Annotated in this window: 43 protein-coding genes (1 of these 43 cut by a window edge); 20 read left to right on the top strand and 23 right to left on the bottom strand. The window is 42.1% G+C overall.

From position 1 onward, the window contains the following. The 3 genes from ctaD to AACU32_RS01875 all read right to left on the bottom strand — a co-directional run. Positions 1-865, bottom strand: the 5' portion of a protein-coding gene (ctaD, locus tag AACU32_RS01885; protein ID WP_096597317.1) for a cytochrome c oxidase subunit I. 794 nt of this gene lie to the left of the window's left edge; 865 of the gene's 1,659 nt are visible here — the first part of the coding sequence; its start codon is at positions 863-865; its stop codon lies beyond the left edge, outside the window. Between the two features lie 83 nt (positions 866-948). Beyond that, positions 949-1,794 (bottom strand): cytochrome c oxidase subunit II, encoded by an 846-nt coding sequence (coxB, locus tag AACU32_RS01880; protein ID WP_096597315.1) that lies wholly within the window; start codon positions 1,792-1,794, stop codon positions 949-951. Further along, positions 1,791-2,138, bottom strand: coding sequence for a hypothetical protein (locus AACU32_RS01875; RefSeq protein ID WP_096597313.1), 348 nt, complete (start codon positions 2,136-2,138; stop codon positions 1,791-1,793). The genes coxB and AACU32_RS01875 overlap by 4 nt, the downstream gene beginning before the upstream one ends. Before the next feature lie 1,642 nt (positions 2,139-3,780). Between AACU32_RS01875 and AACU32_RS01870 the strand changes: the two genes are divergently transcribed. Continuing rightward, positions 3,781-5,391: a helix-turn-helix domain-containing protein gene (locus AACU32_RS01870; RefSeq protein WP_096597311.1), complete on the top strand. Its 1,611-nt coding sequence runs from the start codon at positions 3,781-3,783 to the stop codon at positions 5,389-5,391. Positions 5,392-5,640: 249 nt separating this feature from the next. Here AACU32_RS01870 and psbA read toward each other — a convergent pair whose 3' ends face one another. The 3 genes from psbA to AACU32_RS01855 all read right to left on the bottom strand — a co-directional run bounded on the left by psbA (position 5,641) and on the right by AACU32_RS01855 (position 10,848). Further along, positions 5,641-6,723: a photosystem II q(b) protein gene (gene psbA, locus AACU32_RS01865; protein ID WP_096597309.1), complete on the bottom strand. Its 1,083-nt coding sequence runs from the start codon at positions 6,721-6,723 to the stop codon at positions 5,641-5,643. Positions 6,724-7,133: 410 nt separating this feature from the next. Further along, complete coding sequence (locus tag AACU32_RS01860; protein ID WP_096597307.1) at positions 7,134-9,053, bottom strand: calcium-binding protein; 1,920 nt, start codon at positions 9,051-9,053, stop codon at positions 7,134-7,136. Between the two features lie 592 nt (positions 9,054-9,645). After that, on the bottom strand, positions 9,646-10,848 hold the full coding sequence (locus tag AACU32_RS01855; protein ID WP_096597305.1) for a phosphoglycerate kinase: 1,203 nt from the start codon (positions 10,846-10,848) through the stop codon (positions 9,646-9,648). 90 nt (positions 10,849-10,938) lie between these two features. Between AACU32_RS01855 and AACU32_RS01850 the strand changes: the two genes are divergently transcribed. The 3 genes from AACU32_RS01850 (at position 10,939) to AACU32_RS01840 (ending at position 15,795) form a co-directional block, all read left to right on the top strand. Continuing rightward, positions 10,939-11,346: a universal stress protein gene (locus AACU32_RS01850; RefSeq protein ID WP_096597303.1), complete on the top strand. Its 408-nt coding sequence runs from the start codon at positions 10,939-10,941 to the stop codon at positions 11,344-11,346. A gap of 371 nt (positions 11,347-11,717) precedes the next feature. Next, a complete protein-coding gene (locus AACU32_RS01845; RefSeq protein ID WP_096597301.1) occupies positions 11,718-15,461 on the top strand; it encodes a PAS domain S-box protein in 3,744 nt (1,247 codons plus the stop codon). A 133-nt stretch (positions 15,462-15,594) separates the two neighbouring features. Further along, on the top strand, positions 15,595-15,795 hold the full coding sequence (locus AACU32_RS01840) for a hypothetical protein (protein ID WP_086691285.1): 201 nt from the start codon (positions 15,595-15,597) through the stop codon (positions 15,793-15,795). 35 nt (positions 15,796-15,830) lie between these two features. On the opposite strand, the gene AACU32_RS01835 is transcribed toward AACU32_RS01840, so the two are convergent. Continuing rightward, positions 15,831-15,953 carry a hypothetical protein gene (locus AACU32_RS01835; protein WP_339377421.1) on the bottom strand — a complete coding sequence of 41 codons (123 nt, stop codon included), beginning with the start codon at positions 15,951-15,953 and terminating at the stop codon, positions 15,831-15,833. A gap of 447 nt (positions 15,954-16,400) precedes the next feature. Here AACU32_RS01835 and AACU32_RS01830 point away from each other — a divergent pair, with 447 nt between their 5' ends. From AACU32_RS01830 to AACU32_RS01790, 9 genes are all read left to right on the top strand, one after another. Next, positions 16,401-17,657 (top strand): GNAT family N-acetyltransferase, encoded by a 1,257-nt coding sequence (locus AACU32_RS01830; protein ID WP_096597299.1) that lies wholly within the window; start codon positions 16,401-16,403, stop codon positions 17,655-17,657. Position 17,658: 1 nt separating this feature from the next. Next, positions 17,659-18,135, top strand: a complete 477-nt coding sequence (ruvX, locus tag AACU32_RS01825; RefSeq protein WP_096597297.1) for a Holliday junction resolvase RuvX — start codon at positions 17,659-17,661, stop codon at positions 18,133-18,135. 141 nt (positions 18,136-18,276) lie between these two features. After that, positions 18,277-18,852 carry a DUF3727 domain-containing protein gene (locus AACU32_RS01820; protein WP_096597295.1) on the top strand — a complete coding sequence of 192 codons (576 nt, stop codon included), beginning with the start codon at positions 18,277-18,279 and terminating at the stop codon, positions 18,850-18,852. A gap of 458 nt (positions 18,853-19,310) precedes the next feature. Then, positions 19,311-19,853 (top strand): YqeG family HAD IIIA-type phosphatase, encoded by a 543-nt coding sequence (locus AACU32_RS01815; protein ID WP_096597293.1) that lies wholly within the window; start codon positions 19,311-19,313, stop codon positions 19,851-19,853. 289 nt (positions 19,854-20,142) lie between these two features. Further along, on the top strand, positions 20,143-21,252 hold the full coding sequence (gene proB / locus AACU32_RS01810; protein ID WP_096597291.1) for a glutamate 5-kinase: 1,110 nt from the start codon (positions 20,143-20,145) through the stop codon (positions 21,250-21,252). A gap of 1,343 nt (positions 21,253-22,595) precedes the next feature. Further along, positions 22,596-23,126: a Csu type fimbrial protein gene (locus AACU32_RS01805; RefSeq protein WP_096597289.1), complete on the top strand. Its 531-nt coding sequence runs from the start codon at positions 22,596-22,598 to the stop codon at positions 23,124-23,126. Positions 23,127-23,289: 163 nt separating this feature from the next. Beyond that, positions 23,290-24,066: a fimbrial biogenesis chaperone gene (locus tag AACU32_RS01800; protein ID WP_096597287.1), complete on the top strand. Its 777-nt coding sequence runs from the start codon at positions 23,290-23,292 to the stop codon at positions 24,064-24,066. A gap of 98 nt (positions 24,067-24,164) precedes the next feature. Next, positions 24,165-26,432, top strand: a complete 2,268-nt coding sequence (locus tag AACU32_RS01795; RefSeq protein ID WP_339377419.1) for a fimbria/pilus outer membrane usher protein — start codon at positions 24,165-24,167, stop codon at positions 26,430-26,432. Positions 26,433-26,442: 10 nt separating this feature from the next. After that, positions 26,443-26,895 (top strand): spore coat protein U domain-containing protein, encoded by a 453-nt coding sequence (locus AACU32_RS01790; protein WP_096597283.1) that lies wholly within the window; start codon positions 26,443-26,445, stop codon positions 26,893-26,895. A gap of 173 nt (positions 26,896-27,068) precedes the next feature. Here the strand turns inward: AACU32_RS01790 and AACU32_RS01785 are convergent, their stop codons facing one another. The 9 genes from AACU32_RS01785 to AACU32_RS01745 all read right to left on the bottom strand — a co-directional run bounded on the left by AACU32_RS01785 (position 27,069) and on the right by AACU32_RS01745 (position 41,353). Further along, a complete protein-coding gene (locus tag AACU32_RS01785; protein WP_096597281.1) occupies positions 27,069-28,766 on the bottom strand; it encodes an ATP-binding response regulator in 1,698 nt (565 codons plus the stop codon). A gap of 144 nt (positions 28,767-28,910) precedes the next feature. After that, positions 28,911-31,370, bottom strand: a complete 2,460-nt coding sequence (locus AACU32_RS01780) for a methyl-accepting chemotaxis protein (RefSeq protein WP_096597279.1) — start codon at positions 31,368-31,370, stop codon at positions 28,911-28,913. A gap of 469 nt (positions 31,371-31,839) precedes the next feature. Then, on the bottom strand, positions 31,840-32,415 hold the full coding sequence (locus AACU32_RS01775; RefSeq protein ID WP_096597277.1) for a hypothetical protein: 576 nt from the start codon (positions 32,413-32,415) through the stop codon (positions 31,840-31,842). A 176-nt stretch (positions 32,416-32,591) separates the two neighbouring features. Continuing rightward, positions 32,592-34,088 (bottom strand): ABC transporter substrate-binding protein, encoded by a 1,497-nt coding sequence (locus AACU32_RS01770; protein WP_096597275.1) that lies wholly within the window; start codon positions 34,086-34,088, stop codon positions 32,592-32,594. A gap of 74 nt (positions 34,089-34,162) precedes the next feature. Further along, complete coding sequence (locus AACU32_RS01765) at positions 34,163-35,542, bottom strand: serine/threonine-protein kinase (RefSeq protein ID WP_096597273.1); 1,380 nt, start codon at positions 35,540-35,542, stop codon at positions 34,163-34,165. 910 nt (positions 35,543-36,452) lie between these two features. Beyond that, positions 36,453-37,400 (bottom strand): ROK family protein, encoded by a 948-nt coding sequence (locus AACU32_RS01760; RefSeq protein ID WP_096597271.1) that lies wholly within the window; start codon positions 37,398-37,400, stop codon positions 36,453-36,455. Between the two features lie 65 nt (positions 37,401-37,465). Next, positions 37,466-38,212, bottom strand: coding sequence for a Mut7-C RNAse domain-containing protein (locus AACU32_RS01755; protein WP_096597269.1), 747 nt, complete (start codon positions 38,210-38,212; stop codon positions 37,466-37,468). Positions 38,213-38,301: 89 nt separating this feature from the next. Then, a complete protein-coding gene (gene argJ, locus AACU32_RS01750) occupies positions 38,302-39,543 on the bottom strand; it encodes a bifunctional ornithine acetyltransferase/N-acetylglutamate synthase (RefSeq protein ID WP_096597267.1) in 1,242 nt (413 codons plus the stop codon). A gap of 106 nt (positions 39,544-39,649) precedes the next feature. Continuing rightward, positions 39,650-41,353 (bottom strand): potassium channel family protein, encoded by a 1,704-nt coding sequence (locus AACU32_RS01745; protein WP_096597265.1) that lies wholly within the window; start codon positions 41,351-41,353, stop codon positions 39,650-39,652. A 986-nt stretch (positions 41,354-42,339) separates the two neighbouring features. Here AACU32_RS01745 and AACU32_RS01740 point away from each other — a divergent pair. Next, positions 42,340-42,834 (top strand): hypothetical protein, encoded by a 495-nt coding sequence (locus AACU32_RS01740; protein ID WP_096597263.1) that lies wholly within the window; start codon positions 42,340-42,342, stop codon positions 42,832-42,834. Between the two features lie 359 nt (positions 42,835-43,193). Here AACU32_RS01740 and AACU32_RS01735 read toward each other — a convergent pair whose 3' ends face one another. Further along, positions 43,194-43,637, bottom strand: coding sequence for a YidH family protein (locus AACU32_RS01735; RefSeq protein ID WP_096597261.1), 444 nt, complete (start codon positions 43,635-43,637; stop codon positions 43,194-43,196). Between the two features lie 177 nt (positions 43,638-43,814). Here AACU32_RS01735 and AACU32_RS01730 point away from each other — a divergent pair, with 177 nt between their 5' ends. Beyond that, positions 43,815-44,120 carry a threonine dehydratase gene (locus tag AACU32_RS01730; RefSeq protein WP_096597259.1) on the top strand — a complete coding sequence of 102 codons (306 nt, stop codon included), beginning with the start codon at positions 43,815-43,817 and terminating at the stop codon, positions 44,118-44,120. Positions 44,121-44,213: 93 nt separating this feature from the next. Here AACU32_RS01730 and rsgA read toward each other — a convergent pair whose 3' ends face one another. After that, a complete protein-coding gene (gene rsgA, locus AACU32_RS01725) occupies positions 44,214-45,275 on the bottom strand; it encodes a ribosome small subunit-dependent GTPase A (RefSeq protein ID WP_096597257.1) in 1,062 nt (353 codons plus the stop codon). 728 nt (positions 45,276-46,003) lie between these two features. Here rsgA and AACU32_RS01720 point away from each other — a divergent pair. The 3 genes from AACU32_RS01720 (at position 46,004) to AACU32_RS01710 (ending at position 49,727) form a co-directional block, all read left to right on the top strand. After that, positions 46,004-46,459, top strand: coding sequence for a hypothetical protein (locus AACU32_RS01720; RefSeq protein ID WP_096597255.1), 456 nt, complete (start codon positions 46,004-46,006; stop codon positions 46,457-46,459). Continuing rightward, entirely contained in the window at positions 46,440-47,120 is a 681-nt protein-coding gene (locus tag AACU32_RS01715) for a PAS domain-containing protein (protein WP_096597253.1), read from the top strand. The genes AACU32_RS01720 and AACU32_RS01715 overlap by 20 nt, the downstream gene beginning before the upstream one ends. A 675-nt stretch (positions 47,121-47,795) precedes the next feature. After that, the gene (locus tag AACU32_RS01710; protein ID WP_096597251.1) at positions 47,796-49,727 is read left to right on the top strand and encodes a S9 family peptidase; all 1,932 of its coding nucleotides are present in this window, start codon (positions 47,796-47,798) and stop codon (positions 49,725-49,727) included. Here the strand turns inward: AACU32_RS01710 and AACU32_RS01705 are convergent. The 3 genes from AACU32_RS01705 to AACU32_RS01695 all read right to left on the bottom strand — a co-directional run bounded on the left by AACU32_RS01705 (position 49,724) and on the right by AACU32_RS01695 (position 51,946). Continuing rightward, positions 49,724-50,572, bottom strand: a complete 849-nt coding sequence (locus tag AACU32_RS01705) for a class I SAM-dependent methyltransferase (protein ID WP_339377418.1) — start codon at positions 50,570-50,572, stop codon at positions 49,724-49,726. The genes AACU32_RS01710 and AACU32_RS01705 overlap by 4 nt on opposite strands. 30 nt (positions 50,573-50,602) lie before the next feature. Continuing rightward, complete coding sequence (locus AACU32_RS01700; RefSeq protein WP_339377417.1) at positions 50,603-51,037, bottom strand: hypothetical protein; 435 nt, start codon at positions 51,035-51,037, stop codon at positions 50,603-50,605. Between the two features lie 258 nt (positions 51,038-51,295). Further along, entirely contained in the window at positions 51,296-51,946 is a 651-nt protein-coding gene (locus AACU32_RS01695; RefSeq protein WP_096597245.1) for a hypothetical protein, read from the bottom strand. Between the two features lie 337 nt (positions 51,947-52,283). Between AACU32_RS01695 and AACU32_RS01690 the strand changes: the two genes are divergently transcribed. Further along, complete coding sequence (locus AACU32_RS01690; protein WP_096597241.1) at positions 52,284-52,868, top strand: hypothetical protein; 585 nt, start codon at positions 52,284-52,286, stop codon at positions 52,866-52,868. A gap of 369 nt (positions 52,869-53,237) precedes the next feature. On the opposite strand, the gene AACU32_RS01685 is transcribed toward AACU32_RS01690, so the two are convergent. Continuing rightward, positions 53,238-54,317, bottom strand: coding sequence for a peptidoglycan-binding domain-containing protein (locus tag AACU32_RS01685; RefSeq protein WP_096597239.1), 1,080 nt, complete (start codon positions 54,315-54,317; stop codon positions 53,238-53,240). 224 nt (positions 54,318-54,541) lie between these two features. Next, positions 54,542-55,483 (bottom strand): N-acetylmuramoyl-L-alanine amidase, encoded by a 942-nt coding sequence (locus tag AACU32_RS01680; protein WP_096597237.1) that lies wholly within the window; start codon positions 55,481-55,483, stop codon positions 54,542-54,544. A gap of 440 nt (positions 55,484-55,923) precedes the next feature. On the opposite strand from AACU32_RS01680, the gene AACU32_RS01675 reads away from it, so the two are divergent. Continuing rightward, the gene (locus AACU32_RS01675) at positions 55,924-57,534 is read left to right on the top strand and encodes a hypothetical protein (protein ID WP_096597235.1); all 1,611 of its coding nucleotides are present in this window, start codon (positions 55,924-55,926) and stop codon (positions 57,532-57,534) included. The last annotated feature ends 137 nt before the right edge of the window (positions 57,535-57,671 follow it).

The following is a 57,671-nucleotide window of genomic DNA, read 5'->3' as shown; positions in this document are numbered from 1 at the left end:
TATAGCCAAAAATCGGCTTACGGGCGTGAACGGGAATCACCTCGGACATAATGCCAAAGATGGGTAAAATCATTAAATATACTGCGGGATGGGAATAAAACCAAAATAAATGCTGATAAAGCACCACATTTCCCCCAGCATCAGGTTTAAAGAAAGAAGTGCCAAAGTTGATATCAAATAATAACAGCACCAATCCCGCCGCTAGCACTGGGGTAGAAAATAAGGCGAGGAATGAAGTTGCTAAAATTGCCCAGCAGAATAATGGCAGTTGAGTCCACTGCATACTGGGTACTTTCATCTTCAAGATGGTAACAACAAAGTTTAACGATCCCAAAATTGAGGAAGTCCCAATAAGGACGATCGCTAAAATCCACATTGTCTGGGCAGTATTAGCGGTAATTAAACTCAATGGTGGGTAAGCAGTCCAGCCGCTTTGGGAACCGCCAAAAAAGAAACTACCTAACAGTAATGCCCCAGCCGGTGGATTCAGCCAAAAAGCGATCGCATTTAATTTCGGAAATGCCATATCTCGTGCGCCCACCATCAACGGTATGAGGAAGTTACCAAATCCACCAATGGCAGCTGGTACAATCCACATAAAAATCATCAAAGTCCCGTGATTGGTCATGAAGGCGTTATAAAGATTGGGGTCGAGAAAATCTGCATCGGGTGTATTTAATTCGATGCGGATGGCCATCGCCATCAATCCCCCAATCAGGTAAAACACAAAGGCTGTCACCAGATATTGAATGCCAATGACTTTGTGATCGATATTAAAGGTGAAGTAGTCGTACCATTTCCAACTTTGGGGTAGTTGGTGATGGGTAACGACTGCTGTGGTTTGCGAAGTTTCTAATTGTGTCATAAGAAAAAGGGGCTAGGGGCTAGGGGCTAGGGGCTAGAGAAACACAAAGGTAGTAAGAGTATTTCTCACTTCTTGTCGTCTAGCTAAGGATTTACGGCCACGGTTTGATCAATTTCTGGTTGTTGGGCTACACGGTTTTCTTCTAGCCAGCGATCGTAATCTTCTTGTGTATGGACGACTACGGAAGAACGCATACTGCCGTGATAGCCACCACACAGTTCGGCGCAAACTATGGGGTAGGTTCCAATTTTGGTGGCGGTGAATCGTAACTGTGTGGCTTGTCCAGGGATTGCATCTTGCTTCAACCGGAACTGAGGAACCCAAAATGAGTGGATCACATCATTTGCAGAGATGTTCAGTAGTACATCTTGACCGATGGGAACGTGCAGTTCACCAGTATCGATACTGTTATTGGGATAGTTGAATAGCCACGCATACTGCATTCCGGTAACGTTGACTACTAGAGATGGTGCTTTACCTTCGGTTGCAGGTGTAGAACCAATCCCAATGGGGCTAGATTTTGCTTCTGCCATCATGGACTCATGGGTCATCCCGTGATGGGCAATCTCATCCATACCCCCCATTTCAGTGTAAACATCGACACTGTATATCCCCAGTCCGATGACTATAATTCCGGGGATGATAGTCCACAAAATCTCTAGGGGAAAGCTGCCTTCAATTGGTTCTCCATCACTGTTATCTCCGCGACGACGGCGAAACTTAATTACAGAAAAGAGGATCGCCCCTTGTACTACTAAAAATAAAGCAGTACCAATGCCTACCATCACATTAAAGAAATTATCTACTAAAGGCGCTTGTGCCGAAGCTTGCTCTGGCAGAAGATGATTATTTTGTCCCACCCACAAGCTAATCAGAGTAATTAAGATACCTGCTATTAAAGTTACGATCCCAAGGGGAATTTGTTTCATAAAATAATTTCCTCTGAATAAGTTTTTTGCTGCCACATTCTTTCCAATATTCTGACTTTTCTTTGCCGGATAGCAGCACGATAAGCAACATAGCTATTATGCAAAGTAATTGCTAAACAAAGACCAATGGGAGCAAAAATTATCAACCATAATAATAGATAAATAGGGGAATTATCTCCATTATTCATGTATTTTTGACCATCTTTAAGAGCATACAATAAATGTTGTCTTGCCAGAAAATTTAGATGTTCCTGCCAAACCACAATTATTGCCGTTAAAGCTGGATAAATCACTACTAAGGTTAATAAAAATACTGTGGTAATTCTCAAGACTTTAGGTTTCATAAACATTAATGCGAAACCGCATATCCTTATAGATGCGGCGGTATAGGTACTGCATTTTCAATCCGGTCAATTCCAGTTTTAAATGTCAATAATCTTTACAAATCACAGATAACCTCTCTGATATATGACGTTATTCTTTAACCTTCTTCTTGGTGCTTTATATATTTAGACTTAAGCAATTGGCAAACTCAATACAGGTTAGGGTTTTGTGATATATATCACGAAAAAAGTCATTTGGGTGAAACTTGGTTAGACAAGACTTCATTTTTTAGAATTTCTTAATACTTAAGACTTTCTTAAGTATTGATGATTGAAACTTTCAACTATAGCAATCCATGTAGGAATTACAAATATCTCTTTGCCTTCTCCTCCTTGTACCTTTTGTCCCCTTTGTTTGTTCATATATCAAATAGAACTGCTAGAGAAATTTATGACACTTGCCTCAGTCCTGTATATCAACAGTGTTATATCAGCTACCTCATCTCCCAATAGCATATAATTAGGAATGTACTCAACTGTTGAAATCCTTACAGGATAAGCACTTAAAAATTTTTTCATAGTCGGGTACTAGTATTTTTATGAGAGTAAGAGTATTTACTTACAGGCAGAGGTACTAGTGTTTCTGTACTCAATCCCAAGCTCTACTGAGGCAAAATAGGGAGCTATTAGTTACGTTATTCTTGGCTATAAATAAATGCTACTCAGTTAATACCAATTTTTTATGAAGCTGCATAGAATTCGATCCCCCCTAACCCCCCTTAAAAAAGGGGGGAAAAGAATCAAAGTCCCCCTTTTTTAGGGGGATTTAGGGGGATCGAGATATGTGCAACTTCACATTAAATTGGTATAAGTAATTCCAGAAATTAAATTATCCAATGAGTGAGAGTGAAGACAATCGTCAGATTCTTTCTCATCTGCTCCTCTGCTTAGACAGCGGATAATTTATTTCTTGGTAGCCGCTTATTTTTGACCAGCAACTATAAACTAAATTTAATAATGTCAAATTATCTTGATTTTAATGTCTGCAAATCACTGCTGTGCAAATCTCTCGCCATTGCTGGCAGATTCTTAAAAAAACTGATGTTTTTATGGTTAAAAATTTGATTTTATGCTCCTCCTAACATCGGCTAGAAATTAGGGAGAAGTTTGTTGCACTCATGTTAAAATTAGTAACTAAATTTTAGACGAAACTAGTCTATATAATAGTATTTTGGAAATATGAAGATTCATTTAATGGTTCAAAATGAACAAAAATTTCCTAATTTTTTAGTTAAAAAAGTTACTAATGTTACGGGAGAGGAATGCGAAGAACAGAACAATTATTAACAATTCGTAATTCGTAGTTACTAATTCGTAATTACGTTACGGATGGGGATTTAGACGCCACCCGTAACGGCACGACTTATAGAAGTCGGGGACTCTAACCCTCAGTTTAATTACGAATTACGAATTACGAATTAGTAATTATGTTGAATGATGAGCAATCAGTTTTAATTAATAAAAATTTTGTGGCGATCACGTATTAGCAAAATCCAGGAAATTTAGCATCTTTGCCACCGAGAGGAATCGATAGAAGCTGTAGCTCGTAGATATCTACGGCTTTAGTTAGCATTTCAACCGGAAAATCACTTTTAATAAGACTATGCCCTACGCCATTACTAAGCGCTGTATTCAGTGTGATAATTGCCTTCCTCAGTGTCCTCAAGACGCGATCAAAGTTATCGAAGGTGACTACTGGATAGACCCTAGTTTGTGTAATAACTGTGAAGGTTATCTTACACCGCAGTGTGTACTTTCATGTCCTGTCGATTCACCCATACCTTATCAAGCGAAAAAAGGTAGATGCAAGGTTGATGTCAAAACAGTTACTAGTCCGAAGCTGTTTACAGACGGGAAAAGCCATCCTTTTTCCTCCGCGATTGTCATTTGGGAATTATGCAACGTTTTAGCACAGCGACAATCTCTGCTTTGGGAAATGGATGCAGCCGGAGAGCTATATTATCAACGACAAATTAATGGCGGTAAAGGTGCGATCGCTTTCCGGATTACAGACACGTTTGATTCTACCCCACCAGTAGCCCTTAAAGGTGCAAAGGCTGTCTCTGCGATCGAGACATTTGATCTGAGATCTGCCTGTATGCACTTGATTTATGCTGCTTATGCTACTACCCTAGATCAGCCTTGGGCAGAGGAGTTCATCATCAATGATCGGCAAATTGAAGACTATCTAGGGCTGGACAAGCGCAAAGATTTAAGCAAAACTACCAAACTGGCTCTGATTAAAGAACTTGTTGAACAACCATGCAAACTGATAGCCTCTATTAATTTACCCCCAAAAGGAAAGATTCAGGGGGTTTGCCTGGAAAACAGCCGTTTGTGGCATTTATTAGAGATGCAGCACCACTTTCAAGAAGACGAGCTAGGATGTAAACATCTGGTTGGGTTGACTTTCAAAATTAAAGCAGGTGAGTGGGCGCAGTATTTTCTCAATCGCCAAGCTTGCAAAGAACGTACTGCTTTCTATCAATATGGTACTTTACCCAAAGCCTTACTGAATACAGTCATGAGCATTTGGCAGCAGCATGAAGGTGCAGCGCGGATGATGCTGTGGTTATTATTTAAAACCAAAATGGGTAAAGAACAGCGCGTGACAATCCCCACCTTGATGAAAGTTGCTTACGGCGAGCAAAAACTTAGTCAAGTATCTTTGCAACCGGAGAATCGCCAACGTCTGTTAAAAATCTTTGAAAGTGATTTAGAGGTACTCAATCATTATGGACTCAAACCTATATTTGATCCAGTTACCTATCCCTTAGAAATTCAACCTTTATGGGCTAAATTGGTTGATATTCCCGAAGATGCAGAAGCAGCGTTAGAATTTTGGATCGATGATGGTAGTAGCAGTACCCGATTAACCGATGCAGCTCCTCGTGGGAAGTGGAATCGATTAATGAATGCGCGCATCTTATATTTTGAAATGCCACCAGAATGGAAAAAACAACTGACGAAGTCTAAGAAGAATAAACCCCGAACTACTAAGAGTAAAACTAAGTTAAAACAGCAAATAACTCTTTCTACTGAATATATTCTTGAGGCCAGAAAAAGACTAGGGTTGAGCCAAAGAGACTTGGCACAGCTAACGGGTAAAAGTCAGAGTTGGATTCGTGATATTGAAAATGGGCGTTTTCAAGCTAAGTTAGAAGACCAGATACTATTGCGAAAAGCATTAGGTTTGACATCTTTCCAACGCTAACTGCTTTTTAGACAGGACTTACGCACGGACTACGACTTTACGTCATTACGAGCGCAGCGAAGTAATCGCAAAGGCTTACTTTTTCGTCATGAGTGCTTAAGTCCTATTAGATTTTGATTGAGGAAATTTTCATCTAAAATTGTTTGAGTTTTTAAAGCTCTTTTAATCAGATAAAAACTAAAAAGCGCCCTCCCAATTGGGAGAGCGCTGATTATTCACAGAGAAGCTATTATTCTTATCTGTTACAGATTAACCGTTGATAGCAGGAGCGGTTAAAGCAACAGGAGCAACTTCACCAGCAGCCAAGTCTAGAGGGAAGTTGTGAGCGTTACGCTCGTGCATTACTTCCATACCCAAGTTAGCGCGGTTGATGATGTCAGCCCATGTGTTAACTACACGACCGGTGGAATCAATCACAGATTGATTGAAGTTGAAACCGTTCAAGTTGAACGCCATTGTGCTGACACCCAGTGCGGTAAACCAGATACCGACTACAGGCCATGCAGCCAAGAAGAAGTGCAGTGAACGGCTGTTGTTAAAAGAAGCGTATTGGAAAATCAAGCGACCGAAGTAACCGTGTGCCGCAACGATGTTGTAGGTTTCTTCTTCTTGACCGAACTTGTAACCGTAGTTTTGTGATTCGTTCTCGGTGGTTTCACGAACTAAGGAAGAAGTTACCAAAGAACCGTGCATTGCGGAGAACAAGGAACCGCCGAATACACCAGCCACACCTAACATGTGGAAGGGGTGCATGAGGATGTTATGTTCAGCTTGGAACACAATCATGAAGTTGAAGGTTCCAGAGATACCCAAAGGCATACCATCAGAGAATGAACCTTGACCGATGGGGTATACCAAGAATACTGCGGTAGCTGCTGCTACTGGTGCAGAGAATGCTAAGCAGATCCAAGGGCGCATACCTAGGCGGTAAGACAATTCCCACTCACGACCGAGGTAGCAGAATACGCCGGTTAAGAAGTGGAAAATTACCAATTGGTAAGGACCACCGTTGTACAACCACTCATCTAAGGAAGCAGCTTCCCAAATGGGGTAGAAGTGTAAACCGATAGCGTTAGAAGAAGGAACAACTGCACCAGAGATGATGTTGTTGCCGTAAAGTAAAGAACCTGCAACTGGTTCGCGGATACCATCGATGTCTACTGGCGGTGCAGCGATGAAGGCGATCACGAAGCAAGCGGTGGCGGCGAGGAGGGTAGGAATCATCAGGACTCCGAACCAACCGATGTATAGACGGTTGTTGGTGCTGGTGATCCATTCGCAGAAGCGATCCCATACGTTAGCGCTAGAGCGCTGTTGTAGAGTTGCTGTCATTGTTTTATGAATGCGTTTGGTTATGTATGTATTAGGCGTGTTTGTCTTTGCCTGTAACAGTACTTTACACTGCTTTACAAAAGTTAATCAAGTGTTTTAACTTTTGTAAAAGTTATACATTTAATTAGTTTTACTTATTTAAGAGACAAAATTTTGACGCCGCAAGAGGAGATGAGGGCGTGTTTTTCAACCTCAAAAGCCTTTAGGCAGACAGCTCAACGAACACAGCCTGCGAACCGCCAAGGCGTTAGCGAAGGGTAGGCAGGCTCAAAATCTTCATGTTTGGTATTAACCGCAGAGGAAACAGCGAAAAGTCTGAGCGCCGGAAGTCAGCGCTCAGACTTTTCAATGACTGCGATTAGGGAGAAAATCTTACAATCCAGGCATGATAATCAATGCCTAATGCCCACTTATACAAGCACAATGTCGGTGCTAGTTGAAAAACCAGCAGGTTTGTTCTCGATAGTAGCGAACTGAGTGCCGAGGAAGGACAACGCACCAGAATAACTGTCATACTTGAACTGGTCAATTGAACTAGCACCAAATCCAACTTTACTAATCTCGATTTTGTCGCCTAAGCTCGGTTGAGACCAGTTTGTCTGGAAGTCTTTGATGATATCAATGCCTTCGGATACATAGTTGAAGGCAAATTTATCTGCGCCACCATCGCCATACAGTACGTCAGCGCCATAACCACCGACTATATAATCATTGCCAGCGCCACCGTAGAGGGTGTCTTTGCCGGCACCACCATAGAGGGTGTCATGCCTACTGCCACCAATCAGCAGGTCATCACCTGCATCACCGTTGCCATATAACCTGGTAGTGCTATCCCTGCCATCGAGAGTGTCATTGCCCGCACCACCAGAGAAACTTACCAAGTTCACACCTGTGTAGCTTAAGTTGTTGACATCAAACGAGTCATTACCGCCTTCGCCGGAGACAGAAAATTGCTCGGCAGTATCTACAGTGAGTTTAAACTGTCCTAAGTTCACCCGATCAAAGATTGCCAGGTTTCCTTGTTGACCGAGAACAAACTTGTCTCCTTGAGCAACTGAGCCATCGACATCAATTGTATCAATGCCAGCATTGCCGCTAATGCGATCGCTACCATCGCCATCATCCCAAGCCAGGGTGTCATTGCCCGCACCACCAATCATGGTGTCGTTGCCTTTTTCACCTTGAACTAAGTCATTACCATCGCCACCATTGAGGGTGTCACTAGCACTGCTACCAGTCAGCACATCATCGCCTGCATCACCATTACCATAGAGCTGGGTACTGCTATCGCTGCCGTCGAGTGTGTCATTACCCGCACCACCAGAGAAACTTACCAACTTCACACCTGTGTAGCTGAGGTTGTTGACATCAAACGAGTCATTACCACCTTCGCCAGAGACAGAAAATTGCTCGGCTGTATCTACGGTAAGTTTAAACTGTCCTAAGTTCACCCGATCAAAGATTGCCAGGTTTCCTTGTTGACCGAGAACAAACTTGTCTCCTTGAGCCACTGAGCCATCGACATCAATTGTATCAATGCCAGCATTGCCGCTAATGCGATCGCTTCCATCGCCATCATCCCAAGCCAGGGTGTCATTGCCCGCACCACCAATCATGGTGTCGTTGCCTTTTTCACCTTGAACTAAGTCATTACCATCGCCACCATTGAGGGTGTCACTAGCACTGCTACCAGTCAGCACATCATCGCCTGCATCACCATTACCATAGAGCTGAGTACTGCTATCGCTGCCATCGAGTGTGTCATTACCTGCACCGCCTGTGAACTGTACTAAAGTTACACCAGTCCCTACAAGGTTATTAACATCCAAGATGTCATCGCCGCCTTGACCATTGATCTCGAACTTCTCAGCAGTGTCTACAGTTAAAGTGAAGGGCACTAGGTTCAGTCGGTCGAAGATGGCTTTGCCTTGGGCATCCCGTTGCAAACGGAAGTTATCTCCTACGGGCGCACCATTGACCTGTACAGTGTCATAGCCAGTCTCGCCGCTGATTCTGTCACTACCGTCACCATTGTTCCAAATCAGCAAGTCGTTACCTGCTCCACCCAGGAACCTGTCTGCACCGCGATCGCCTATTAAGGTATCGTTGCCGTAACCACCAGATAGGTAGTCGTTACCGTCGCCACCGCGTAACAGGTCATTACCAGCATCGCCAGAGAGGTTATCGTTGCCAGCCCCACCATTTATAATGTCATTGCCTGCTAATCCATAGATATTATCATCACCATCAGTGCCGGTGAGGATGGGGTAGTAGACATTGTTTTGAGTTGTGCCGTTATCGTTGTAATTAGTACCGTTTTTAGTAGCCATGTGAGTTGCTCAATAGATTGTAATGTTGTAATTTTTACAGGAGTCAATCTTCGCTTTGACCCTGTGTTTGTTTGATAGAGGTAATTTGAGAAATTTATGCAAAGAAGTGAAAAGATGATCTTTCTCTGGTGTGATACCTGATATTGATGCCTGGGAAACATCATGTCTAGTCATCAATTCTCTTGCTGGCGTTGCATCTCCTTTGTGCATTAGTTATTATTAGGTTCCCCTGTAAATACAAAAAGGTAAATGTGGATAATTTAAGGACTTTTATTCCCTAAAATTTAGCTAGCAAAAGCCGAGTTAAGGTTAAGTAAGGAAATTTAAGGTGAATAATAAGCTGCGACGCATCTAATTTGTATATAAGACGCGGGCTTTCCGGCACGCACTACAATTATTTTGCGTTTTTGACTTATATAATTTAGCTGCACATCAGCTTATTTGCTAAACCATGCTGATCTTTTACCCTGAAAAAAATAACAACCTGAAAGCCAAGAAGGTTTCAGGTTGTTAATGGGAAACTGACTGCGCTAATAGTTGTAAGTTAGCGTTCCCCCTTCTTCAGAAAGGGAAAAGCTAAAAAGCTGATGATTTAAGCATCATCTAAAGCCGCAATTCCCGGTAATACTTTACCTTCGAGTAACTCCAAGCTAGCGCCACCGCCAGTGGAGATATGGCTCATTTGATCGGCTAAACCAACCTTTTCTACAGCTGCTACAGAGTCGCCACCGCCGATAATAGTGGTAGCACCAGTTTTACCAATTTCCGCTAAAGTACGAGCGATCGCTTCTGTACCTACGGCAAATTTATCAAACTCAAACACACCCATTGGGCCATTCCAAATTACAGACTTGCAATCTGCAAGAGCTGCTTGGAATACTTTGACTGAGTCTGGGCCAATATCTAAACCCATCCAACCATCAGGGATGTTCTCAATGCTCACGGTTTGAGAATTGGCATCAGGAGCAAAATTATCTGCCAATACCACATCTGTGGGTAAAAGTAAAGCTACGCCGCGTTCTTTAGCTTTGGCTTCTAAAGATTTTGCTAGTTCTAGCTTGTCTTCTTCAACTAAAGATTTACCAACACTCAAACCACGGGCTTTGTAGAAGGTGAAAATCATCCCACCGCCGATGATTAGCTTGTCGCACTTCTCCAGCAGTGTTTCAATTACGCCAATCTTACTAGAAACCTTGGAACCGCCAATAATCGCTGCTAAAGGACGTTGGGGATTTTCAATCGCATTTTGCAGATATTGCAATTCCTTTTCCACCAAATATCCAGCCACAGAGGGGCTGAGGTATTTAGTTACACCTTCAGTAGAAGCATGGGCGCGGTGTGCAGTCCCAAAAGCATCATTGACATAAAAATCAGCATTGGCTGCCAATTTTTGCGCAAATTCTGGGTCATTGTTTTCCTCTTCTTTATAGAAGCGGACATTTTCTAACAGCAGCACTTGGCCGTTTTGTAAAGCCCCAACTTTGGCAGCAACTTCATCACCGATAGAGTCATCAGTCTTAATAACTTCTTGACCCAGTAATTCAGACAGACGCTTAGCAACAGGAGTCAAACGCAATTTGTCATCCACACCCTTAGGACGACCAAAATGGCTTGCTAGAATTACCTTAGCTCCCTTCTGCGTTAAATCTTGGATAGTTGGCAAAGCGGCACGAATCCGAGTATCGTCTGTGATGTTGCCTTGGTCATCCACAGGCACATTAAAATCCACCCGTACTAAGGCACGTTTACCAGATACATCTGTCGCAGATAAATTTGCTAAAGTTTTTTTGGACACAGCCAGACCCTCCCGATCGCCTTTTTGTTATTGTTTTGAAAGTAGAACCATCCAGATTTTACAGGAGTCAGGGGTACGGAGGTGAGAGAGATGTTCAAGACAGTTTTATTTCCCATCGATCAAAGTCGCGAAGCCAGAGAAGCGGCTGACGTGGTTACCAACGTCGTGCAAAAGTATGGTACTCGTTTGGTATTGCTATCCGTCGTGGAAGAACCGCCCGCAGACTCGCCCAGCGCCGATCCAATGGTGTCACCTGAAGTAGTTGCCAAATTACTCGAAAGTGCCCAAACTTTATTTTCTCAACAAGGAATTAAAGCCGAAATATTGGAACGCCAGGGTAAACCAGCTTTTACCATTTGTGATGTGGCTGACGAGATTGGCGCAGATTTAATTATTATGGGTTGTCGTGGTTTAGGCTTAACTGAAGAAGGTGCAACTGATAGCGTCACCACCCGCGTGATTAATCTTTCACCTTGTCCAGTTTTGATTGTGCCTTAATGGGCCTGGGGCACTTGTACTGAGCAAAGCCGAAGTATGGGGTATTGGGCATTAGGAAGAGATGGAGGAGATGGGGGGATAGGGGAGATGAGGAAGAAAACTTCCCATACTCCCCATACTCCCCACACTCCCCCATGTCCTATGCCCTGCATCTAGTATGTGTTGCAGCGGATTAAACAGGATGGTAAGCTGAAAAATATACCAGTTGTGGTTTTTATTACTGGCAACAGCCCGATAGATATCGAAAACTGCTACAAATAAAGAGTTAATAGATTATTAAGCCAAGCAATTTTTCTTCAATCAGATCTGCAAACGCTGCTAGACTACTGGTCTGAAGTATCCAAGCTTCCTGCTTATCTGGATGATTAATCATGTGTCAAACCGGGCGCACCCTGTTAATTGTTGATGACTCCCCAGAAGACCGGGAACTTTATCAGCGCTATTTAAAGCGCGATCGCGAATATGCCTACAATATTTTAGAGGCAACGCTGGGGCAACAAGGGTTAGAGCTATGGGCAAAACACCAACCGGATGTTGTGTTACTTGACTATCGTTTACCTGACCTAAATGGGCTAGAATTTCTCAACCGCTTACAATCTTCTACACAAAAGTCTTGTTTACCAGTAATTATGGTAACGGGAGAGGGCAATGAAGCGATCGCCGTCCAGGCGATGAAAGCGGGGGCACAAGATTATCTAGTTAAGGAGCAGATTACCCCAGAACGGTTGCAACTGGCAATAAATGGGGCAATTGAAACAGTGGAGTTACGCACCCAACTGCAACAGCGGATTGACCGAGAGCGCCTGGTTTCAAAGATTACCCAGCAAATTTACAAATCGCTGAATCTGGATGAAATTCTTCAGACAACTGTAGCCGAGGTGCGGCAATTTCTTCAGACCGATCGCGTTCTGGTTTTGCGGAAAAAACTTGATGGTAATGCCAAGGTAGTAGCAGAATCAGTAGGGGCAACATGGCGATCGCTTCTCTCGTCCACTATCCACGATCCCTGCCTTGCCAAAAACTACCCCGCGTGCATTCAATCGGAATCTGTAACCTCCGATAGCGCCTTTGTCGAGAATGATCTCAAACGCTATTGGGTAAGCTCAATATCTGATATTCATGATGGCAGCATTGACCCATGCTACGCTGAATTGTTGGCTCAGTTTCAAGTGAAAGCGAATCTGGTCGTGCCAATTATACACGACGACAAGTTTTGGGGATTGCTAATTGTTCATCACTGTGCTTCCCCTAGATTGTGGCAGCCCTTGGAGATTGACTTGCTCAAAGAAATGGTAATCCACTTGAGTATCTCGTTGCGGCAGGCAGAACTTTATCAACAGGCACAGGATGAACTCAAAGAACGCCGACAGGTAGAAATAGAGCTAAGAGATAGTGAAGAACGTTTCCGCCAACTGGCAGAAAATACTAATGCGGTGTTCTGGATCAGAGAGGTTCCCGAAAACCGAGTCAGCTACGTCAGTCCTGCCTACAAACGACTGTGGGGACTCGACCCCCAGAAATTGTATGCAGACCAACAAAACTGGGTCAATTATATTCATCCAGAGGATCGGGAATCAACCCACCAAGCATTTCAGGAAAAAGCTGCCGCAGGTGAATTTGATCAAGAGTATCGGATTGTTTTACCCGATAATAGCCTGCGCTGGGTGCGCGATCGCTGCTTTCCGCTCCGAAATGAAGCAGGCGAGATTTATCGGTTTACAGGTATTGCCGAAGACATTAGCAGGAGCAAACAAATCGAAATCGAACTCCAAGAAAATCGGGCAATACTGCAACAGCAATTAGCAGAAATTGAAGCCATTTATCAGACAGCCCCCATAGGTTTAAATGTCTTAGATACTGATCTGCGGTTTGTACGAGTTAACCAGCGACTAGCAGAAATGAATGGGTTGGCGATTGAAGCCCATATTGGTCGCACGCTACGTGAGTTGCTACCGGGACTGGCTGATGATGCTGAGGAGATTCTGCTGCCGATTCTCAAAACGGGACAACCCAAGCTGAATGTGGAAATCCGGGGAGAAACCCCAGCCCAGCCAGGTAAGCCACGCATCTGGTTAGAACACTTTTTACCTCTCAAGGATGGCGATGATCGCATTATCGGCATCAGCACTGTCTGCGAAGAGATTACCGATCGCAAACAAGCTGAACTTGCCTTACAGGAGCGTGAACGTCAATTTACCACCCTAGCAGAAGCCTCTCCCACTGCCATATTTAGATACGATACAGCCAGCAACTGCACCTATGTCAATCGTCGTTGGTGCGAAATGACAGACCAACCCCCAGAGGCAGCATTAGGCATGGGATGGGTGCAAACCCTGCATCCCGATGACCGCGATCGTCTGTCCCAAGCATGGTTGGAATGGTGTGCGAACGCCAAGGAACAAGGGCCTTATCAGCAAGAAGGTCGGTGGACGCGCCCAGATGGTCAGGTGATCTGGTTCATCTGTCAGGCACTTCCAGAAATCGACTCTAATGGCAATGTGGTTGGCTACATTGGCACCCTCACCGATGTCACCGATCGCAAACAATCAGAGCAAGCATTACGCCAAAGCGAAGAACGCTATCGCTGTTTAGCAGAATTAATTCCCCAATTGGTTTGGACAGCCAACGCCCAAGGAGCGTTACTGGATGTCAATCAACGCTGGTCGGAGTTTACAGGCTTAACCCTAGAACAAGCCCGTACTAGCGGATGGGAACAAGTTATTCATCCAGAAGATGTAGCTGTCATGGCGCAAAAATGGGCTGAGTCTGTAAACAATAGTACCTCCTATCAAGCGGAAGGTCGGATGCGGCGGGCAGATGGGGTATATCGCTGGCATCTACATCAAGCAATTGGGCCAAAGAATGAGCAAGGCGAAATTATCAAATGGTTTGGCACAGCAACAGATATTGAAGCCCAAAAACAACTAGAAATAGAACGCGATCGCTTATTACAACTAGAGCAAACCGCTAGGGCCCAAGCCGAACGCGCCAACAGAATTAAAGATGAGTTTTTAGCAATTTTATCTCACGAATTGCGATCGCCCCTGAACCCAATTTTGGGTTGGGCAACGCTCCTGCAAACTCGCAAATTAGATGAAACCAAAACCCAAGAAGCCCTAGCCAGCATTGAACGCAACGCCAAGCTGCAAACCCAACTCATTGATGATTTGTTGGATGTTGCCAAAATTCTCCGTGGTAAACTCACCATGAATGCAGATCCCGTAAATCTAGCATTCGCGATCGAAGCCGCGATTGACATTATGCGCACCGCAGCTGTTGCCAAATCAATTCGGTTGCATCCAGTGTTATCCCCAGTTGGGCAGGTATCGGGTGATGCAGCGAGACTCCAGCAAATTGTTTGGAACCTGCTATCTAACGCCATCAAATTTACCCCCAACAATGGACGGGTAGACATTCGTCTGGAACAAGTCGGTAACTCTGCAAAAATTACAGTCAGCGATACAGGTAAAGGCATCAATCCCGAATTTCTGCCCCATATCTTTGAGTCATTTCGCCAAGAAGATGCTTCCACCACACGTAAGTATGGTGGGCTGGGGTTGGGATTAGCGATCGTCCGGTCTCTAGTTGAAGCCCACGGGGGAACCATCTTGGCTCATAGTCCCGGTGAGGGACAGGGCGCGACATTTACAGTGCAATTACCCTTACTGGATACCGCACCAAAGAAGAGTCAGCCTCATGAATTACCAGAGCAAAAAGCAGATTTGACGGGGATTCGAGTCCTGAGTGTTGATGATGAACCTGATACCCGGGAATTATTCACAACCTTACTAACTCAATCCGGCGCAGAAGTTCTAACTGTAGCCGCCGCTGCCGAAGTTTTAGCCGCCCTAGAAACCTTTCAACCCGATATCATAGTCAGCGATATTGGAATGCCCAATGTTGATGGCTATGCCCTGATCCAACAGATTCGTTCTCTTCCTCCGGAACAAGGAGGAAAAATTCCCGCGATCGCCCTCACAGCCTACGCCAGAATTGAAGATCAGCAACGAGCTCTAGCAGCCGGCTTCCAACACCATATCTCTAAACCCATTGAATTAGAGAAATTAGTGCAAGCGATCGCGGATTTGGCTAGTCAGTTGACTGTTGACTGTTGAGTGTTTGCCCAATGCCCAAAACTAAGAACCATTACACTTCATTGCAAAATAAAAAGTTGGGCAAAACAACATGATAGTTTGGGTCATGTGAAAAAAACTGCACAAGACTAATCAAAGGAGAATACCAGTGGCAATGGAATCAAATCTCTTAACGGGCACAAGTGTAGTCAATGAAGATTTTAGCGAGTATGTTGCCCACCTCCAGCTACACATGACTTTACAAGCTCGCAATCTGGTTCCACCCCTGAAGCAAAACCTAGAAGATAGTCGGGAACAATTACTGCATCAAACCCAAGCCCACTTTGAAAAGTTAGCATCTCGGCAAGGGCTGTAAACTGTAACATAATTTCTACACATTTGTGTTCATAGCTAGTCAATTTTGAGGATGTATTCCGGAAAATCTGCTAGAATATGAGCATTAGTAACGGTTAACAACCGTGCCGTCAGAGGATAAACCTTCCAGCTTAGACTGGCGTTTGATAAACGTGCCATAGGCGAAGTGCAGGCTCCATAGACAGAGGATCGTTAGTAGCCCCTCAAATAAGAAGTTTCTCGCATAACTTCATCACATATAGCGGTCAGTTAGACCGTGTTAGCCTCTGGACTGGATAGAGCCGACTCTTCCAGGTTGAAAGAGGAAATAAGCATCAAAGCTAACCTTTGAGCCAGTTATCTATGATAGAAAAGCGCATGGTTGAATAGCTTTGAGTAGATCTTATGTAACGGCTGTAAATTATCTAAATTTTCAACTAAATTAACCTAAAATAAAGGCAGATCTGGTTGATTAATGCTAACGGTGTTATCATCAAATCTGCTTTTTTTATTTAAATGCAGTATTTAGTTATCAAGATCACTCTTTTGGATCAATAGCAAGTGGCGATAAGCCGCTAATATTATTATTGCAGCACTTACTCAGCAAGAGCAGTTAATTAAGGCTTAATGGCGGCTCGAATTAAAATGACTTCATTACTCCCTCGAAATCTCAGCGTTGTTATCCGACCAGTCCAATACCGGGATCTGGACGGTATGGAACGCCTAACTCAAGAGTCATTCGCGGCCCAAACCCCAAAAGGAGCAGGTTTTGCCACACGCCAGATGCAATGGCTGCGACGCTGGTATGGCTTTTTGAAATTCTTAAGTTGGTTTCCTAACCCGTTACAATACCTATTCTGTTCCTATGTAGCAGAACAGGGGCGGATGCTTCTAGGAACGATTCAAGTATCGCCGTTTAACCGCACTCGCAGTACTTGGCGGGTTGACAAAGTCATGCTTGACCGGGCAACTGACAAGCAAGTAACTGGTTCCCAACTGTTACGCCATTGCTTTGAGTCGGTTGTAGAAGCGCGTACTTGGATACTGGAAGTAAATGTCAACGATTTAGAAGCTTTAGCACTATATCGGCAAAATGGATTTCAGCGTCTGGCGGAAATGACCTACTGGGAAATAGAACCCGAATTGTTGACTGAGTTGGCGCAAGCAGAGCCAGACTTGCCAAACCTCTTACCCATAAGTAATGCTGATGCCCAGTTGCTATATCAACTAGATACAGCATCAATGCCACCTTTGGTACGTCAGGTGTTTGATCGCAACACCCGTGACTTCAAAACCAGTTTGTTTGGCGCTCTCAGCGATGCTGTCAAACAGTGGGTGACGAAAACAGAAGTAGTCAGTGGCTACGTATTTGAACCCCAACGCAAAGCAGCTATTGGGCATTTCCAGGTGCAATTAGACCGCAAGGGTCTTACCCCTCACATAGCAACGCTGACAGTTCACCCCGCTTATACTTGGCTGTATCCAGAGTTGCTGTCCCAACTAGCGCGCATTGTCCAAGATTTTCCCCACCAAGGTTTGCAACTAGCTTCCTCTGATTATCAGCCAGAGCGAGAAGAGTATTTAGAACGCATTGGTGCTAAACGGACAGAACATACCTTAATCATGTCGCGCTCAGTTTGGCACAAGTTACGGGAGTCTAAATTTGTCTCCTTAGAAGGAATTCAGTGGCCTGAAGTTTTACAAGGGCTACAACCTGCTCGGAAACCGATACCAGGGGGTATGTCATGGACACAACAAGTTCAACAGCGATCGCCAGATAGACCTGCACCCACTTCATCAGAACCTACGGCTTTCGGTACTAAACAATCTAGTCTAGAACCATCTTGCCCACCTGAAGGGGCAGATACACAGCAAAAGCAGTAGTGTGACACCCGAGGAGAAACCAAAGCCATTGATTTCCGCATTAGGATTAGATTTAGGGCGCAAGCGCATTGGAGTAGCAGGTTGTGATGGTACTGGCTTAATAGCTACGGGGATCACTACCATCGAGCGGACATCTTTTATCAACGATGTCGAGCAACTCAGACAAATAGTTCAGGATCGCCAAGTGCAGGTGCTAGTAATTGGCTTACCTTATTCAATGGATGGTTCCTTAGGATTTCAAGCACATCAAGTGCAAAAATTGGCTAAGCGGCTGTCTAAAGCTCTAAATCTCCCGATGGAATACATGGATGAGCGATTAACTTCATTTCAAGCAGAGCAACTGCTAAAAGCGGAAAATCGCTCGCCATCACGCCACAAAGGTTTGATTGACCGGAAAGCAGCAGCTTTAATTTTGCAACAATGGCTCGATCAAAGGCGCGCTCAATCTCACAGTTCGGCAGCAGCTATTGAGTATTGATACCTTTTAACATGATATTCTGAAAACTGTTACCCAGCAGTTGTATATATATCTCAACCTATTTATTTAGGCGCGATCGTCTCATTAAATAGTTGAGTAACTTCCAATTTGTTGGTCTTTATAAAGTCCCATACCTCGGCTATGTTTTCCTCACAATTTCCAGACGACAATGATAGCGCTCACGCTGGCTCCATCAGTTTAACTGACGACAAAGGGCGCAGCCTCGATTGTTATATCGAACATTCTCTCTCAGTAGATGGACAAGAATATGTTTTACTTCTACCTGTTGATTCACCTGTAGAAATTTTTGCTTGGGAAGGTGAAGACGAAGAAGAAGAAGCTGTTCTTGTAGAAGATGATCTCACTATTGAAAAAATTTTTGCTAACGCCCAAGCTGTCTTATCTGAGCAGAATCTGCTCTTAAAGAATACTGCTTATGCGCTGACAGTTGCCGGTGATTTACCTCCTGTTGAAGAATCGGAACTCTTCACCTTAGAAATCGAAGATGATGAAGCAGAAGATTTAGAGCCAGAGCAATTACAGCTACTAGCTAGCTTCTATGAAGAAGAACAGGAATATGCAATTTATACACCCCTCGATCCCCTGCTGTTTTTCGCTCGCATAACCAAAACAGGTAAGCCAGAACTACTTTCACCAGAGGAATTTCGCAAGGTACAACCATTGTTAGAAGAACATCTTTTTAATGAAGTTGAATAACATTAAAAATTCAAATGTAACCTTTCTCAAGTTTTAATTCGGATTCTTGAATGAGAATTGCGAAAAATTTTCCTTTTTTGCAAAAATTAAGGAAACTATTTTGGCTCCCTATATAAATTGACCGATAATCCATGACGTTGCGCCACATTTAGGCATGGGGAGCAGCGTCGTTGTGCGTTTGAATCGCCGTCCCACATCTGGTAAAATCTATCGAGCGACATGAGCGCATCCTTTATGGGTGGCGTAATCTCCGACTTGAGACTGAGGGCCTTTAGTTGAATTTTGCCCAAGGGCACTCGGTTGGCAAGTTCACCAGCAAAGCTTTATCCTAAAAAATAGGCATTTGGATTTTTTGGAAGATCATCATAGCACATCTGTGCTTTGTTAGAAATAACAAAATACTAAATGTTTGTTGTCAAAATTTACAAAGCAATTCCCACATCCATTGATTCTTAAATATGACTTGGAATAACCTCTTGCAGCCTGACTTAATTTTGTCAGGTTCAATTTTAAACCTGACACCAGAAATTATCCAGCAATATGGATTGAAGGGATTGGTGCTGGATGTGGATGAAACTTTAGTACCAATCAAAGTAGGAGCCGTTTCCGTTGAATTACGACAGTGGGTAGAACAAATCCGCGCCTGTACCGAACTTTGGTTGGTGAGCAATAACCTGAGTGAAATGCGGATTGGTGGTATTGCCCGCTCTCTTAACTTACCTTATTACCTCGGTGCCGCCAAACCTTCACGACGCAAAATTAGAGCCGCACTGAGGGCGATGAATTTACCAGTTCATCAAGTGGGGATGGTAGGCGATCGCTTGTTTACCGATGTCTTAGCCGGTAATCGCTTGGGAATGTTTACCATCTTAGTTGAACCGATGATTCACCCAGATGTAGAGTTGCTGCGAAATCATCCGATCAGAAACTTTGAAGTCTGGGTATCAGAAGCCTTGGGAGCCTCCATCACCCCCAAGTACACAAAGATTAACAAAGATTGATATTAAGTCAGGAAAGTAAATCTAAAAAAATAATTAAGGAATGTTTCGCAATGAAAAAAATCTGGGATCATAAATATCAATAAGATGGGGTCAGCTAAAAAAGACCCTAGCCGATAATAAATAAATATAAAACTGTAAAGCGTCAGCCTTCACTTATAGAAGACCTGGCGCTTTACAATTTTTTTAGTCAGTTGTCAGTTGTCAGTTGTCAGTTGTTCCATGACCAATCACCAATCACCAACGACTAATGACTAATGACTAATGACTAATGACCAATGACTAATGACTAATGACTAAAACAATCGTCGTCAAAATCGGTACTTCTAGTCTGACTCAACCAGAAACCGGACAATTAGCACTGTCCACTATTGCTACCTTGGCGGAAACGCTGTCTGATTTAAAACGCCAAGGACATCGAGTGATTTTGGTGTCTTCTGGTGCGGTGGGAGTGGGTTGTGCGCGGTTGGGTTTAACTGAACGCCCAAAAGCGATCGCTCTCAAACAAGCAGTAGCAGCTGTGGGACAAGGGCGGTTAATGCGGGTGTATGATGATTTATTTACTACCCTGCAACAACCGATCGCTCAAGTTTTGTTAACTCGCAGCGATTTAGTACAGCGCAGCCGCTATCTCAACATCTACAACACCTTTCGGGAATTGCTGGGATTGGGAGTGATTCCGGTAGTGAATGAAAACGATACGGTAGCGGTGGATGAGCTAAAATTTGGCGATAATGACACCCTTTCCGCATTAGTTGCGAGTTTAGTAGAAGCAGATTGGCTATTTTTGCTGACTGATGTTGATAGATTGTACTCAGCCGATCCCCGTTCTGTACCCGATGCCCAACCGATCGCCTTGGTCAGTAGTATTAAAGAATTAGCGCAATTACAGATACAAACAGGTTCCCAAGGTTCCCAATGGGGTACTGGCGGGATGGTGACAAAAATTTCGGCGGCGAGAATTGCGATCGCAGCTGGTGTGCGGACTGTGATTACCCAAGGGCGATATCCCCGCAACATCGAAAAAATCATCGCCGGGGAATCTATCGGTACACACTTTGAACCGCAACCAGAACCAACCTCAGCGCGCAAACGTTGGATCGCTTACGGATTAATCCCGGCGGGAAAATTATATTTAGATGCAGGTGCGATCGCCGCCATTTCCCAAGCTGGAAAATCATTATTAGCAGCGGGGATTAAAACAGTAGAAGGAGAATTTGATACTCAAGAAGCCGTGCAATTGTGCGATCGCACTGGTAACGAAATTGCCAGAGGACTAGTAAACTACAACAGCGAAGAACTGCAAAAGATTCGCGGCTGTCATTCCCGCGAAATTCCCCAAATTTTGGGCTACGCCGGTGCGGAAACTGTAGTTCATCGGGATAATTTAGTTTTGACTTAGTAAGAACTCACGCATAATTCATCAAAGGCGACAGGAAACCGACTGCTTCAAGAGGTGGGAGGGATAGCGCCCCGTCGCCCTTTGTTGTTAGTGGTCAGTATGTAGAATTTGTTATGCCAATAGTAGCACTGCACTAAAAATTTATACCAATTCAAATAATGTTTGCGACACATCAATATATTCTAGAGGGCACGTCAGTGCCCATACGTGTCAACTTAACGCCAAACCCTTATCAAGACGTAATTTTGAATTAAATCGCCTACCATCAAGATCCGCGTTACCCCACCCCGGCTTTGCTGACGCAAAACCTCCCCTCCCCGTAAACGGGGAGGGGATTGAGGGGTGGGGTAAAATGCCTGTGGAATAAGCGTTTGAGCTTAAGTTGACACCAATGGTCAGTGCCGTGCCCCTACCATCTGTCGCATTCTTTTTTCAAATTGGTATTAGCTATTAGAGATATTCAGGGATACTTCACTAAGGTGCAATTTTTTACTATAGCGATTCTCACTTGGATGCAATACAACCAAGGGCGGGAAAACCTTACCCCTACAGGCTTTGCGATTTAAAACTGTACCTCACCGATCCGAAAACCGCTATATAACTCAATACGGTTCAGTTAAGATCCCCCCGCCTGCGGCGACCCCCTTAAAAAGGCAGGGCTGTTTCGTTCCCTCAAAGGCTCATAATGTCAAGGGTTATGTTTGGCGATCACGCGAATTTTCTGGGCAAAAATTTGATTTTAATGGGTTGAAATGTAGGTTTTCTCTCACTTCTGTACCAAAAAAACATCGCCAATGATATTGACAAATTACCCCTCATTATCGAATGAATCAGCCCTGCCTTAAAAAGGGGGTAACAGAGGGTTATTAGCCCCCCTTGAAAAGGGGGGTTGGGGGGATCTTAAGAAGATTAAAATGTCAACTGAACCGTATTACTATATAACTATGAAATTATAAGTAGTTAATTTTTCCTGATTTTTCGGTGATGGTTCATTTATACGCAAAACGTATGTTTTGATACAAAATTAACAGTATTGTTACTGGAGCAATAAAATTTAACCCACACTTAAAATACAGAATTTTTACTGTTATTTTTATAACTAAAATTTTGTACTTTAAATACAGTCAAGAAAAACAAGATTTTGCCACCGTTAAAGAAAAATACTTCTTTAAGGTCGGACATTGAAGAATTTAGGAATGAATTTGTAGTGAACATCAGCACCAATTCGTACAGATTTGGGCTAATTTGTTACATCTGCTTTCAATGTCAAGATAAAAATTAAGTTTTTAATCCAGACTATCACTAACAAAAATTACACTCAAATAAATTCAAAGGCATTTACTATGGTACGTCGTTTTACTCTAGCTTCTGCACTCCTCGTTACTGGTTCAGTTTTTGCGTCTGTTGCTATCCCCATGACTGCAATGGCTGGTTCAGCAACTTCTAACTTGGGTGTTTCAGCTTCAGTTACAGCTAACTGTACTATTTCTACTTCTGCTCTCACCTTTGGCGCTTATGACCCAGTAAGCGCTAATGCCAGCAGTGCTTTAACTGGTACTGGCAGCGTCACAACAGCTTGTACTAGTGGTGCTTCTGCGACTATTACCTTGGGTCAAGGTAGCAATGCTGACACAGGCTCTACTGATGCTGCACCTTTACGTATGATGAGTGATGGTGGTGGAAACAACTTGTCTTATGGTTTGTATACAGATGCAGGCCATTCAACTGCTTGGGGAAATACCTCAGGAACAGGTGTTGCGCATACTGGTACAGGTACAGCTGCACAAATTACTATTTATGGTTCGATCGCTGGTGGTCAAAATGTTCCCGCAGGTAGTTACAGTGATACAGTTTTGGCGACTGTCAGTTTCTAGCCAGAAGTTTTTCTAGTGCTTGTAAGAGCAGTATTGGGGTCACTGTTTCTTAACTTTAGCACTCAGTCTTCTTATTTATGAGAATCAATTGTTTATGTTGGGTGGATAATTCCACCCATCAGAAATTAATCAGCCAAAATCGAATTTTCTCAAACCTAAATTTATGTCTTTTTCTCATAAAAAAGCCGGGTTAGTATTTTTGGGTTTACTAGCTGGACTAGGACTAATTCCCGGACAACAAGCTTGGGGGAGCAATTTTCAAGTAAGTCCTGTAAAAGTTTCTTTATCTAGTCAAGTTTCTAATCAACTTCTCACTATACGTAATAGCAGTGATGAAACTTTACGCTTTCAAATAAAAACTTATGCTTGGAGTCAAGATACTAAAGGTGAAATGCAACTCACTCCTACAGAAGACATAGTTGCGTTTCCGGGCTTACTTTCCTTAAATCCTGGGGAAGAACGCCGTATACGTGTGGGAACTTTAACTCCTGTAGGTACAGTGGAAAAAACTTACCGTATTTTTGTGGAAGAACTTCCCCCACTAAAAACACCTAAGATAAATAACCCAGGAATTAAAATTTTAACAAAAATGGGAATTCCTATTTTTTTACAACCAAATCAACAATTTATAGATGGCAAAATCGATAATGTCAAGATTAATCAAAGTCGTTTATCTTTTCAGGTAAAAAATACGGGTAACACTCATTTTATTGCTCAAAATATTAGAGTCAAAGGCACAGATGTGACAGGTAAAACTGTATTTAATAAAGAACGAAATGGTTGGTATATTCTCAATGGTATATCCCAACCTTATGAACTCAATATTCCTCAATCGGATTGTAACAAAACCCAAACATTATTAATAGAGGTAAAAACGGAACAAAAAGTTTTAACAGAAAAGCTTGACATACCTCAAGGGGCTTGTAAAAATACAAAATAATTTTCTATGCAGTATTTTTAACAATGGGTTCAATATTTTTCAAAGGACGACATTTATTAAATTTGTTGTTCTGGATATTTTTTTTTGGATCTAGTTTGATGATCTGTCCTGTATGGGCAGTACAAGAGCAAAAGGCAATACTAGAACTAACGCTGAATGATGTTTCCCAAGGGGAAATTTTTGTTATTTTACGTGATAAGGATGTTCTAATTCGGCGTTTGGATCTGGAAAAAGCAGGATTACAAAATTTTGCTGGTGTTCAAGAAACGATTAATAATGAAATTTATGTTTCTCTTGGCTCTCTAAATTCTAGTATTACCTACAAATTTGACGAAAAATCTTTAAGTTTGCGGATAACCGCCCAACCTCAATTACTAGGAACTACTTCACTTAACCTAGGGAATAGTTTACCAAAAAATATAGTTTACAGTCAAGACACCAGCGCTTTTCTAAACTATGCTTTTAATATACCTTTGGATGAAGCAAAGTTAAATAGTTATACATTTTTTGGAGAGTCTGGTCTCAGCCTCAATGGTAATTTATTATATAGTAATTTCTCTCGAAAAGTAGATGGTAGTCTTGTCAGAGGATTAACCAATTTTACGATAAATAATCCTAAAAATTTGACTCGATGGGTGGTTGGTGACTCTTTTGTTAATTCTGGTAATTTAGGAGGTTCACTATTTTTAGGAGGTGTGAGTGTATCAAAACAATTCGACCTCAATCCCTATTTTATTCGTCAACCAACATTTGGATTATCTGGTGCTGTTATTACTCCTTCTACAGTAGAAGTATTAGTCAATGGACAAAGGGTCAGCCAACAAGATTTACCCCCTGGTAAGTTTGAATTAAATAATCTAGTGCTACCTGTAGGTAATGGTTCAACCAAAGTAATAATTCGTGATGCTTTTGGTAAAGAACAAGTAATTAATTCACCATTTTATTTTTCTACAGGACTACTCAAACCAGGACTATCTGACTATAGTTTTAATCTCGGTTTTCGCAGAGATAATTTGGATTCTGATAGCTTTAATTACGGTTCCTCTGTTTTTTTGGGTCGATATACTCAAGGTATAACTGATTCTCTAACAATTGGGGGGCGTTTGGAAGCGTCTTCTGATTTAATCAGTGGTGGTACTACTTTAACAACTGCATTACCTTTTGGTGCTGTTGAATTATCTTTAGCTGCTAGTAATGAATCAGGAAATACAGGTACAGCAGCATCATTAGCCTATAGCTATTCTAGTAGAAGTGTAGGATTTGGAGGTTCTGTACGTCTATTCAGCGATCAATATGCAAATTTGAGTCTCAAAGCGGCAGATGATAGACCAAACTTAGAGTACAATGCCTTTGTTTCTTCAAATTTAGCACGGGGTCTGAGTGTAGGTTTACAATATGCTGCTGCTGATTTACGCGATCGAGGACACAGCGATCGCCTTTCTGTTTACAGCACAATTCAATTGAGCGATCGCGCCAATTTATCTATTAATGCTAGTCATAGTTCTCAAGATTTACAATCTACCAACAACGAAATATTTATTGGATTTAATTATTATCTCGGTGACACTAGTGCTAGTTTAGGTGAACAAATTAACGATCAAAAGGCTAGCACTACCCTATCTGTGCAAAAATCTGCTCCTGTTGGGGAGGGTTTTGGTTACCGTTTTCAGTTGACCCCCAGTGAAGCAGAAGTTCCAGGTAATGCGCGTCTCACCTATCGCGCACCTGTGGGTATATATGAATTAAACTATGATCGCAATAACAATGGAGGAGAAGCTACTACACTCAACGCATCTGGGAGTATTGTCGCCATTGGAAACAATATTTTCTTTACCCGGCCTGTAACACAGAGTTTTGCTCTGTTACAAGTTCCTGGAGTTAAAGGAGTACGTGGTTATGTTAGTAACCAAGAAATGGGAAGGACTGACCGAAACGGGAATTTGTTAATCCCAGACTTACTCCCATATTATGGCAATAATATTAGAATGCAAGATGAAGATATTCCTCTCAATTACAAGATTGGCGCTAACGATCAAGTTATTGCTCCTCCTTTAAGAGGAGGGGCTGTAGTTCGCTTTCCTGTTCAACGTATTCAGAGTTTTATTGGCACTATTGCTATAGAATCATCAGGAAAAACAGAAATTCCAGCTTATGGTCAATTAACTGTTAATGTAAACAATAAACCAGTAATATCTCCTATTGGTAGTGAAGGTAATTTTTATTTAGAAGATAATATTTCGCCGGGAAGCTACACAGCCAAGGTGGAGTATGAACAAGGTACTTGTAATTTTCAGATAAATCTTCCTCAGTCTGAACAATCAATAGTAAATTTAGGGCAGTTAAAATGCTTGTTAATCCAAAAATAAGAGGCAAGTTATGAATGGTAAAAATTTATTATTAGCAATAGGAACAATTCTAACTAGCACTTTATTTATTACTCCAGCTTTATGTCAATGTTCTTTTAGTTCTACTAGCGTCATTTTTGGTGCTTATGATGTTTTTAATACTACATCTACCACTTCTACTGGCACCATAACTTATGATTGTTCTTCAGCAAATCCAACACCTAGTTTAATTACTATTGACCTCAGTCAAGGTAATTCTGCTGCTTATGATTACCGTGAATTACGCAGTACAAATGATGCAATTAATTATAATTTATATTTAGATCCTGGGGGACAATTTATTTGGGGAAATGGAACAAACAGTCAACACTATACAAGTACTAATCTCTCTGGTACTGTCACTATTTATGGCATTATTCCAGCCAGACAAAATGTCAAAGTTGGAAATTATACAGATTCAATCACTGCTACATTAAATTTTTAATTTTTTCACATATAAAAACCTGATTAACCTTGCTACTCAATGTTAAAAGTTTTTCCTTCTCTTTCCCCCCCGTTTCGCTGGGAGTGAGGGGGGAGTGAAAACGCTAATTTTTTTACTCTACCCTAAGAAAGCAGCGGGGGGAGGTTAGGTGGGTAAGGTCTGTCGAACTCAGGTTAACAATAGCTTTTCTGTGACAAAATCAACTTTAGCGCCCCGATAAATTCCTGCTCAACATAAGGTTTTGTAAAGTAATTAGCAGCTCCTAATTGCATTGCTAACATGCGGTGCTGATTAGTACTGCAAGTACTCAACATAATCACTGGGATTTGTGCTAGCAATGGGTCTTTGTGACGATAAGTAAGAAACTCAAAGCCATTCATATTAGGCATTTCAACATCACAAATCACTAGTTGAATATCGGAATTTTGCTGCAACTGAGCGATCGCCTCTTGCCCATCTTCTGCATGTAAAACTTTGTAACCGAATTTTTGCAAAGCTAAAGATACCAGATGTCGCACACTCTTGGAATCATCTACCACCAGAATCGTGGGTTTTTTGCTAAATATTGCTGTGTTTGGTGCATCCAACAATTTAGCCGTTGCGGGAATCTCTGGCCTTTGGTCAATCGTTTCGCTTAACAGTGCAGCCACATCAATCACTTGCAACTGTCTGTCTTTCCAAGTAGTAGAACCATAAACATGACTATTAACTTTAACTGATGACTCCAAAGGTTGGATCACTAACTCTGATTCTGCAATCAAAGATTCAATCTCTGGTTGTAAAGCGAAAATTTGCTGCCCTAGGCTGAGTATTAATGTTGGTTCAGGCTGAAGATTTTGAGAGGAAAATTCTGGCAAAGCAAGTTCGGAAGTTGCGACAGCCGAATTAGCGCATTTTAGCAGTCTCGATAGTTGATAGGTGGGGATAATTTTACCTTGCCAATGTAAAAACAACTTTTGTTGGGAATAGATAATCTCATCAGCTTCAGCAACTAAAATTTCGACAACGTGATTGGAGTTCACTGTAAAAACAGTATTATCTGTCAACCAGACAAATAAATTAGCAGTTTTCCCTGTTAGTGGTAGTGTTGGGCTATGGTTATGCTTTGGCGTTGCAAGTTGCGGTGTCATCTGTTGAGAAACATCTTGATTAAAGATGGCTTCGTAAGCTGCACGCCAACCTGTCAAGGCGATCTGCCCAATCATTTGAGCGGCTTTTGGGCTGGCTTGCAGGGTAGTTAGAGTAACTTGGGCGATCGCCACAAATTCCGAAATTTTTAAGCGATCGCCAAAGTCCAAAAACACATTTGCTGCTAATTTAAGTTTCTCTACTAAATTATCAGCTGGCGATTGAGTCAGAATCATTTCTAGGTTGTTTAATGCCTGAGTCACCTCTGTGGTGGGAATTAGTCCTGATCTATCTGTCTTCAAATTGGTTGTTGGCGCTGAATTAACTGCTACTTGTTGGTTATGGTTTCTTGACTCTAAATGAGCAAACACTGATTCTGCTTTTGCTAATACGTTCACTGCATCATCAGACTTGCCATTAATTTGAGCCAAAATTAGTATTCCCAAGTATTCATTAGCTTCTATCAGCAAAGCTGTCATATCCGTGTTAAGTACGTTATTCTCCAGCGATAAAAACCTAAAAATCTTCTCCAGACGATAGGCTAGAGTTTGAATGTCAGTTAAATCAACCTGATCTGCTGCGTCTTTAATCAGCTGGGTAATTCGCACCAGAGTCCGCATCTTAGCAGCAGTATAGTTATGTGGCAGTTCTAGCAATCCATTGTGAATTTGTTGTAGAAGTCCTAAAGCTTCTTGGACAAATTTTTGGTTTATAGAATTTTTTATACCAAAGTCAAGAACCATACTTATGTTCCTGTATTTAATTAAGTCAATAGTCAATAGTCAATGGGCATTGGGCATTGGGCATTGGGCATTGGGCATTGGGCATAAATTATTTCTTATTTATCTCCCTTCCCTTGTCCGCTTCCGCTCCACCTATCCCCATTTTCAAGACAAGTCTTCTTGAGCAAATTTCGCCAGATTAGCTAAAGACTCTGCCATTGCTAGGGATTGCTCTGAAGTTTGATTGGTAATATGAGCAACTGCCAAAATAGATTGGTTTGCTTCGGTAGAAGTCTGGGATTGAAGAGCAGCAACCTTAGTAATTTCTGCCACTAGTGTTTTTATTTGCTGACTGATAGCGATCGCCTCATGATTGAATTGCTGCTGAGTTTCTTCTATTGATGCAGTCTCGCTGTTTACCTGTTCGGCTTTAGACTCAATCGCCACAATCATAGAGTGACTTTCTGTCTGAATTTGGGACACCAGTGGTTGAATGACGGACAGATCCGAGTCTAACTGTTGTATTAAAGAAAGCGCTTTTTGGGCGATCGCTGCAAATTGTTGACCAGCAACGCCTGCACGAGATGCTTCCAGTGCTGTGTGCATGGTTTGGAGTTTCATCTGCGAAACCACATTACTCATGAGACTGACTATCTCAGAAAGCTTTTGGGAAGGTTGCTCGATCCGATTGACTTTTTCGGCTGCGTCTACAACTGTTTGTTGAATAGCACAGATACTATCTAAAAGCCGATTAATTGAATGATTTTCATCCTGTATCCATTGACTCAGCTGCTGTTCTTGGAGTTCCATGTGTTGGGCACAGACATTCAATTCCTCAGCTGAATTACTCAACATTTGAATTTGATTGCAGATGGAATTAATCGATTGCATCTGCTGCGGAACAATCTCTGTATACAAGGTATGCACAACTGTATTGCTACTGTTAAGCAGTTGGGAAACTTGAAGCTGCATCTGTTCTTGTTTTTGACGCTGCTGATCGGAGGTCGCTGCCGCAGTTTGGTATGATTGATCTACGTGATTGAGAAGTCTGGCATGATCGAGAGCAAATCCCACTTGCATGGCGACTTGAGTGAATAAATCAATCTCGTGTTGTTGCCAATCACGGGCAGTAGAACATTGATGTGCAATTAATAAGCCAAATAACTTGTCGCCTTTAAGAATTGGCGCGACTAAATTGGCTTTAACAGCAAAGGGTGCGAGTTGGTTAATGTGACACTCAGTCAACCCTGCTTTAGAGATATCACTGATAGCTTGGACTCGACCTGCTTGGTATTTTTCTACATAACCTTCGGCAAAACAGGGGTCTTTGATGTTGGCTTGTAAAGCTTTGGGAAAACCGGGCAGCACTGATTCTGCAATCACAGTACCATACCAATCGGCATCGAAACCATAAACTATGACTCGGTCAGTGCTAATTGCTTTGCGGACTTCTTCCACCGTGGTTTTGAGTACATCCTCTTCATTGAGTGACTCGCGAATGCGGCGGGTAATATTGACAAATACCTGAGTTTGATTGGCTTTGTTATCTAGCTGTTCCAGCAGGCTAGTGTAGTTGAGAGCAAATCCTAATTGTGTAGCGATCTGGGCGAACAAATTTATCTCAAACTGCTGCCAAAAGCGGGGTTTAGAACATTCATGGGCAATTAATAAGCCGTATAGTTGCCCTTTTTTGAGAATGGGTGTAACTAAATTTGCTTTGACAGCAAATCGTTCTAGCAAGCCAATATGACAATCACTGAGATCGGCTTGATAGATATCATCAATAGCAAAAATGTATCCATCTTGGTATTTTTTCACACACCCTTCATCAAAACAAGGGTCTTTGACAGTCGCCCACAAAGTTTTTGGTAAACCAAATGCTACTGATTCGGCGATAAAGATTCCTTCTCCACTAGGATTGAAGCGGAAAATGGTGACGCGATCGCACCTTAAGGCTGTGCGGGCTTCTTCAACGGTGGTTTTGAGAACATCATCTTCATTGAGAGATTCGTGAATGCTGCGGGTAATGTTCATCAAAACTTGTACCTGTTCCGCTTCCACTTCTTGTTTCCAGAGTAAATCTGGTAGCTGTTTTTTGATTAAGCTGATGTTTTTCTCTAAGAGCAGCAGTTCGTTGTTGCTCGTGGTAGCAGCGCCAATACCCACATTTTCTGGTAGTAATCTCTGTACAATGTTGTTAGAGAGTGCAGCAGCATTCAATAGTGGACGTATAGCGCGATTTGCCAAAATTGCCGCGATCGCACCTACCAACACAGTTGTTACTCCTGTGACCAATAACAACAGCGATAGCTGTGTTTGTAGTGCTAGTTTACTTGCTGTTAACTCTTGAGCGCTTACTTGTTCCCGTTCTGGAATCTGCTCAGTAATTAGCTTATTGCCAATATAATAAGTTGCAGTCCCAATTGCCAGCATGGGGAGCATACTGATAGCACAAGACCAAATTATGGCTTTTTTCTTCAAACTCCAATTGTGCAATCCTTGCTGCCGACGATGAGAAAATTGAATTAGTGTTGGCAGTTTTGAACTATCTACATTATGCTGACTACCCTGTAACTGATTAATTCTTTTGTCACCGACTTGCTTTTGATGAGAAGACTTAGTCATAAATCTAGTCAGATTATTCTACAGAAATTATTCAATAAAAAACAACCGTCGCCACATTCATCAACTTAGTTGGTAGGGTAGTGCACTTATTAGACCCCGCTCTTAAGGGCGGGGTCTTAATGCGGCATAGTCAAAGGTGAAGCCAAAAAAGCCTAAATTTGTCTTGGTTAGATATAAGACTTTGGCATAGGAGCGTATTTAATACAGCATTAGGGCCAAGAAGAGTTTTGTAAGACTGTTACAAATTACTCTCAAAACCTGAGATTGCTTTATGTACACTCTTGAGACTTTTGCTTTTCCTTTGAGGTCTGATGCACCAAATTGATACTTTTTCGTATTGACTATATTAGTGCTTAATTTAGCAGAAGTACATTAGCAAAATGTTTGAATTATTTAAAAGCCAGCAAGTAGCTTGATGGACTTACTAAATTAAAAAAATTTTTTCTTCTGCTTAAAGATGTATCTTTATCTACATCTTAAGACGAAAAAACCCAGATGTGAACCTAAATCCACACTTAGAATACATAAAAATAATTTGTATAAAAAAAAATATAAATTTTAAGCTTCCACATAACTCAATAGTTTGAAATAACTGCCTTGTGGCGGATATCCTTGCTATTTGACTTACATTTGGGTTCTCCGAAATAGCTTTTGGGTTCTCCGAAATAGCTTTTGGGTTCTCCGAAATAGCTTTTGGGTTTGCCAATATAGCTTTTGGGTTCTCCGAAATAGCTTTTGGGTTTGCCAATATAGCTTTTGGGTTCTCCGAAATAGCTTTTGGGTTCTCCGAAATAGCTTTTGGGTTCTCCGAAATAGCTTTTGGGTTCTCCGAAATAGCTTTTGGGTTCTCCGAAATAGCTTTTGGGTTCTCAGAAATAGCTTTTGGGTTTGCCAATATAGCTTTTGGGTTCTCAGAAATAGCTTTTGGGTTTGCCAATATAGCTTTTGCGATGTCTAAGAGGTTGTTTGAAAAGTGATTGGCTGTGATTATAAGTACTTTCAGATCCCCCCTAGCCCCCCTTAAAAAGGGGGGAACTGGACTCAAAGTACCCCTTAATAAGGGGAGCCACTGCGCCCTTGCGGGTTCCCCGACTTGTTCGCGCAGCGTCTCCCCTTGGGAGAAGCAAGTGGCGTGGATTTAGGGGGATCTAGAATGTTTTGCTACCGAAGACAGGACTTTTAAAACATTCTCTAACGACAAACTGCTGCGCGTCTACGCATTTATTGTACTAACACAAAATCGTAGCCAGTCCCAGAAGGACAAGGCTTACTTGGATCGCAAGGTTCAATTTTGACTAGAAAAACTCCACCTTGGCGATCGCCTGATGGTGTAAACTGAATTTTACCTGTTGCTCCCATCGCTGAGAAATTAGGATTCGCTAGTACCTTTTGTAAGCCTTGGCGAGTTTTATTCTCTTTTAAGCCGGTGACAATTACTTGCATTGCATCATAAGCTGTAGCAGTTCGCGGACTTACCTCTCCACCCCAAAGCTTAGCGGCTCTGTCAGCAAAGGAATTACCTTTATTCATATTCCGGTTAGCATCCCGATGCCAAGGTACAGCCACTACCATCCCTTTGACATCTCCTTGTCCAAACTTTAAAACCTTACCGCTGTAGAGTTGTTGCGAACCAAAAAGTGCTAGTCTACCTCGATTCTCTTTTGCCACATCAATCGCTGGATTAATATTAGAAAATCTGGGGATGAGAAGTATAGCTTCTGCTCCATCGCTAGTAGCCTTGGCGATAAAATCACTTGCTCTAAAATTCGCCGCTCCTAAATCGCACTCTGTACTACTAACTTTTCCCCCAGCTTGATTAATTAAATCACTATATTCTTTGACAACTTCTTGATTTGGTCTTTCTTGGTTAGATGTTTGTTGATTATTATTGGATGAGGAATCTCGGCAAATAGCGATATTCGTGCGCCGTTGTTTTTTCACAATATATTCTGCTAAAGCTTGATTGAAAATACTCCGATTAGGGCTAATATTAAAGACATATTTGCTATCCCCCAACGCATTTGTCTGATTTTGTCCTGGTTGACTTCTTCCACTACCTGGGGAAACTCTCACCAAACTATTTTGTTTATAAAGATTTTCGTTGCGCCCAAAACCTACTACTGCTAAAAGATTGCTGTCTTTAACCAATTCATTATCTATTTGTTCTAGCTGTCCAAAGTTATTCAAACTGACAATCTCAACTTGTAATGCTACTCCATTAATACCGCCACTGGTATTAACATCTTCTTGGGCTTGCGCCACACCACGTAAAGTCTCTTGCGCCTCCGCCAGACTAGTACCAATCGGAGCAATTACGGCTATCTTTAAGGCGTTCGAGTTACCTACTTTGGCATTATTCAAATAAATTAATGTCTCTGGATCATTGCGCTGCTTTTGTAGGGATGCTTGGAATTGGATAATAGCAGTACCAAAATCACTAGAGTTAAAAGCTTTTATTCCCGCTGCTTTCTCATCTGTTTTATCGGCTGTGACTAAAATTTTTTCACCTTTACTCATCCATTCTGGAGACGAGGAAACTGGAGAGGTTGAAACTGGAGAAGTTGAAATCTTCACTGCCGGTGACACCATTGAATCTGTTCTGGGTGAGTTAGATGCTTGAGGAGAAACTTTGCTAACCAACCATAAAATCCCTGCTACCATCACCCCAGCAATTCCCAAAGAGACAAGCAACCGAATATTTTCATCCTTAGGTGTCATAGATCGCTACCCCTCTAATTTGTATCAAATTTATCTAAACGCAGTTGTAAAAAAAAGTAAAATAATTTACATAATCAAAAATATCTAGCAATTAACTTGTCCACGAGTAGGGATGTCACCATCAGCATAAATGCCAATAAGCCAGCAAGTATGATTAATAAGAATACAACTATCAACCCATTTGTTCCTGATTGCCAAAGATTCTTTAGCGGTAAATTGTGGAATACCGAAAAAATGAATAAATTTGTAATTACTGCAATAATCAATAAATAAATCTTTTCAAACAAAGACCGAGATTGGGTAAAAATTAACCCGCCTAAGATTAGCAACCATAGTCCCCAACTAATTACTGTCTTTCCTAAAAAACTCAATAAGATAATAGCTAAAAACGAACCACCAGTACTTGCGATCGCAACCCCAGGCAGTAATTTCCTCAAGGATAATTGGGAAAGATGAGTATGTTGTGGTTTTAATTGTGGCTGTGGCTGTGGCTGTGGCTGTGGCTGTGGCTGTGGTGAAATTAATGTGTGAGGGACATTCCACTGTGCAGGCATCGGCGAATTCAATGCTTGCAAAACTTCCCTCGCTGACTGATAACGCTGTTCATGGTTTTCTTGCAATAATTTATCAAGAATTTGCTCTAATTCCTCACTAATTGGCTGTGTCATTTGGTTGCGCCAATTATGAGTCCAGCTAAAGCCTTGTTTTAGCCATAGTTGAGATGGCGGAAAAATAGTTAAAAGATGAAAACAAGCTATTCCTAAACTGTAGAGATCGCTAGCAGGATAAGCTTCACCAAACTGCATTTGTTCAATTGGTGCATACCCCAAAGAACCAATAATTGTCCCTGGTGAAGTACTGATTGCTTCTGTTTTTTGTTTAGATACACCGAAATCAATTAGCACTAACTTACCATCACTTTGACGGCGAATAATATTTTCTGGCTTAATATCTCGGTGAATCACCTGTTGCTGATGTATTAATTCCAGCACAGGTAATAAATCATTCAATAGTTGTCTAATTTTAGTTTCACTAAATGCTCCCTGCTGTTTTAACTCCTGTAATAAATTTTGTCCAACAATTAATTCCTGTACTAAATATAGGTAGTCATTTTCTTTAAAATAGCCATACAGTGTGGGAATTTGATCGTGTTTTCCCAACTCTTGCAGGCGTTTTGCTTCTCGCTCAAACAACTCTGTTGCTTTCTTTTGGGCTTCACTACCACCACCACCATAAAATTGACCGCGAACTAGCTGTTTAACAACACATTGTTCATTTAACTTGTCTACATCTTCTGCAAGATAAGTACGCGCAAACCCGCCTCTACCTATTGGTTGGATAATGCGGTAACGATTTCTCAGTAGCGTTACTAAACCTGTTCCACAACTGAGGCAAAAGTTTGAACTGTCAGGATTTTGAGGATTTGGACAATCTGGGTTGAGGCAGCAGATCATAGAATTATCGCTGTCATTTTCTGAATAATTAAAATATACCTTAAATTCAGTTATTTTCTGGAATATGTTTAGTTTTTACTAATAATTCTTATAGAAAGGCAGATAGACAAGGGCAGAGAGCGCTAGGATGGTTATTAGGTTAAAACTGTCAGTTGTCATTTGTCAGTTGTCATTTGTCATTTGTCATTTGTCATTTGTCATTTGTCATTTGTCATTTGTCATTTGTCATTTGTCATTTGTCATTTTGATTTTAATAATCTAAATTGCTAATAAAACAGGATTAGTAGATGTAGTGCTTAGGGAATGAATATGTGTTTAAGCTGAGGTCTAAGGTAAGAGTGCGATCGCTGCTTGTAAATTTATCATTCTGTTGAGTAAATCAGGTAAAATCTAACTACAAAATTACTGGACTTATACCAATTTGAAAAAATAATGCATTGGTGTCAACTTAACGTCGCCCGCCCGACTAAGAATGAATTCCTAGTCTAATAGCAAAAGTCATCTAAAGATGACTAGATATCCCCGAAATTTTGAGAAAAATCGTAGGTTGGATTGAGGCTCTGCGAAACCCAACAGAGCCAAGCTATTGTTGACGGTTGACGGTTGAGTGTTAACTGTGAACCGTCAACGACTTTAACGGCATAATTTACAGCAAATTGCAAGTTGGTGAGGTACAGATAATTGTAAGAGCATGGCAGTGCCCATTGGTGTCAACTTAAGTTAAAAGGCTTATCCCACAGGCATTTTACCCCACCCCTCAATCCCCTCCCCGTTTACGGGGAGGGGAGGTTTTGCGTCAGCAAAGCCGGGGTGGGGTGACGCGGATCATGATGTTAAGTGAGAGAATTCGCTCATCACGTCTTGGTAAGGGTTTCACGTTAAGTTGACACGTATGGGCAGTGCCATGCCCCTACCGGCGTACTTGAGTAAGTGCAACAGCACCCCACAATGGCGCATCATCACCTAAAGCGGCGGGAACAATTTTCAAATCAACTTCTGGTAATGCTGTTTCCCTCGCTACTTGAGATAAAACTTCCCACCATCGATTTCCCGCTTTGGTCACACTCCCACCTAAAATAAACAATTGGGGGTTGACTAAATTTGCAACATTGCCAATACCTACACCTAACGCCCAAGCCGATTTTTGTAAAACTTCCTGTGCTAAATCATCCCCAGATGCCGCAGCTTGACTGACTAACTGCCCTGTGATTAAGTCTAAATTATCGCCTACCAAATCCCGCAATATTGTACCGATTTTGCGTTCCCTTGTTAATAGTTCCCGTGCATTTTGCGCCATATATGGCCCGGAAGCTAAACGTTCCACACATCCCCGTTTTCCACACAAACACACTGGGCCATTGGGATCGACAACTATATGTCCAATTTCCCCAGCCATCCCAACAGAACCGCGCCAAGGCTGATTATTGAGTATCCAACCACCACCGACACCAGTGCTAATGGTGATGTAAAATAAGCTGTCGTAACCTTGACCTGCACCAAAGCGGTGTTCCCCTAAAGCAGCTATATTGGCATCATTATCTACATAAGCCTGAACACCAAATTCTTGCTCTAACAATTGTTTTAGGGGAAGATTTTCCCAGCCAGCAACATGATGGGAAAGTCGCACACATCCGGTAGTCGCATCTACAGGGCCGCCAAAGCTGACACCAATCGCCGCAGGTTTGGTATCTTGCAACAAAGAGTGAACGAGCGATCGCATAATTTCTAAATCCGTGTTAGCATCTGCATTCACTGGAGACAGCCGGCGTTCATAACGCAACCACTCTCTAGAACCAAGATTTACCGTTGCTGCTGCTAATTTAGTTCCACCAAAGTCAAGAGCTAATATTAATGTCATAATAATTCGTAATTCGTAATTCGTAATTCGTAATTCGTAATTGAAGCGGATGATAAATTATCAATTCATTCTTTTTGTTCAAGTACGCCATCAATGAACTGTTGCAAGCGTTCATAATGTGTTCCTTTCCAATAAATCTGCTGGCATTCTTGACAGCGATGAAATTCATTGTTCTGTAATTGCACAGTTTCTGGTAATTGGTCAATAATTTGTTCTTTCGCTATAGATTCTAGTAAGCCGTTGCAACGCAAACATCTTTGAAAAGGCGATACTAAATTAAATAAATCGAAGCGGCGGAGAACTTCTAATATTTGTTGCTGAGGATTAGTACTTCTGACGTAGTAGCCATGATGAACTAAACTACGCATTAATAAACCCTTATCCCGAGTTAACAGAATTCTCGCTTGTGTATGGGAAATTTCTGCTAATTCCTCATCTGCATAATCATTGCGATATAAAGTATCAAAGCCTAAAAGCCTTAATGATGTGGCCAGTTTGCCTAAATGAATATCGAGAACAAAGCGAATGACACTCAGCGATTGTGGACGCACTGACACTGTAGGTGTAGTAATGTCAGTTACAGAAATGGGATAGATATGAATGATATCTCCATCCTGGACAATATAAGAAAAATCTACATATATATCGTTGACTTTTATATAATCAACTTCAGGATGGGGAACGCCTAAAGACTCAATCATGTCTTTAATCGAGGCTCTTTCCGCAAAATTATGGGTGATTTTCATCCGCCGTTTATTTCGGGGGAGAAAATCATTTAGTTCAGCGTAGAAATGGAAATAAGCAACAGCCATATTTATTTAATTCGTAATTTAATTCTTCAGATCCCCGACTTCTTTAAGAAGTCGGGAATCTAAATCCAGCTAGATGAATTACGAATTATTTAAGTTGTGTATTCGGCGTTAATCTTCACATAGTCATAACTTAAATCACAACCCCAAGCTTTACCTGTACCATGACCATTACCAACGCTCACAGAAATTAAGACTGTGTCTTCTTTAAGATACGCGCCGGCTGCTGCTTGTTTCAAATAAGCACTGGCTGCTGCACGATCAAATGATAGAGGTTGACCATTTTCTAGTAATAAGAAATCCCCTAGCTTGATTTGCAGATTTTCTTGCTCAAAGGGTACACCTGCACGTCCGGCGGCGGCGGCGATGCGTCCCCAGTTGGGATCGCGGCCAAAAATTGCCGATTTAACTAGGGATGAACCGGCGATGGTTTTAGCTATTTGACGGGCGGAAATTTCGTCATGTGCGCCAGTAACTTGTACTTCTATTAAGCAAGTTGCACCTTCCCCATCACGGGCGATCGCTTTGGCTAAATGCTGACAAACTGCTGTTAACATGGCCTCTAGTCTTTCCGCTTCTGTCCCCTTTTCAATAATAGCTGGGGTGCGGGATTGACCATTTGCTAAAGCGATTAAACTGTCATTGGTGCTGGTATCACCATCAACTGTAATCGAATTAAAACTTCTATCCGCCGCCCGACTTAACATTTGCTGCCATAAAGTAGGTGACACAGCTGCATCACAGGTAACAAATGCCAGCATAGTGGCCATATTGGGGTGAATCATGCCCGAACCTTTGGCAATCCCACCAATGCGCACCGGGCGATCGCCGATAGTTGTCTCTAAAGCAATAGATTTAGGCACCAAGTCTGTAGTAATAATTGCCCCAGCGGCATCATCTGAACCTGTTTCTGACAAAGCGGCTACTAGTGAAGGAATTCCGGCTTTCAGTGCATCCATCTTGATGCGCTGTCCAATTACCCCAGTGGAAGCCAACAGAACCGATTCGCTAGGGATGTTAAAAGCTTGTCCGACTATCATCGCTGATTCTAGAGCATCGAACCAGCCTTGAGTACCTGTAGCAGCATTTGCCTGTCCTGCATTACAGAGAATCGCCCGCGCATTCTGTTTAGCTTGTAAACGTTGACGACAATAATCTACGCAGGCGGCTTTAACTTGACTGGTGGTAAATACACCCGCTGCGATCGCTTCTACGTCTGATACTATCAAAGCTAAATCGGGTAATCCTGAAGGCTTTAAACCTGCGGTAATTCCTGCCGCCCGATATCCCCTTGGTGCTGTGATCCCACCAGTAATCTCCTGCCAGTCTGCCATGATTATTCTCTCACAACTATATAGTGGCTCGACAGGCGATTATACCAATTGTTAGTGGTCAGTTGTCAGTTGTCAACCGTCAACAGTCAACCGTCAACAATCAACCCTATTCCCTATTCCCTGTCACCATCACCTGCGATCGCTCATCACGCCATAATTGATATAACCGATTCGCTGGCATCGTCAAATATAAAATATCCCCAGGATTGAGTTGGGTGTCTAATAAATCCCAACCGTGCAACGTTTGATTAGCTGCTTCTACATACAAAGGCACAAAGTCAGCTGACATGGCTACATCTTTCACCAATTCACCACAAAAGGGGTGTACTTGGGTAATCATCGTTGCAAAAGCTACCCAAAGGCTATCGGCTGTAATTCCATTACCGAGGATACGTCCGCCTAGTGCTGCTGCGGCGAAAGCTGGGGCTGCTAATTCTGCCGGACTGAGTACCGCCTCGAAATCAAATACTTGTTGTGCCATGCCGGCAAAATCAGGGTCAGCATAATGGACAATGACGGGAATTGTGGGTGATAATCCTTTGGCTTTGAGGGCAATTTCTAAGTTAATGGCATCGTTACTAGTAACAGCTAGCACTGCGGTTGCATTGTTAATATTACTGGCTTGGAGGATGGCGCGGAAGCTAGCATCACCTTGAATTACAGGTATGCCAAGTCCGCGAGTAGTGTTGACAAATCTGTTGTTACTGTCAGTCTCAATTACTACCACCTCATGTCCACTGGCGTGGAGTTCTTGCACAATTCTCACACCAATGCCACTCAAGCCACAAACTATGTAGTGATGACGCTGGGGTATCCGGGCTGCATCCCAAAATTGTTTGAAGCGATTTCCGAGAACAAAATCGGTAAGCATCGCATACCAAATACCAATCACTGCTGCACCAACTAGCATCATTACTACAGTAAATAGCTTGATACTATTGGGAGCATTTTCTACTATTTTATCATTACCACCTGCTCCGGTAATCATGCCGACTGCAAAATATAAGGCATCGACAAAAGAGATATTTAAACTAGCAGAAACATAGGTGAGTGTAGCAAGTAAAATAATTACTAATAGCACCGCTGCCATCGCTACCACCGATTGGGCATGTTTTTGAAATTGCTTTAAGCTAGTAAAGACTTTGAGCAGTTTTCTTACCCATGATTTGCGGTGAGGACGGACGCGGGGTTGGATACCAACAATAATGCGATCGCCTACTTTTAATTCTTGTCCCGATAGTAATGCCGAAACCAAATTCATCTTACCTTTGACAGGTAAATAATAAATCAGCATCCGCGAACGATCTTCCCATAATTCACTGAGTTTATGACCCAGCCAAGGATGGTATTCATCAATATATTCTTCTTGAATTGGCCAAGTTTTTTGAAATAACTTAATGTGTCCGATCGCTTGATTACCCAGTGCAGCAAAAGTAAACACTGGTGCAGCCAAACCTACCACACTCATACTCAAGTGGTTTGGCAAAGTCTGATCGAGACGTTCAGCCAAACTTGTATTATAAAAGCGGTTGATAATCCGAATTTCGGGATTCAATACCCGCGCTTGCAACATAATTGCTAAATTACGTGCATCATCGGAACTAGCAATCACTAAAGTTTGCGCTTGCTCAATTCCCGCTGCTGTTAGGGTAGCAGCTGTATGTAAATCGCCAACAATCACATCTGGGGCGGATTCACCAGGGATGGGTTTGTGATGAATACCAACTACAAATGCACCCTGCTGTCTGAGCAACCGAAAGACTTTATATCCTGTACGTCCTAAGCCACAAACAATAATTCGAGGTTTCATGAAATAGCAGCATTATGATATAAGGGGCTGCATTCGGAGATATTGATTAATATTGTTGCCCACTTCCTTTGCTAAGAACTGTAACTGACAACACGGTAATCAATTTAAAATTTAAAATGAAGCGACTGTTTTAAAAATTAAGCGCTGTCTACGACAAGCCGCTTCTCTTGGAAACGCACTCGCGATCGCGTCTACGCATCGCCTGACAATGCCATTGTATCGAGTCACAATGCTATTGCATCACCTTGTTATGCCATTGCATCACCTTGTTATGCCATTGCATCACCTTGTTATGCCATTGCATCGCCTTGTTATGCCATTGCATCACCTTGTTATGCCATTGCATCGCCTTGTTATGCCATTGCAGAGAGCATCCCAATTAAGACTCCATACCCTAGGGGACTTACAAAAAATAATACCAATTTGAAAAAAGAATGCGACAGATTGGTAGGGGCACAACATTGTTCATTGGTGTCAACTTAAGTCAAAACGCTTATTCCACAGGCATTTTACCCCACCCCTCAATCCCCTCCCCGTTTACGGGGAGGGGACGTTTTGGCTTTTAGACAAAACTGGGGTGGGGTAGCGCGGATCTTGGTGGTACGTGATTTTGTATCAAATCATATCCAGGCAAGGGTTTCACGTTAAGTTGACACGTATGAACATTGTTGTACCCTTATGAATAATTTATGTGTCGCAAACATTATTTGAATTGGAATAAATTACCCATATTCCGTAGTGCGAGCTTCTTGCTCGCTTTTTAACATTAGCTCGCGAGACGCTCGCACTACAACTTTTTAACATTAGCTTCCGAGAGGCTCGCACTACAAATTTATTGGGTATTTAAAAAATTGGATGTCCCTGAGGGCGTTTTTGCTTTTGCCTCCTGCCTCCAGCCCTCTGCCTTCACTAGATAAATTGGCACTTTGACCAGATGGATCGAGTCAATATTATTTAGATAGCTTGAACCTGGAAGGCTTTAAGGTATGAATAACTTAGTAAAATTAACAATCCTTAGTGGAATTATATCGCCCCTAGTGGTAGCAGGAATAATCTCAGCTAAAGCACAAACACAGCCAGAGTCACCACCTGGGCCTATTTCTGCACCCAATGTGACCCTAAATATACAACGTAGCGCTGGCAATTGTCCGAAAACAATTGGACTGTGGTGGTTTGTCTTGCCTTATGAAGGTGGAGCAGAACATACAGTAGTTGCAGATACTAGAGCAATCGCTGACTCTACTAAGTTAGTGTCATCTACTAAGCAGTATGTGGAATTTGTCTCACCGCTACGGGATGATTACGCTTCTTGTGTTGGTCAAACTCAAGGTAAAGAATATAACTTCTATAGCGTCCAGTTTAAGAACAAACAAGCCTATTTTCGTGTAGACTTGCGCAAAATTGATGCACCTGCGAAAGAAATTTCCTACAAAACTGTAGCCGCTTCTCGTCCTTATGTCCGATGGGCGATCGCTGATTAAGATTATCTACGCTTAGTGTTTTGTGACGAAAGTCATGCTTTATTCATGACTTTTGTCTGTACTTTTCTTTGATGAAAACGGTTTTAATTACTTATGTAAGGGCTAAGAGCGGCTACTACTCAATAATGGGTCAGGACATTAACAAAGTAGTAGCTGTTCATCCCTGGCTTAAAGCTAGTTTATTCCTCATTGCCCATATAGCTGCCATACTCAGCAGCTATATCAGCAGAATCAACAATCATTTCTCATTGATTTTCTCCAGGAGCTGCGTGTTTGTAGCTTCTTTTTTATTTGGATGGAAAATAGTATTTAATGGGACATATCCCAAAGTTGAGCGACTCTAAGCCGGTTGGAGTTCTTCAGCGCCCCACATTCCGCGACTGAGGTTGAGTAATTACAGAAGATGGACGAGGCGAAACTGAATTACGTAACAGCAGTATCGGAATACTCAATAATCCTAAAATTATGACTACTGCGGTAATTATCCAAACTGAGAACCGATGAGGTTGATAGTTACCTCGTTCAATTTGCCAGTAAACCTGATTGTATTGCCAAGCGGCTATTGCAATGGTCATAATGCCAGCAATTACTAAAATAATCCCTAAACTTTCTGAATTGAATAATTCATTGACAGGGGGTTCCTTTTGTGTTATTACCAAATTAAGCTGATGCAAAAATAGACCAAATCGAGCGATCGCAAAACCAAAGCCAATTAAGGCAATAGAAGTACGTAGCCAAGCCAAAAAAGTACGCTCATTTGCTTGATGCTCACGTTGACGGTCTATTTTCGGGATTTTATCCATTAGTTTTTTCCTATTTCACCATCCCCCGACTGATTATACATAAGTGCTACAAGAGAAAAATTCATTCCTTAAATAATAGAGAATCTGCGGAAAATTCTCAAAAACATATCTGCTGGCAGAGACTCTCAACAAGCGCAATAGGCGACAATATAATTTGCAATCAATTAGGGTGATGCTATGTTTCGTCTAACTCAAATTATGCGGAACTTGTACCTTCGTCTGGAAGGTTTTTTCTCTGTGATTTTCACAAGCGTAGCTAATGTTGTCAAAAATTCCTTTGGTTTTTTTGCCAAGCTGTTTGGATTTAGTGAATCTGGTTATTACTTAGAACCCGATCAGGTACAAACCCTGAAGCAAAACGAAACTCAACAGCAAATTGAAACTAAACAGGATACCACTACTCAAACTCCTGCCAGCAAGCGCCGCGCTAATGCCAAAATGGAATATTACCTCAACATGGCTCGCGATCTGAAAAAGAATTAAGGCGCGGATCAGCCGCGCCAAATATGGTGACAGTTGGATGATTTTCTGAAGTTAATACTTAGAAAAAGCACCTTTATACTGTATTAAATAAACTCAAGGTTTGTTGTGATGCCGCATAGCTTTATGGATTTTCTTCCATCGTTCTTTCTCAGCTAATTGTGCCCTTTGGTCTTGTTTACGGGCTGAGTATTCAAGTTCCTTTTGCAACTTTTGGTAACTGAGAAATCGAGAATAATCAAGTAGCTTTTCTGACAATGCCTGTTGCACCGCACAACCAGGTTCTTGTTGATGCTGACAATCGCGGAAGCGACACTTTTGGCCTAAAGTTTCAATGTCTGCAAAAGTTTCTTGCAAACTATCATCACCTGCCCAAATTTGGATTTCCCTCATCCCTGGGGTATCGATAATCAAGCCCCTATTCGGGAGTAATATTAATTGACGATGGGTTGTTGTATGTCTACCTCGGTCATCACCTTGTCGTACTGATTGCACAGCTTGCACAGATTCACCCTTGAGTTGGTTGGTAATGGTAGATTTACCAACACCAGAAGAACCTAACAAAGCTACTGTCTGTCCTGGTTGCAAGTAAGATGCTAAGGCATTCAATCCTTGATTATTGGTGGCACTTAACACTACTATTGGTACACCAATGGCAATGGCTTCCACCTGGGCCAAGCAAGATTCTAGAGACTCACACAAGTCAGACTTGTTTAAAACAATGACTGGATTTGCGCCACTTTCCCAAGCGAGAATCAAATAGCGCTCAATTCGTCTGGGATTAAAGTCACCATCTAGTCCCGATACGAGAAATACAGTGTCAACATTAGCTGCAACAATTTGCTCTTCTGTTTTATTGCCTACAGTCTTGCGCGAAAATTTACTTTTCCTGGGCAATATTTCGTGGATAGTTGCTTGCTTTTGGGCATCTTGCACCGTGATAATCACCCAATCTCCAACTGCGGGAAAGTCTTGGGGTTGAACAGCATGATGTCTGAGTTTACCTGCAACTTTAGCTCTTAGTTCTCCTTGTTCACCGATTAAGGTGTAGATATTTTTGTATTCAACAGCAACTCTACCAACAGAAAATCCTTGTTGGCGATATGTTTCAAAGCTGTGAGCAAAAAAATTACTCCAGCCTAAGCAATTCAAATTCATTGATATTTCCTCAATGTGTGCTACTTGTGTTGCACAAGGCCTCACAGAGGAGGACACTTTCCAATTTATGGCAGATGAGCCGATTCTCTCAAATTCGGCAACCAATCCAATCAGATTAAGTGTCCGTAAATTCTAGATTTCATTCCTGGAAGATGGAGGATTGAACAAGAATCTCTGTACCTTGTGTCCGTTGAGTTGAAGTGGTTAATATCACCCGGACTGCTACAAATTCAGTCATATTGCTTCCTCCCGACATACTACAAGAAATAATCTACATTACTACATTACTACATTAGCCGATTCCGGTCTCTATTCCCCTGTTAAGAGTTCCCCTTAGAATGAACCAGTCGCTCATGGGGCAAACCCCAAGACCTCGCTGGCTCAACTGTTTCCTTTTTTAATACACAATATTTAATTATGGCTTAATGCCAGCAGGAATCAGGGCAAGGTGTTGCAAAATTCTTACAAGCAGATATACTGAATAAAAGAGGGTTAAAAAACTTTCTGATTTCTGAAAAAGGGGAGAAGCTAACTACCAAAAAAAGCAGCTAGCTTCTAGCGTAATCTACCGTGTCTTTGTCTTCAGCCGTTTACTGCTCCATTTCCCATACTAAGCTTGTCATTTTTTTTTGTCAAGTTGTCATTTAAATCTGACATAAAAAAATGTCTTGCATTTCAGACTTCATGAGAGAAAATATAGACAAGCATAATATTTAGGATTTTGGCATATGACTGACAGAAGGCGTTCTGATGATTACAAGCAAATCAGCGGCTATATCCCACTGGAGTTAGCCCTGGAGTTTAAAAGCATCTGTGCCCGCTTAGGTATCTCCCAAAGCGATGCTATGGAAGAAATGGCTCAAGAGTGGGTAGCGAAAAAAACAGGTTCTCATGCGCTCAATGGTCGAAAAGCTGCACCACAAACAATTGCCCATGTAGTACGGGCTAACATGGCAAAACTCAAGTGTTGTGGGTTAAAAAACTTGCCAGCCTTGGCAAAAGGCGAAGTATTACCAACACCAGGTGACTTTGCCATCATTACATCGGCTTTAGACATCCCGGAGGAAGAAAGACAAAAAATTTGGCAAGAAACTTTTAAAATTTCCGTGTATCAGGATTATCAGGGTGTAAAAGGATATAGAGATTCTGGAGGTGTCAAAGAAGATGAGTGTGAGTATTCTTAGAATCCTCAACTTACCGGGGTGGAACTTTAAAATGTCTTATGAAGGGGTTTCAATTTTTGCCCCAACAAAGCGTGATGCTACTTACATAGCTCAAAGCTACGGAGAAGCGTTTAGCGAAACCGCATGTAAAATTAATGGCAAAGTGCGAATTCAATGGCGAGGCTGCAAGCAACCAATTGAATTCTTTGGCTGGATGTCAAGCGAACAACCGCCTACAGCGTCGGAAACAGCCGAAGGGATTTTGCAATCAGAGGGTGCAGTGTTTTGCAGCCAATTACGTGTACCATCACAGTTGTTGTACCGCATGGTTGCGGCTGCGGAAAATGAGCGTCCAGTGAGCATCGTCAGACAAGATACTCGCAAGCAAATCATTGTGAATCAGCCAATGGCCCAAATGCTACAAACTCCGCCAGAAATTGCCACTCAAAGGATCATGACCCAGTTTTGGCTACCTGAGGATTTAGCCGAACTCGAACAAAGATTACACAATGATAGGCAGTTTACTTGGACTTATTCTGCTGGACTGAATGAGAGAGCTTGGGCAATCCTGACAACCCAGTTTGAGGCTTTTGAGGTGGAGGGTATTTGGTACAGACAGGGAATCAGCTTGGCAACTCCCCAACTTGTACCCATACCCCCAGGGGTGTTGGAACAAGCTTAAATTAACAATTTAACTCCTGCTCGAATTAGAAAATCATCAGGTGTATCATTGATTTTTCTATTTCGGGGTGCATTTCTTCCAGTTATCAGTAGTTATCAGGTTTTAAGTTTTCCGATTAAAAATTGAAGCAATCAGGGCAAGACTGTTGCAGTTATCGCTTTATTCTCTTCAGGACTTCTACTAATTCTCTCGTGCTGCCTTGTTGTGGTGACTGAAAATTTAAAAAATGTAGCGAATTGTAGCGAATTTAAAAGTAGTCACCTTATCTGGGAATAAGCCTTCTAATTAGACTAATTATCACACCGATAGAAGATTGCTGATCTTAGATGCGTAAATTTCCTCTGACAGATATAGAGGATACATATTTACATCTATATTATGGATGTTTGATTTTGGTAAATGCACCCTTGACACTCCATTGCACTGAATAAATTTACCTTGACTTTTACTAATAAATCGTATCCATCCTTACAATTTGTGGGCATTTGTCATTGGTCATTGGTCATTAGTCATTAGTCATTGGTACAGACAAGAAATTTCGCGTCTGTACAATAGTTGTCCTTCTTGTCCCCCTCATCCCTCCTGATAGGTAGGTTTTTTGTTGTGTTAGGTGTGGTAGAGTTTTTTATTTGCACGCAACATGCGATCTTTTGAGACCAGGGAGGCAGCTAGAGCATGACTAAACCAGAGATAGCATCTTATGGAGCTTGGCGATCGCCGATTACCACAGATTTAATTACTTCCCAAACGATTGGCTTAGGGCAAATTTTTCTTGATGGCGAGGATATTTACTGGAGCGAATTACGACCATCAGAAAAAGGTAGAAACGTAATTGTACGGTTGAAAAATGGTCAAGTTCAAGATGTAACGCTTGCTGGTTATAACGTCCGTACCCGCGTTCATGAATATGGCGGGGCTTCTTTTCTGGTAGTTAATGGCACAGTTTACTTTTCTAACTTTGCCGACCAACGCCTGTATCGTCAATCTGCTGAGAGCGAACCACAAGCGATCGCACCAGAAGTAGCTAAACGCTATGCAGACGCTATCTTTGACCATCAACGCCAGCGAATTATTTGTGTATGCGAAGATCATACGGTTGCTGGGCAAGAAGCTGTCAACACATTGGTAAGCTTAGGGTTGACCGCAGATAGTACACCCCGGCAACTAGTTGGGGGTAACGATTTTTATGCTTCGCCTCGCCTCAGTCCTGATGGTTCTCACTTGGCTTGGCTAACTTGGAACCATCCAAATATGCCGTGGGATGGTACAGAACTGTGGGTAGCAGAAGTCCAAGCAGATGGATTATTAGGAAAAGCTCAACAAATCGCCGGTGGTCTAGAAGAATCTATCTTTCAGCCCCAGTGGTCACCAGATGGCACACTGTACTTTATTAGCGATCGCACAGGTTGGTGGAATCTCTATCGCTGGCAAAATGGAGATGTGGAACCATTAACTCAAATGAAAGCAGAGTTTGGTAAACCTCTGTGGGTGCTAGGGATGCGTACCTATGATTTCTCCTCAAGCGATCGCATTATTTGCACCTATACTCAAGAAGGTACTTGGCATTTAGCTAGTCTTGATACCAAAACAAAGCAACTAGAATCTCTGCCAACCCCTTACACAGAGATTTCCTCACTGCACGCCGCCCCTAATAAAGTAATTTTTATCGGTGGTTCTCCGACTGAGCAGACAGCTATTGTACAGTTAGACTTAGCTAGTAACAAGCTAGAAGTGCTACGCCGCGCCAGTGATGTGAAAATTGAGGCTGGTTATCTTTCCCTACCCCAAGCAATAGCATACCCGACAGCGGATGGTAAGACAGCCTACGCCTTATTTTATCCACCACAAAATCAAGATTACACTGCTCCAGTAGGCGAAAAACCACCGCTGATTGTCAATAGCCACGGTGGCCCAACAGCAGCAGCGGGGACGAGTTTGGACTTGAGCATTCAATACTGGACTAGCCGAGGTATAGCAGTTTTAGATGTAAATTATGGTGGTAGCACAGGTTATGGTCGGGAGTACCGCCAAAGATTAGATAGTCAATGGGGAATTGTTGATGTTGATGATTGTGTGGATGGGGCGCGTTATTTGGTAGAACGAGGAGACGTAGACGCAAACCGCCTAGCAATTTCTGGTGGGAGTGCTGGCGGTTATACAACTTTGTGTGCTTTAACATTCCGTAATACTTTTAAAGCAGGCGCTAGCCACTTTGGTGTGAGTGACTTAGAAGCTTTAGCGCGAGATACTCACAAATTTGAGTCGCGATACTTAGACCGCTTGATTGGTGCTTATCCAGAACAGCGTCAGATTTATCAAGAGCGATCGCCGATTAATTTTACCGAACGTCTGGCTTCGCCGGTGATTTTTTTCCAAGGATTAGACGACCAAGTCGTACCACCCAACCAAACAGAAGCAATGGTGACAGCACTGCGAGTTAAAGGTGTTCCCGTAGCATACCTTCCCTTTGAAGGTGAGCAGCATGGTTTCCGACAAGCAGAGAATATCAAGCGTTCTTTGGAAGGGGAACTTTACTTCTACTCGCAGATTTTCGGTTTTGAATTAGCTGACACAATTGAACCTGTAGCGATTGAAAACTTTACTTAAAGAGCCTTTTTCCGCCCAATAGCCATAATATGGGCACTAGCTCCTAATACAGAAGGTTCAGTTTCTAGCCAACGAATAGCTTCTAAAAGGCGTTGACGGCGAACTGGCTCATTCCAATGTTCAGAGAAATTTTGGAGTAACCAACCTGGCCCTTCAATAGCCAAAGTGCTGAGATAATCTAAACCTGCTGCTTCAATCTCAGCTTTGAGTTCATCTGGATGATGTAAAAAAGCTGTAGTGAAGTAAGCAGGATGGTTGTTTGGGTTACGATGTTGACCGTCAATCAAATCCTGTTGCACAATCTCAACAAATTCAGGGTCATCTAAAAAACCTTTTAGTAATCCATCTAAGGTTGAAGCAAAGCGAGAAATTCCCACAGCGAAGACCAAACCCCCACTTTTTAGAATCCGGTGAGCTTCGCGCAAAGCCTGTATTCTATCTTTGCTATCAATTAGGTGATACAAAGGGCCCAGTAGGAGAACAGCATCAACACTATCGTCCGCCCGATTCACTTGACGGGCATCGCCAACTGCTAAACTAGCTAGAGGATAATTCGGTTGTGTTTGCGCAAATTGTCGGGCTTGCTCAATGTGCAAAGGAACCGCATCAATCAGGTGGACTTCATAACCTTGTTGCGCCAACCAATAAGCATAAACACCAGAACCACCGCCAACATCAAAGATGACCGCAGGTGCTGGCGGTAGGTAGCGGCTGATAATTTCTTGGGTGCGCGTAAATTCCAGCACACCTGTACCTCGTGATAACCGCTCCTGCTCTTTACCAATTCCGTAATGGATTAACGCCTCATCGGAAAGTGGGTTACTGAACTGAGATAAATCTGACACCAAAGTAATTCCCTAAATTACAGCTATTGATTATTGTCTCTCGCTCTGCGGCTGATGTTGAGGACGATGTAGAAACCAATACCAACCAGAACCTTGACGATTCAGCCAATAGTCTTCTAAATCGGGATTTTCTCTAGGGAAATCAGAAAATTGGGAGTCATCATGAACGCGAATTCTGACATTCTCACAATTCCCTTCGATTTCAATTGTGACAGCCTGATTGTCGCTCTGGGTTGGGCGCAAGAGGCTATCTCTGATGATGCGTCGATTCCTATCTACATTTTGGCTATGACTGGGAACACAACGTACTCTCACCAAGGAGTTTTCATTGGGGTTATCTAAAAGATAGGGTAAGATTTGAGAGTCACGAATTCTGGGAGTGTCGGCGCTAGCTAAAGATGATACCGACAGCAACAGGATTGTACTCAGAGTAATAATTCTCGCTCCAGGTGGGCTGTTCATCATATCTCCCCAGAAATAAAAAAAGTAATTGCCAGGGTACTGACCCTGGCGTAGAATCAATTAAAAATTACGAATTATAGCTGTAGCCAGATAGATTAGGACATCAAGCTAAAATAAAACCCAGAAAATTAAAGGCTTTCAAGTCTGTCAACAGTCAACACTTCTCTTTGCTACGCAACGCTACCGCGAACGAGTGAGCTTCAGTGCATCGCAGTCAACAGTCAACAGTCAACCGTCAACAGCTATACAAATTGGTATAACTTATTTATTATCTAGCAGTTGATTTACCTGCTGACCTCGACGACCAGTTTTAATTTCGTAGCGGCGAGTGAGGTTGTCTTCATAGTTCATATCTCTTGCAGCCGCAGAGTTAACGAAAGCATCGCAATTCTTACCTTGAACTACTGTGGCGGAACTGCTGCTATTTTCTTCATTGCGGTTATTGCGGGTATCTTTGGAATCGCTGTTATTTTGGCTACCTTGGCTAGCACCGCTACCACTCACGCCAATACCTAAGAAGCTAACACCACCGCCACCGCCGTCATTGTGGCTTTGAGAGGAACTAGAACGAGTACTAGTAGAAGTTGCGATCGCTATTTTAGTAGAACTGTTGCGAGTATTGCTACCTAAACCCACATCACTACATAAAGCACGGGGGTCATTTGCGAGAGTTTTTGGGTCAACCCAAGATTGATGGTCTCCCAAGCCTTGAATTTCAGTATTACCAACTGGATTACCAGGTGCGCTAGGTGTAGGAGTGCTAGGAGTACCAACAGCAGCGCCAGGGGTAAGAATACCAGGTTTAAAAATACCAGCCGGCTGTACATCAAATGGCCCTGCGAATGCTGGTAGTGTACTAGTTAAAAGTGCAGTAGCTGTTAGCAATGAGCCGGTTAAGTGACGGAATTTCATGGTCATTCTCCTCAAGTTTCAGTGTTTGTCTTGGGCTTTCACCCTTGCACTTACTCAATAGGTTGACCTTGATTAGTTTATGCAGCCTCTGGGGAAATTTTTTTGTAAATCCTGGTTAGCACTTTGACTAACCTCAGTGGGGGTTGACTGTTGACTGTTGACTGTTGACCGTTGACTGCGCCGCACTGAGCTTGTCGAAGTGTTGACCGTTGACTGTTGACCGTTGACTGTTGACTGTTGACTGTTGACTGTTGACCGTTGAGTGTTGTTTTCTTGACAAATGACAAATGACAAATGACAAATGACTAGTAAATCATCTTGATGTTTTCACCGAACTATGCAGTACCCTTTAGAACTTACCTTCAAATTCTGGGCTTTAGCGCCGCAAATCTCGATTGTTGATAGTCAAGGTAATTTGGTTTTCTATGTCAAGCAGAAGCTTTTCAAGCTGAAGGAAGCAATTACGATTTTTGCGGATGTAGAACGTAGCCGTCCGCTTTACTACATCAAAGCTGACCGAATTATTGATTTTTCGGCACGTTACAACTTCACAGATAGCAATGGTAAGGAGATTGGCGCGGTAAAACGGCGAGGATTGCGATCGCTTTGGCGGGCGCGTTATGACATATTTAATGGTGAGACTAGCAATCTCAACATCCAGGAGAAAAATCCTTGGGTGAAAGTTGCAGATGCTTTATTCGCAGAGATACCAGTTCTGGGGATGTTCACAGGTTATGTGTTCAACCCAGTTTATCTAGTTAGCCGCGCTGATGGCACGGTTGTCATGCGGTTAGAGAAAATCCCCGCTTTTCTCTCTCGACGATTTACGATTAAACCTGTCGATCAAATTAGCGATCGCGAACAAGAGCAAGTTTTGTTAAGTTTAATGATGATGCTGCTACTAGAACGCGATCGCGGCTAGCGATGAGTAGCCGTCTTAACTGGTAAAAAATATCCCAATCATTAATTTGCCTATCGTATCACTGGTGAGGGCTGGGAAACCGATTGGTGTCAACTTCACTTCTCTGACTTACCCAACAGAACACCCACAGGCTGTAAGCCTGGGGCTAACGCTACAAAGCCCACTTCCGTGGGCTAAGAAAATTTAGCCCACGGAGGTGGGCTTTGTTCAATTAGCCGCACCCTTCGAGGGTGACGGCGGTTTATTGGGTAAGCGAGGGATTGGGGGTGAGGAAAAAACCTTGTCAACCAAAAGGGTTTCACGTTAAGCTGACACCTCTGGGGAAACCCCCGCCCCTACAATTTGCGTAATTTATTTTTTGCTATGTACTTAGTAGCCATCCACTGACCAATGGGGAGGGTCGTTACTCAATTTATACACTCCGTAGCTACTACCTACTGTCCATAAATTTCTATTCAGGGCTGCATTTGCTGGATCGCCTACAGACACCATTCGCCCATTACCATCTCTAATATTAATCTTGCCATTCCAGGTAACATTCCAATCAATTGCTAATCTTTGAATATGGCGAGAATTTAAGGAAACAGGATTACCACCAACTCCATAAGCATCTACCATCTCTTGAGCGGCTTGTACTGAGCCAGCATTGGTGTAATGCTCCCATTCAATATTAACTCCAGCCATACTTGGCACATATTTAGCAGCAATATCTTGTCTATAAATTCGCGCTGCATAATGCATCAAATAAGCACGTTCTTTCGGACGATGGGTAGCGGTAACAATTACCTGACATCCTGCATCAATCAGCGCTTTTTGAAATGCTTCTACTCTTTGACGAAATGGTGAAGCTAAATCAGCAATTAACTTGCTAGTAGGGAAGTTATCAACCCAATGTGCTCCACTGAGGCGAAATCTTTGATTTTTCGCATAACCATTTAAAATATCCAAAGCTGGCGTTAAATCCTGTCCTAGTTTTTGCTTAGTAATATTACTTAACGCCTCTTCTATTTCGCTACGCCAGCGCACATCTCTTTTTTTATATGCTTCGGCTAATCCTTTATTACTGGTATAACCAAAGTCTCCATCTACTTTTAAAAGAGGATTTAATTGCCCTGTTTTATTTAAACATGCTTGTAAATCTTTAACTTCTGCTTCCCCAAAACCAAGGTAACTTAGCAATGTATTAGCTGCTAGGTTAGGAAGTTGCAAAATTAAACCCTGATTCAGTGCTATGGCATAGGTCATGTTACCAACGACACCATCACCAGTTAAGCCATTTCTTTGCTGATAGCTACGAGTTGCTTGATCGGTCTGTTTACCAAAATCACCATCAACAACATCAATTGGAAATTCAGCATTTTTCAAAAAGCTTTGCCAAGCAAAAACAATAGCTCCTTCTGAGCCAAGTTTTATTACTGGTAATTTCAGAATGCTGACATTAAAAGCCATAATTTTATCTCCATTAAAAATTATAGACTTCTTGCAAAAGCTTGATAATTTTTCTAGTAAGAGAATGAGTGTTTTTCAGGACTTTATCTGTTACTTCAGTTACTTTTGCAAGCAGTCTATTTATTAGCCAAGTGTGAGAGTTAAATAATCAACTTAACCCTCATCATGATTGTCTACTGTTGGTGTGATTGACCATTTTCAAAACTCTTTTAAATTGCTAATAATTAAGCGATTATTTTTTGCCAAGAAGCCGGTCCGATAATGCCATCAGCAACTAATCCATTTTGTTTTTGGAAGTTTTTCACCGTTGACTCGGTTTGCGGGCCATAGACACCATCAACATCAACACCTAAACGATATTGCAAGTAGCGAATGACTGGGCCGCCTGCATGATTTGGGCGAATTATTCTTTTTGCCAAAACTAAATTGATTGCATCCCATGTAGCTTTGTCAGCAGTTCCTGTTTCTGACAAACCAGCTACTTTTTGAAATTTGGCTACAGCCGAACTGGTCGCCCCACCAGCTATGCCATCTTCTACTAAAGTTTTACCATTTTTATCGGTGATTTTTAGCTGATTCAAGGCTTTTTGCAGCCGCAGAATTGTAGTATCTAAATTCTGCTCCTCATCTGGTACGGGGTTTACAGGAGTGGTTGGTAATTTACCTGTCAAGCCTTTAACAATTGCATTAGCTATTGCTTCTGGATTATATAGATTCATATCTTTTTGCGAATCGAGGAAGCAACCTTCTACAAGAATCGCCGGCATATCTGTATTTCTCAGGACATATAAATGAGAACCACTCTTAACACCACGATTAAAAAATCCTAATTTGACAAATTCATCTAATACTGGTTTAGCGATTTTTCGACTAGTTTCGCTACCAGCAAATACTTCTGTGCCGTTTGCTTGTCCGTTAAAGGAATTAAAATGAATCGAGACATACACATCAACCTTGTTAGCATTTGCTTTATCGCATCTTTTAGCAAGTGATTCAGTTACTGTGCTAGCCCTATCAGGTTTACAAACAACGACTTGATGTCCTAAAGCTTGCAGCTTAGATATCACTCTATTTCCGACATCTAAGGTTAAATTATCCTCAAATCTGATGCCTCTAGCTCCGGTGTCTGGAGGGCAATTATGCCCACTATCAATGCCAAATTTCATGTTTGATTCCTCCACGTATTTTCATAATAGTTTAAATGTTTAACATTTTTTGATAACTCTCTTTTATACTTTTGAGCAGATAAAAATAAATTTTCCATGCTCAAAGTTGCCATGACTAGAAAAATTCTATAACATAAATGTGGTTAAATTTGCTATGACTAAAGTCATAAAATAAATAATCACTGCCAAAATGGCACATAACATTTTTTAACTACATCCTGCGGAAAATAAATTTCCGGAATTTAACAAAAATTTTCTTATTATGCTTTGTGTGTCAGTGGTCAATGGTCAATAGTCAATGTTCATTAGTTATTTCTCCGGTCTCCTCATCTCCCCCAGCACAGGAGGATTAGTAGTTGATATTTATGTATATATACTGAGAGAATTGGCTTAATCTGAGTATTCTGTTTTCAGTCCATTACTTAAAACGGTAGACAGTCATGACAAATGTATCGAATTCTATCTTAGACTCAAAAACCCCTGCTGATGTAGTGATTTCTGTACAACCACGCAAACCTGTCCAAGACCCGACTTTGGGTATTGCTGTGAATGTTAACAAAACAGGAACTCCCAAAAATCGACTAGTAGCAGTGGGGGATTCAATCACACAGGGTTTTCAAAGTGGAGCTATATTTAATACGCAACTCTCATATCCAGCAATTATTGCTAAAGAATTAGGTTGGGAGCAACTACGCTATCCTACTTATCAGAGTCCAACAGATGGATTGCCATTAAATGTAGAACGTTTAGCCCATGACTTAGAAAAAAAGTTTGGTTCTAATATTAACCCGTTAGAGTTTGTTGGTGTTGCCTTATATTTACGCCAATACTTAGATATTAATGAAAACTATTGGGAACGAGGTGAAGGTTCACTGTTCCCGATTCAACAAGGGATAAACCATAACCTAGCAGTCTATGGATGGGATGTGCGTAATACCATATCGCGTAATGCAGACATTTGTATTAAAACCCTTAAAGATCATCCAGCTAAGGATGATTATCTAAGGTTAATAGTGGAAAATCATAATGACCGGGCGGCGATTCGTGTTTTAAATTCAGCGCGCAATAGCAATAGTGTCGCACTTTCCCCAGTACAAGCAGCAGCAGCTTTGGGTGATGAAGGTACACCAGAAACGGAAGGGATTGAAACACTAATTGTCATCATTGGTGCAAATAACGCTTTAGGCACTATCCTCACTTTTAATGTTGTCTGGAGTGATACTGGCTATGATGATATGGAAATTAATGATAAATATACTGTTTGGCGACCTATTCACTTCAAAGCCGAACTTGATGAGTTAGTTGCTGAAGTCAAAAAAATCCGCGCTCGCCATGTAATTTTTGGTACAGTACCCCATATTACCATTGTGCCTTTTGCCCGTGGTGTCAATCAAAAAGTTAAACCAGGTTCGCGGTATTTTCCTTACTACACCTTACCTTGGATTGAAGACAAAAATTTTGACCCAAACAAACACCCTCACCTTACACAACAGGAAGCCAGAGCGATTGATAGCGCTATTGACCAGTATAACGACTATATAACTGATGCCGTGCGTCAGGCGCGCACTGAAGGCAGAGATTGGTATCTCTTTGAAATGGCGGGATTATTAGATAGGTTAGCATCCCGGCGTTATTTACAAGACCCCGAAGCTAAACCAGATTGGTGGGATGAAATGGGCGGTGCTTACCCATTACCTGCTGAACTTCAGGCGCTGAATCCTGTACCGGATTCTCGCTTTTTGCTTTCCGGGCCTAATGGTCGCACCCAAGGCGGGTTATTCTCTTTAGATGGGATTCATCCAACAACAATTGGCTATGGTATTATTGCCCAGGAAGTGATTAAGATTATGCAACTGGCTGGGGTGAAGTTTTATCAACCCGATGGTCAAACTGAACGTCCTGGTGATATTCGGGTGAATTTCCAAAGCTTGATTAAGTTGGATTCGTTGATTTCTCACCCCCCACAAAATTTGCTCAGTCTTAAGGATATTATCGGCGGGTTGGACAAGAATTTTAATATTTTGAGTAATATGCTCAAAAGCAATTATTGACAAAATCTGTGTTTTCTGAAGCGTTCTCCGCGTCCTCTGCGGTTCAAAAATAATTGATTTAACCACAGAGGCGCAGAGGACACAGAGACATTTCCCTATTACGGGTACCCAGAATCAACTTCAGGGTTCCCGGAATC

Source organism: Calothrix sp. NIES-2100 (genome assembly GCF_963875285.1).
Lineage (GTDB): Bacteria > Cyanobacteriota > Cyanobacteriia > Cyanobacteriales > Nostocaceae > Aulosira.
The sequence above is the reverse complement of the archived record's forward strand: the minus strand, read 5'-3'. Positions and strand labels throughout refer to the sequence as shown.

Bases quoted from the DNA above. Each gene is read 5' to 3' on its own strand.
- psbA (WP_096597309.1), bottom strand. From the start codon at position 6,723: ATGACAGCAACTCTACAACAGCGCTCTAGCGCTAACGTATGGGATCGC.
- AACU32_RS01730 (WP_096597259.1), top strand. From the start codon at position 43,815: ATGTTTCGTCTAACTCAAATTATGCGGAACTTGTACCTTCGTCTGGAA.
- AACU32_RS01780 (WP_096597279.1), bottom strand. From the start codon at position 31,370: ATGACTAAGTCTTCTCATCAAAAGCAAGTCGGTGACAAAAGAATTAAT.
- AACU32_RS01785 (WP_096597281.1), bottom strand. From the start codon at position 28,766: ATGGTTCTTGACTTTGGTATAAAAAATTCTATAAACCAAAAATTTGTC.
- AACU32_RS01835 (WP_339377421.1), bottom strand. From the start codon at position 15,953: ATGGCACGTTTATCAAACGCCAGTCTAAGCTGGAAGGTTTATCCTCTG.
- AACU32_RS01790 (WP_096597283.1), top strand. From the start codon at position 26,443: ATGAATGGTAAAAATTTATTATTAGCAATAGGAACAATTCTAACTAGC.
- AACU32_RS01795 (WP_339377419.1), top strand. From the start codon at position 24,165: ATGATCTGTCCTGTATGGGCAGTACAAGAGCAAAAGGCAATACTAGAA.
- AACU32_RS01860 (WP_096597307.1), bottom strand. From the start codon at position 9,053: ATGGCTACTAAAAACGGTACTAATTACAACGATAACGGCACAACTCAA.
- proB (WP_096597291.1), top strand. From the start codon at position 20,143: ATGACTAAAACAATCGTCGTCAAAATCGGTACTTCTAGTCTGACTCAA.
- AACU32_RS01805 (WP_096597289.1), top strand. From the start codon at position 22,596: ATGGTACGTCGTTTTACTCTAGCTTCTGCACTCCTCGTTACTGGTTCA.
- AACU32_RS01740 (WP_096597263.1), top strand. From the start codon at position 42,340: ATGAATAACTTAGTAAAATTAACAATCCTTAGTGGAATTATATCGCCC.
- AACU32_RS01800 (WP_096597287.1), top strand. From the start codon at position 23,290: ATGTCTTTTTCTCATAAAAAAGCCGGGTTAGTATTTTTGGGTTTACTA.
- AACU32_RS01765 (WP_096597273.1), bottom strand. From the start codon at position 35,542: ATGATCTGCTGCCTCAACCCAGATTGTCCAAATCCTCAAAATCCTGAC.
- AACU32_RS01755 (WP_096597269.1), bottom strand. From the start codon at position 38,212: ATGGCTGTTGCTTATTTCCATTTCTACGCTGAACTAAATGATTTTCTC.
- AACU32_RS01680 (WP_096597237.1), bottom strand. From the start codon at position 55,483: ATGAAATTTGGCATTGATAGTGGGCATAATTGCCCTCCAGACACCGGA.
- AACU32_RS01770 (WP_096597275.1), bottom strand. From the start codon at position 34,088: ATGACACCTAAGGATGAAAATATTCGGTTGCTTGTCTCTTTGGGAATT.
- AACU32_RS01820 (WP_096597295.1), top strand. From the start codon at position 18,277: ATGTTTTCCTCACAATTTCCAGACGACAATGATAGCGCTCACGCTGGC.
- AACU32_RS01850 (WP_096597303.1), top strand. From the start codon at position 10,939: ATGTTCAAGACAGTTTTATTTCCCATCGATCAAAGTCGCGAAGCCAGA.
- AACU32_RS01815 (WP_096597293.1), top strand. From the start codon at position 19,311: ATGACTTGGAATAACCTCTTGCAGCCTGACTTAATTTTGTCAGGTTCA.
- AACU32_RS01745 (WP_096597265.1), bottom strand. From the start codon at position 41,353: ATGAAACCTCGAATTATTGTTTGTGGCTTAGGACGTACAGGATATAAA.
- rsgA (WP_096597257.1), bottom strand. From the start codon at position 45,275: ATGAATTTGAATTGCTTAGGCTGGAGTAATTTTTTTGCTCACAGCTTT.
- AACU32_RS01845 (WP_096597301.1), top strand. From the start codon at position 11,718: ATGTGTCAAACCGGGCGCACCCTGTTAATTGTTGATGACTCCCCAGAA.
- AACU32_RS01710 (WP_096597251.1), top strand. From the start codon at position 47,796: ATGACTAAACCAGAGATAGCATCTTATGGAGCTTGGCGATCGCCGATT.
- AACU32_RS01830 (WP_096597299.1), top strand. From the start codon at position 16,401: ATGGCGGCTCGAATTAAAATGACTTCATTACTCCCTCGAAATCTCAGC.
- argJ (WP_096597267.1), bottom strand. From the start codon at position 39,543: ATGGCAGACTGGCAGGAGATTACTGGTGGGATCACAGCACCAAGGGGA.
- AACU32_RS01875 (WP_096597313.1), bottom strand. From the start codon at position 2,138: ATGAAACCTAAAGTCTTGAGAATTACCACAGTATTTTTATTAACCTTA.
- AACU32_RS01870 (WP_096597311.1), top strand. From the start codon at position 3,781: ATGCCCTACGCCATTACTAAGCGCTGTATTCAGTGTGATAATTGCCTT.
- AACU32_RS01700 (WP_339377417.1), bottom strand. From the start codon at position 51,037: ATGATGAACAGCCCACCTGGAGCGAGAATTATTACTCTGAGTACAATC.
- coxB (WP_096597315.1), bottom strand. From the start codon at position 1,794: ATGAAACAAATTCCCCTTGGGATCGTAACTTTAATAGCAGGTATCTTA.
- AACU32_RS01690 (WP_096597241.1), top strand. From the start codon at position 52,284: ATGCAGTACCCTTTAGAACTTACCTTCAAATTCTGGGCTTTAGCGCCG.
- AACU32_RS01675 (WP_096597235.1), top strand. From the start codon at position 55,924: ATGACAAATGTATCGAATTCTATCTTAGACTCAAAAACCCCTGCTGAT.
- AACU32_RS01840 (WP_086691285.1), top strand. From the start codon at position 15,595: ATGGAATCAAATCTCTTAACGGGCACAAGTGTAGTCAATGAAGATTTT.
- AACU32_RS01735 (WP_096597261.1), bottom strand. From the start codon at position 43,637: ATGGATAAAATCCCGAAAATAGACCGTCAACGTGAGCATCAAGCAAAT.
- AACU32_RS01695 (WP_096597245.1), bottom strand. From the start codon at position 51,946: ATGAAATTCCGTCACTTAACCGGCTCATTGCTAACAGCTACTGCACTT.
- AACU32_RS01685 (WP_096597239.1), bottom strand. From the start codon at position 54,317: ATGGCTTTTAATGTCAGCATTCTGAAATTACCAGTAATAAAACTTGGC.
- AACU32_RS01720 (WP_096597255.1), top strand. From the start codon at position 46,004: ATGACTGACAGAAGGCGTTCTGATGATTACAAGCAAATCAGCGGCTAT.
- AACU32_RS01715 (WP_096597253.1), top strand. From the start codon at position 46,440: ATGAGTGTGAGTATTCTTAGAATCCTCAACTTACCGGGGTGGAACTTT.
- AACU32_RS01760 (WP_096597271.1), bottom strand. From the start codon at position 37,400: ATGACATTAATATTAGCTCTTGACTTTGGTGGAACTAAATTAGCAGCA.